We start from the raw sequence: 57357 nt of genomic DNA, 5'->3' as shown, positions 1-57357 counted from the left end.
AGCTTCTCCGCCTTGCACGCGGTGATCGAATCCCCGGCGACCTTGGCGCGATATTCCGGATCGATCGCCGCGGTCGCTGCGCTGAACGTCGGCGACGGCTTGTAGACCTGCTTGGCGACCGCGGGCACGAATTCGGGGTTTTCGGGTGCCAGCCGGGCAAGGTCTTCGGCGCGGCGCACGGCGCGTTCGAGCGAGGCGTCGTCGAACTGGTTGATCGTCGCGGTGCCGACCCGCTTGCCGAACGCGACCTGCACGGCGAGATCAGAATTGGTGATCACGCCGCTGGTCGAGATGTTGTTCAGCGCGAACCGGATGTTGCCGTCGATCGAGCCCGTCAGCTGCGCGGTGCATTCGTCGGCCTTCGACAGCGCGACGACCTTGGTGAGGATGGCGCGCGCCTGCTCTTCGGTGAGGATGCTCATGACCTGTGTCTCCCTATCAGCCGAGCGAGCGGGCGGTGTTGATGACGTTTATGCCGTTGAAGCGCGCGGTCGAGGAGCCGTGACTCACCGTCGACACCTGGCTCGGCTGGCCCTTGCCGTCGAAGAACGAGCCTCCCATCCGGTAGTCGCTGGCGTCGCATACGCCGACGCACGCGTTCCAGAATTCGGGGGTGCGGATCTGGTAGGCGACGTCCTCGATCTGCTGGGTGATCTTGCCGTTCTTGATCTCGTAGAACAGCTGCCCGCCGAACTGCGCGTTGTAACGCTGCTGGTCGATCGAGAAGCTGCCGTCACCGATGATGTAGATGCCGTTCTCGACCCCTGCGATCATGTCGGCGACGCTCTGCTTCTTCTTGCCCGCTTCCAGGCTGACATTGGGCATGCGCTGGAACTGCACATTGGCCCAGTTGTCGGCATAGCAGCACCCGTCCGATGCGGACTTGCCGATGATGTGCGCCTGGTCTCGGATCGCCTCCAGATCGACCAGCTTGCCGTCGCGGATCAGGTCCCATTTCTTGGTCTTGACGCCCTCGTCGTCATACCCGACCGCGCCGAGACTGCCATATTGCGTCTTGTCGGCGACGATCGAGACCTCGGGGCTGCCGTACTGGAAACGCTGCTTGACCTTGTCGAGCGTCACGAACGAGGTGCCCGCATAATTGGCTTCATAGCCGAGCACGCGGTCGAGCTCGAGCGGATGGCCGACCGATTCATGGATCGTCAGCCAGGTGTGCGAGGGATCGAGGACCAGATCATATTTGCCGGGCTTGACGGTCGGTGCCTTGAGCTTCGCCTGCGCCTGTTTGGCGGCAGCGATCGCGTCCTCCTTCATGTCGTAGGACAGGCCGTAGTTCACGACGCCGTTGGGCGAGACGAACTTGCCCGAGGCGGCGCCGTCGAGATATTCGAACCCCATCCCCATCGGCGCGGAAAGGCCTTCGCGGGTGCGGAACTTGCCCGTCGCCTTGTCTATCGCGGTGACTGTCAGCGGCGCCCAGATGCGATGCACGTCCTGGTCGATGTACGATCCGTCGCTCGAGGCGAAGTATTTCTGCTCGTTGACGAGGAACAGGATCGAATTGACGAAGCTCGCGCCGGCATCGGTGGCGGCGGCATTGACGCCGAGCAGCAGGTCGACCTTTTCCTTGAGCGGCACCGCCATCGCGTTCTTCTTGACGGGGGTGCGCCACGACACCTCGCCGACGCCGGGCGTCGGCGCGAGCTGGACCGGCGCGGTCTGCGACTTGGCGTTGGCCTTGGCGATCGCGGTGGCGAGCTTGGCGGCGTTGGCGACCGCGTCGACGGTCATCTCGTTCGAGGCGGAGAAGCCCCAGGCGCCATCGGCGATGACGCGGACGCCGACACCGGTCGATTCCGTGCTGACGACGTTCTCGACATTCTTCTCGCGCGTGATGACGAACTGGCGAAGGTACCGGCCGACACGGACGTCGCAATAGCTGGCGCCGGCGCTTCTGGCGGCGTTCAGCGCGGCGTCGGCAAGGCGCTTCTTCACGGCGACGTCGATGGTGGAAACCAGCTCCTCGGCGGCGATCGCGCGCCCGAGAAAGGTCGGCAAAACGCCGCTGCCCAATGCCAGGCCGCTTGCGGCCAGGAAGTCCCGTCTGTGCAACGCCGTTCCCCCAATATCGCCCGCGAGTATCCTCTGCGTGGCACGGTCCCTGATCCCGGCGACTATGACCGATGTTCGATCATACCCAGTCCGATAGCCGGATCATCGCGCGCGTTTCGGCAAACGTCAACACGGTGTTTTACAAGACTGCTACAGCTAGCCGGGTGGCGCGTATGCTGGTGGATATAAGCGCGGCGTCGACACCAGACCGCTTGGTCAAAAGCCTTTTTCTGCAAGCCTTTAGCAGATCAGGCGCGCGAGGTCCGGCCAACCATATGCGACCTCATGCAAGCTTATATCGCCGTCCGCCGCTGCCTTTTCAGTGATGATTGCGCCGCCCAACCGCTCGTAGAAGCCGCGCGCACCCAGATTCTCCCGCAGGACCCAGAGGCTCGCGCCAGATACCGGCCGCGCCATCAGATCACGTGCCAGCAGATTCATGAGGGCGCGACCCACACCCCCAGCGTGGTGCGACTGAAGGACGTAGATCGCCCCGATCTCACCGACGAAGCCACGTTCGCGCATCGCATCGTCACGCTGACCGCCACACGCCCCGAAAGCGATGATCTCGCCTGCGCTCTCCGCGACATATACCCGTGTCGCGATCGGGCTGGCTGGGACTTCGAGAACCGCAGCCCACATTGCCGACCGGCGGTCGGCCGACAAACCGTCCAGCATGTCTCGGGGGAGTAGCCCGGCATAGGTCTCACGCCATGACATGACGTGCACCGCGCCGATCGCCGACGCATCTCCGGTCGTTGCGAGGCGATAATCGACCTCAGGACCTGATACCTCTTTCCGAAGGATGACTAGCATGACGACGGCCGACGCAGCGATCAAGGCGTCTTTCCCTTCGGTCCGATCGTCTTGCAACGCGGCGTCGACCCCGGACCAACGCTCGACGGTCAGCCGCGGACACGCATGCCGCTTATGGGCCGAACCGAAGGCAAGAACGGTCAGGCCTCGGCGGCGATGTCGCGCAGCGCGCTTTCGAACGCTTCGGACGGCTGGCCACCCGAGATCAGATAGCGATCGTTGATGACGACGGCCGGTACTGCGCTGATCCCGCGCGACTGCCAGAGCCGTTCGGCAGTTCGGACGTCGTCCGCAAACTCGTCCGACGCCAGGATCGCGGCGGCTCGCGTGGGCTCGAGCCCGACAGACACGGCGGCGGCGGTCAGCACGCCATGCTCGGACATGGCCTGCTGATCGGTAAAATACGCGGAAAACAGTGCATTCTTCAGCGCCGCCTGCTTGCCCTCGAGGTGCGCCCAATGCAGCAGCCGGTGCGCGTCGAACGTGTTGTAGATGCGGCTCGTGTCCGACATCTGCATCGTGAACCCCAGATCGGCAGCGCGCTCGCGGATCATCGCGCGGTTGGCGGCCGATTGTTCCGGCGTCGAGCCATATTTTTCGGCGATGTGTTCGCCGATGTTCTGGCCGTCCTTGCCCATATTCGGGTTCAGTTCGAACGGCTGGAAGGTGATGTCAGCGTCGATCAGGTCGCCGGTGCGGCTCAGTGCCTGCTCGAGACCACGCAGCCCGATAATGCACCATGGGCACGAGATATCGGAGACGAAATCGATTTTCATTTTCTTGGACACGCGACACCGTAAGCGGTTGAAGGGGAACCCCGGATATAAGGTCGCGCCAGCCAAGATGCATCTGGTCTGCGGTTCGACCGCGCGAAAGTCGCTGATGTCGGAGCCAATCCGGGGTGCCGGCCGTTTGGTTGATCTCGCAGCCTGCGGTCGCCGTCCGAGCGCGACGCCCGCTCCGGGCCCTTGGCACGCCGATGAGCCGCAATACGCCTTCAGATCCGGGATAGCCGCATGCAGATCCAAGCCATACTCTTCGATATCGACGGTACGCTGGTCGATACCAACGACATGCACGTGCTCGCGTGGGAGGAAGCCTTCGCAGGCATGGGGGCATCGTTCGATCGTCAGCGCATCCACGACCAGATCGGCAAGGGGACCGACATGCTCGTACCGACGCTGTTGCCCGATGCCGACGAGGCCCAGCAGGATGTGCTCGGCGACGCGCATGGCGCGATCTTCAAGGCGAAATATCTTGAGACGGCAAAACCGTTCGCGGAGGCGAACGCCCTGCTGGCTTACGCGCATGGCCTGGGCCAGCGGGTCGTACTGGCATCGTCCGCGTCGGGATCCGAGCTCGATCACTATATCGACCTGCTCGACGCGCGCGACCTGCTTGCGGCGACGACGAGCAGCGACGACGTCGAGAAGACAAAGCCTGCGCCGGACATCTTCGCTACCGCGCTTGAACAGCTGCCGGGGCTCGCCCCAGCCAACGTCATCGTCGTCGGCGACACACCCTATGATATCGAGGCGGCGGCAAGGTGCGGGATCGCCGCGGTCGCGGTGCGATCGGGCAAGTTCACCGACGCGCAACTGCAATCCGCGGGCCCGGTCGCGATCTATGACGATGTGGCGGCGTTGCTCGCGGACTACGCGCAATCGCCGCTGGGAGCGTGATCGCCATGGCCATCACGCTCAACCGCCTCCGCGATCAGGTCATCGTCGTTACGGGCGCGACCAGCGGCAACGGCCTCGCCATCGTCGAGGCTGCCGTGCGCCGCGGTGCGGCCGTCGTCGCGACGGCGCGTAACGCGGCGGCGCTCGAGGCTCTGCGCGATCGCCTGACCGCCGACGGCGGACGCCTCGCGCTCTGCGTCGCCGACGTCAGCGACATGGCCGCGGTCGAGCGTGTCGCCGCGGTGGCGGTCGAAGCGTTTGGCGGGTTCGATACATGGGTCAACAATGCCGGAATAGGGACGTACGGCACGCTTGAGCAGGTGCCGATCGCCGATCACCGCCGCGTGTTCGACGTCAATTATTTTGGCGTGCTGCACGGTTCGCTCGTCGCCGCACGCCATCTGCGCGGGCGGGGCGGGGCGATCGTCACGATCGGCTCGATCCTCAGCGACCGCGCGATCGTCGAGCAGGGACCCTATTGCGCCACCAAGCATGCGGTGCAGGCGCTGACCGATACGCTGCGGATGGAACTGGAGAAGGAGGGGGCTGGGATCTCGGTCACGCTGATCAAGCCCGGCGCGATCGATACGCCGTTCCCCGAGCATGCGCGCAACTTCATGGACCAGCCACCGCGCCTGCCGCCGCCGCTCTACGCGCCGTCGGTGGTCGCCGACGCGGTACTGTTCGCATGCGAGACCCCGCGGCGGACGATCTATGTCGGCGGCGGGGGACTGGTGGCGTCACTCCTCTCGCGCGCCGCACCGCGGCTGAGCGACAGGATCCTCGAACTGGTCGGCACGGCGGCGCAACAGGCGCCGGCAGATCCCGGCGATCCGACGCGGCGAGACAACCTTTATGCGCCGCGGGTCGATGCGTTGCGCGGAAGCCAAGCGGTCGGCGCGCGCCAGTCGAGCACCGCGTTGCAGGCGCAGAAACTCAACCCCGTCATACTGCTCCTCGGTGTCGTGGGTGCGGGTATTGCGGTGGCGCTCAGTCGGCCCAAGGATGTCTCCCGGTGATGGCGGAGTGGCCGAAACCGCGGTCTTGACGCCTCGTGCGGTGCCGCGACCCTCGACAGGTTGGTAAACTATGGCAGCGGGACGCGCGTACCGTTTCGGCTTTCGCGCGTTGTCCCGTCGAAGCAGCTTTTGCTCGTCCAGGCTGCATCGAAATCCATGATGCTCTCGGCACAGGTACCGGTATGAACCCTTTGCGCACCGCAATCCGCCGACAGATACACGCGGTGATGCGGCCGGATCCCGCGGCGGACCCAGGCCTCGAACGGCCCCCCGGCGATACCGGATTGTTCGGGCCGGGCTCGGCGGTGTGGGCGGTGCACGGCGATTTTCCCTCGATGATGATCGGCGGCGTATCGTCTCTACTTTTGCAGATGCTCCACCCAGCGGCGCTTGCGGGCGTATGGGACCATTCGAATTTCCGCGAGGACATGCACGGTCGGTTGCGACGGACCGCGAAGTTCATCGGCGTCACGACGCGCGGATCGACCGAAGCCGCCAACGCCGCGATCGCGCGCGTCCGGGCGATCCACGAGTATGTGGCGGGATCCATGCCGGATGGCACGCCCTATGCGGCGAACGACCCAGCACTCCTGACATGGGTTCATGTGGCGGAAGCGCGCAGCTTTCTCGCCGCGTATCTGCGATATCGCTCGCCGGCGTTTCCGGGCTGGCGGCAAGACGCCTATTATGGCGAGATGGCGATGCTGGCGCGTCGGCTTGGCGCCACCGGCGTGCCGGAGACCCGCAGGGACGTTGCGACCTATCTGGGCAGCATGCGGCCGCAACTCCGCTGCGATGCGCGGACACGCGCGGTCGCATCGGCGCTGATGAACCAGCCGGCGACCAGCGTGACCGCGGTGCCGTTGCAGAAAGTCCTGCTGCATGCGGGTGCAGAGTTGCTACCGCCTTGGGCGCTCGCCCTGCACGGACGCAGCGTGCCTGGCGCCCGGCGCCTAGCGGTCCGCGCTGGTGGCGTAGGCGCCGGGGGGCTTCTGCGGTGGGCGCTCGCCTGAATGCGCTGCCGACGGTCGCGGGATCCGGCGGGGCGGGTAGTGGGCGGGGCGCGCATCCATAGCATGATCGTGGTTGGTGGAGGCGACGGGGACGCAGCCTTAGATCTCACGGCTTGCCTGGCCGAAAGCGGTGCGATTGAAACGCAGTGCGCTTCGGAACACCGTCCTGTGCGAATAGCATGGTAAACTGCTAGTCACTAACATAAGTAAGACTATAGGCCCAGCGTATCTGCTAAGATCTGGCGGGGGAATATTCTATGCTTGACGAGATCGCAGCCACCACCGCGCTTCATAGCGAGAATGTCGGCATACGCGACATTCTTGAAGAGGTGGCGGCCGTGACCGGCATGGGATTCGTCGCCGTCGCCCGCGTTACCGACACGCGGTGGATTGCGTGCCAGGTGATCGATCAGATCGAATTCGGCATGTCGCCCGGCGATGAACTTCGCGTTTCGACAACGATCTGCAACGACATCCGCGAATCCGGCAACGCGGTCGTGATCGATAATGTCTCAAGCGATCCGAAGTGGCACAGCCATCCCGCCCCCGCGCTCTATGGGTTCAAGAGCTACATATCGCTGCCGATCATTTTAGACGACGGTTCGTTCTACGGGACGTTGTGCGCGATCGATCCCGAACCGCGCAAGCTTGTCGGGCCAGACACCGTGCCAACGCTTATGCGCTATGCCGAGCGAGTCGCTGCAATCCTCTCGCGAGAGACAGTGTCCGGCTGAAGGCGAAGGCGATGCCCCACTGACAAGGGCACCCGGTAATGGCCGTCCGCGGCGCGGCTGTTCTCGCATGGTTCGGCGAGATCGCCCTGTGCGATGGAACTATCGCCTAGCGCGGACGCTGGAAGACACCGCTGCTTTTTCGGCGGTGATGGAAAGTTCTGGCCACGTGATCCCTGGACGGCGACATATCGCGATCATCGCACCGCCAACCGCGGGGCACATCAATCCGCTGGTCGCGCTGGGGGCTGCACTCGCGGCGACGGGATCCGAGATCACCGTGGTCAATCTGGCGGAGGCAGCGCCGCTGGTCGCGGACCCGGCGGTGCGCTTCGCGGCGCTCGATCACTCTGCGGACCGCGACGGGGGGCTCGCGACCTATATGTCGGCGTTGGCTAGGCCGTCAGGGCCGATCGGGCTTCCCAGGATGATCCGCACCAGCGCAGCGATGACCCGCCTGCTCCTCGATACCTTGCCGGCAGCGTTGACGCGGCTCGGCGTCAATGCGGTGATCGCGGACTCGGTCGAGCCCGCAGGCGCGCTCGTAGCGCGGCATCTGCGCTTGCCGTTCGTGACCGCGGTGACCGGGTTGCCGCTGCTCAGGGAGCCGATGGTCCCGCCGCCGTTTCTCGGATGGCCCTATCGTCCGGGTGTGATCGGGCTCAACCGGAACAGGGGTGGGTATGCGGTGAGCGACCTGCTGATGAAGCCGATCACCGGGACGGTCGCGGGCTATGCGCGTCTCTGGGGGCTCGATCCCGATCCGCGATATCAATGGTCGGACCGGCTGCAGATCGCCCAATGTCCCGCCGGCCTCGATTTTCCGCGCGCCGCGCTGCCGCCAAGCTTCCGATACGGCACCCCGTGGCGGCGGAGCGAGCCTGACGAGCGCCTTCCGAGGGAGGACGAGCGGCCGCTGATATTTTGTTCGCTCGGGTCGCTGCAGGGGGCGCGGCGGTCGCTGTTCGCCGCGATGACGCGCGCCTGTGCCGCGGTCGGCGCGCGTGCGGTGGTGGCGCATGGGGGCGGGCTGAGCGACCGCGAGGCGGCCTCGCTTCCCGGTGATCCGCTGGTCCGTGCGTTCCTGCCGCAGACCAGAGTCTTGCAACACTGCTCGGCCGCGATCCTGCACGGCGGGTTCAACACGGTGCTGGACGCGCTGGCGGCGGGGATCCCGATCGTGGCGGTGCCATTGGGGTTCGAACAGCCGGCTACGGCGGCTCGGCTCGCGCGGGTCGGCGCGGCCCGTGTCGTGTCGTCCAGAGACGCTGGCAGGGGCGCGCTCGAACCCGCGCTGCGACGAGTATTGACGGACCCGGGCTATCGCCGCGCCGCGCGACTTTTCGCGACGGAAATCGCGGCAGGCGGGGGGGCCACAGAAGCCGCGGCGCTGGTCGATGCTGCATTTGGGGGCTGGGCGGACGCTATGCCGGCAACACTGCGCCGACCGACTGGGGAGACGGCCTGCGCCGCGTGAGGCGGTTGGCCAAGATGATTGCGGGCGGCGCCAGGATTAGCCCCATGATGACGTCGACTCCGTAATGCCCACCAAAGACCGGCGTCGCGATGATCGTCAGTATCGCCCATGCGCTACCCGGTACGGACAGGCGCGGTATCGCCCGGAACGCCCAGATGAAGATCGCGGCGAGAGTCGCGTGGAAACTCGGGAAGCTGACGATGCCCATCAGCATGGTGAGGTCGAGGACATGATGCGATCCATCGCGAAGCCCGGCGATCAGACCCTGCTCGACCCACGCCACGGATGGCCAGAGGTGCCGGTAATGGGAAGGGTCGAACAAATTGCCCAGTGCAGGCGTCAGTCCCGAGATCAGGATCGTGACGAAGCCGGACAGGATCGCGGCGCACACCGCCGTCCGAAGCGTGTCAAATTTCGATAGCGCGCTCAGGCACACGATGACGACGACCATCTGCACCGTCAGGCTGTGATACGCCAATCCGAGCACCCAGATCACCGCGGGCGCCATGTCGAGCAGGCGCAGCACCACCGGCCAGTCGAACCCGATCGCGCGATCCGCCGCCGCCAGGCGCTGATCCCACAAGGCTCCCGACTGCGCCGCCAGCGCATAGGCCAGAACGACTCCTAGCACGGTGAACAACGTCATCTGAAGGAACGCGGTCGCGCCAGCGGCAAGGCGAGGCCGCGCGGTGCGCCTGCCGGTCACCATCGCCGCGCCGAGTGCCGCCATGGCCAGGACCGCAGGCAGCGCCCGGACCGGATCGATTAAAAACATGTGCGAACATTGCGTAGCGAGCAGGCTCAGCAGCATCGCCGCGATCAACACCCAGGAAGGCAAATCGGGGCGGTCGGCGGATGGGACGGGCGCGGTCATTGCGGTCGAACGCAGCGTGTCCGCCTGCGGTGCCACCGGCGCGCGGTTAGTTTGGCGCGCATGGAGCCCGCCATCATGCGAATTAGCCGATGCCCCCCCTCGCATCGACGTCGCGTAAGGGATATGTACGGATCATGTTGAAATCGCTGTCTCCGTTCGCCTGCACCTCGGTGAGCCACGCCTGATGGCCTGGTTCGAGAAACTCGCGATCGTCGTCTTCATGGTGCTGTTCATGGAGTGCTTCGCCTGGGCGGCGCATCGGTATGTCATGCATGGCTGGGGCTGGGGCTGGCACAAATCGCATCACGAGGACCATGACGGTTGGTTCGAGAAGAACGACCTGTACGCGATCGTCTTCGCGATCGTGCCGATCGTCCTGTTCGTCGTCGGCCTGCGGTGGGAACCCTTGTGGTGGGCGGCGCTCGGCATCACCGTCTATGGTGGTATCTACGCGTTCGTTCACGACATGCTCGTGCACCAGCGCGGGGGCTTTCGCTGGGTCCCCAAGCAGGGCTATTTCAAGCGGCTCCTGCAGGCGCACCGCCTCCACCATGCCGTCGAGGGCAAGGACGGTACCGTCAGCCACGGCTTCCTGTTCGCGCGCAAGCCGGCCGTGCTGAAAGCCCAGCTGCGCGCCAATGTTCAGCCGGCGCGCCGTCCGGTCGGGGCGGAGAAAACCCACACAATGCCGACGTTGGCGGTGAAGAAGTGATGGCCGCTGTGCGCCCCGCGGACCGGACGTTGGCCCGGCAGACCGCGATCGGCGTCTCGCTCGCTGCAGCGATCGTCGTCGCCTGGCTGACGATCCATATCGTCGGAATCTTCTTCTGGCACTGGAGCTTGGGCACCGTTCCGGTCGCCATCGTGGCGATCCTGGTGCAGACGTGGCTGAGCACAGGCCTGTTCATCGTCGCACATGACTCGATGCACGGGGCGCTGGCGCCGCGCTATCCCCGCCTCAACCGAGCGATCGGAACGACCTGCCTCGCGCTCTATGCCTGCCTGTCCTATGCGGCGCTGCTCCCGCGGCATCACCTGCATCACGAGAGCACGGGGAGAGCGGGAGATCCCGATTTCCACGGCGGCGATCCGAGCCTGGTCGGCTGGTTCACGCAGTTCTTCCGCACCTATTATTCCCACGGCCAGATCGTGCGGATCACCTTGGTCGCGCTGGTCTATACGCTGCTGCTCGGCGCCCCGCTCGGCAACATCGTCGTCTTCTGGGCCTTGCCGGCCGTGGGCGCCGTTGCGCAGCTGTTCGTCTTCGGCACCTGGCTGCCGCACCGTGACCGCGCGGAACCGTTCGCGGACTCACACAGGGCGCACAGCATAAAGATCGGGCCGACGCTGTCGCTGCTGACCTGCTTCCACTTCGGCGGCTATCATCACGAGCACCATCTCTCCCCAGGAACACCGTGGTGGGGACTGCCGGCGCGGCGCCGCGCGACCGTTGAAAAGGTTGCCGGCCGCCAGCTGGCCCGAGACCGGACATGATCATCGCCATCCTCCTGTCCGCGCTAGCGATGACCGTCATCGTGGGCGTGCGCTATCTCATCGTCTCAGGCGCGTTCGCGTGGGTCACGGTTCGCAAGCATCCCGGGCTGTACCTCGGGCTGGACCCGCAGGTTCGGCGCGAGATCGTCTGGAGCCTTGCGTCCGCGGCGCTCTACGGAATCCCAGCGGGGGTCGTCGCCTGGGGCTGGGAGCATCATGGCTGGACCCGAGTGTACACCGACATCCACGCCTATCCGCTCTGGTATGCGCCGGTCTCGGTCCTGCTGTATCTGCTGCTGCACGATGCCTGGTTCTACTGGACGCATCGCTGGATGCATCGACCGGCGCCGTTCAAGCTCGCGCACGCGCTCCATCATGCCAGCCGCCCGCCGACCGCGTGGGCCGCGATGGCGTTCCACCCTATCGAGGCGCTGACCGGCGCCGTGGTCATCCCGCTGCTGGTCTTCTTCGTGCCGATCCATGTCGGCGGGTTGGCCATCGTCCTGACGATCATGACGGTGATGGGGGTAACCAACCACATGGGGTGGGAGATCTTCCCCCGCTTTATGTGGACGGGGCGGCTGGGAGGCTGGCTGATCACGGCGAGCCATCACCAGCGGCATCACGAACTCTATGGCTGCAACTACGGTCTGTATTTTCGCCATTGGGACCGGCTGTGCGGCACCGACCGCGGCGTCGGCGACTTCGCGCGAGAGCATGCGCGTGCTGCTCGCAGGGTCACGGCCGCCAGCACCGCCCCCGCGGAATAAGGGCAGAGCAGCGTCAGCGGCTTCGCAGCAGACTGTCGAGCTGGACCGGCGCGAAGTCGTGGGCGTCGACGCCCACGTCGAACTGGCGCAGCATCGGTTTCAATCGTCCGTGGCTGTGGCCGTGCAGGTTGATTGCGCCGCGGTGCTGCCCGTTCCAGCTCCTGAAGGGATAATGGCACAGGACGAGCTGTCGCCCCTCCAGCGTGATCTCCGCATAGTCTCCGACGCTGTCCCACCCGTCCGAGGCAAGCGTCGCATCGGGATCGTTGTTGCCCCGAAGCAGGTTCTTGGTACCGTTCAGCCGCGCTAGCAGCGCGGCGACGTCCGCCGGTCGACGCGCCACATCCCCCAGGTGCCACACCACGTCATTGGCGCCGACAACGGCGTTCCAGCGTTCGACCAGCGCCTTGGTCATGTCCGCAGTGTTCGTGAATGGTCGGCGGGAAATGTTGATCGTGCGATGGTCGCCGAAATGCGTGTCGGCGGTGAAAAATACGCTCATGGGCGCGGCGACGGCGACGGCGGCGGACAGGTCATCGGCGATCAACGATAGCCCGCCCAAAAGGTTCGGCGCCATCTGTGCCGGTATCGCCGTGCCGGTTCAGGTCGGGCGATGGCCCATCGGCTCGCCCAACCGGACCTGTCGCTCGGGTGCCCATTGATCGTTGAAGACGATACTATCCTGCCCGAACAGCATGACGATCGTCGAGCCGAGCAGAAAGCGACCCATTTCCTCGCCCTTGCGCAGGACGATGTCCTGATCGGCGTAGTTCCATTCGGTCGTCGCGTTGCTGCGCTTCGCATTGACCACGCCGTGCCAGACAGTCGCCATGCTGCCGACGATGGTGGCGCCGACGAGCACCATGACGAACGGGCCATGCTCCGCGGAATCGAACACGCACACCACGCGTTCGTTGCGCGCGAACAGGTTCGGCACGCCGCGCGCGGTGACGGGGTTCACCGAAAACAGCTGTCCCGGCACATGGATCATGCGAGTCAGCTTGCCGTCGCAGGGCATGTGCAGGCGATGATAGTCCTTGGGGGACAGATACAGGTTGGCAAAGCTGCCGTGCCGGAACCGGGCCGCCAGCACATCGTCGCCGCCGACCAGTTCCGTCGTGGTGAACCTGTGCCCTTTTGCCTGCACGATGTGATGGTCGTTGATCGCGCCGAACTGGCTGATCGCGCCATCGACCGGGCAGACGAAATCCGAGGCTGCAATCGGACGTGCGCCAGCCCTGAGGGGGCGGGTGAAGAAGTCGTTGAAGCTCTTGTAGCTGGCAATGTCCGGATCTGCGGCTTCGGTCATATCGACGGCATATCGGCCGACGAACCAGCGGATCAGCCGCGTTGTCGCCGAGCCGCCCTGTGCGCCGGCGATGCGCCCCGCAAAGACCGTCAGACCCTGCTTTGGCAGCACGTACTGGAACAAAACCTTCAGGCGATCGGACATCAAGCACTCACAACTTCCAAGTCACTCTTGTAGGGCAATTAAAGGGCAGGTCGACCCTTGAGAGATATGTCCCATGCCGAGCCATGTGATGCGCGCAAACAGGCACGGCTGCGGGTAAAGCCTTCCAATCGCTCCGACGGCGCCCGCGCCTCTTCAGGCGAGGCGGGTGGCGAGGCTCATCAGCAGAGCTTGTCGCAGATGTTCGAGCTCGAACGGCTTTTGCAGAACGATCGTGCCGGTCTCCTCGCCATCGAGCGCCACCTGGTCGCCATAGCCCGAGGCAAAGATATACGGCACACCTGCCTTCCTGACGCGCTGCGCGAAATCGAAGCTGACCTGACCGGCCACATTGATGTCGAGTACCGCCAGGTCGAAACGGCCGGCGGCGAGAAGGGCATCGGCCTCCGCGATGGTCGAGGCGGTGGTCACCCGGTTTGCGCCGAGCGCGTACAGCATGTCCTCGGTCTCGAGCGCGATGATCATGCTGTCCTCGAGCAGCAAGATAGAGGTGCTGGCGAGACGGTTGATTCCGGTCGAGGCCGCCCCGACGGGTGCCTCCTCGGGCGCAATGGCGTCGCAGCCGATAGCCATGTCTCTATCGGCCGCAACGACGTGTTTTGCGGGGAGATAGAAGTCCGCTTCGAGACCGGAGAGCGCGTACCGGATCTCGGCGGTGCCCTGGAGATCGAAGGGTACCGTCCGCTCGATCACCACCGAGCCGAAACCGCGGCGCGTGGGCGCCTGCACAGGCGGCCCGCCCCGCTCGCGCCAGCGAATGTCGAGCCCGCCATCCGCGCGTATGCCAAGCGCGACGTGCACCGTGCCTTCGGTCGACAAAGCCCCGTATTTGGCGCTGTTCGTCGCCAGCTCGTGGATGACGAGCGCCATCGTCGAGATTGCGGTCGGGTGGAGGTGGATCGGCGGTCCGTCGATCAGGAAGACGTCGTGGCCGTTGCGACGATGCGCATTCACCTCGTCATCCAGCAATGCCAGCAGCGACGCCGGCCCCCATGAGCTTCGCGTCACATAATCATGCGCGCGTGCCAGTGCCTGTACGCGACCATTGAGCGATGACGTGTACTGGGCGACACCGGTCGCGCTCTGGCCGGTTCGCGCGATCAGGCCGCGGACGAGCGTCAGGATATTGCGGACCCGGTGATTAAGCTCGGCGATCAGCAACGTGCTGCGCTCGGTCGCCCGGCGGCGCTCGTCGCTGGCCGCTTCGGAGTAGCGCAGGATCACCTCGATGATCGCGATGCGGACGGCCTCGCCAATGCGTCGGTCCGCCTCCGAAAACGGCGACGCCTTGCCCCGGACCGTCTCGACAAAGGCCTCAAAGCTCTTGCGCGGCGATAGTCGCAGGCCGTCCTCGGTCTGGACCACCGGCTTGGTCGGGTCACCGCTCCACCGGACCTCCTCGAGCAGCTCGCGGCGGAACAGCATGATATAGTCGCGCGGCGTCCGCGACACCGGGATCGCCAGCATCCCCGCGGCGCGATCGGCGGACTGCGCGCACCGCGGCGCGATCGCCGCAATCTCATGCGTGTCGTAGACGCGGCTCGGCGACGTGGTATCCAGGTAGCGGGCGATCGCGGTGATTTCGCTCTCCGGCGGCGTTGCGCCGTTGAGTGTCAGTTTGCCCTGCTGGAAGATCGCGACGCCGTCGCACTGGATCATGCCGCCGACGATATCGCGGATCCATTCCGCATTGGTCAGCAGTGTCTCGTCGCCGGCGATCGCCGTCATCATCCGGTCGCTGAGCGCACGGGCATTGCGTTCGTCGGTCGCGGCATAACCGCGCAGGCGGCTTTCGAGCGTCATCGAATACATGTGGCCGAACAGCTCGGCGGCGGTGCGCATCACGAAGCTGGGGCAGCGCGGGTCGACATGGTGGCACGCGATCAGACCCCATAGCCGGCCCTCGACGATGATCGATATCGACAGCGAGGCGCCGACCCCCATGTTCGTCAGATATTCGATATGCACGGGCGATACCGCGCGCGTGACGGCGTGCGTCATGTCGAGCGCCTGCTCGGGCTGGCCGCGATATGGCAGTACGGGGACGGTCGGGGCATGGACGTCCGCGATGATCCGGAACGGATTGGCGAGGTACAGCGCGCGTGCCTGGACCGGGATATCCGACGCCGGATAGCGCAGGCCGAGAAAGCTTTCGATGTTCGACCGCGTCGATTCCGCGATGACGTCGCCGTTGCCATTGGCGTCGAAGCGGTAGACCATGACCCGTTCGAACCCGGTGATCGCGCGCACCTGGCGCGCGGCATCGCGGTGGAAGTCGGCGACGGACTTCGCGCGCTTGAGCCGCTCGATCATCGCGCGCACCATCGAGGCCGCTTCCATCCGGTCCTGCGGCAAGGAGGGCTCGCCCTCCAGGATCAGCAGGTCGCCGCTATAGTGCAGGCTAAGATCGAAGCGCTTCTTCGCGGTGATCAGGCCGATGTCGAAGAGCCGTTCGCTCGACGTTGCCTGGAGGATCGACATCCGGTTGCGAATGTCGTGCAGCGCCTGCCGGCTGATAAGCGTGTCGAGGCGGCAACCGATCAATTGCTCTGCCGCGGTGCCGAGCATCTCGGCGGTGTTCTCCGAGGCGCGCGCGATGGTCCAGTCGTTCGATAGGGCGATCAGGAACCCGAAGGACTGGATCCGATCGAGCCGCGTGATTGGCTCTCGGTCGCAGATCGTGAGATCGGGAATGCTCTGATCGACGGTACCTGACATGATCTACGCGGCCCTCATTGGCTCGGTTGGCCGTATTCCATGGCCGAACAGCCGACCTTGGCGCGGCATGCCCGCCTGAACCGCGTGCGCGTCGAAAAGCCGACCGGCCCTGACATGGTCTCGATCCTCAGGTCTGATTGCCTCATCGGGGCGCAGCGGACGCGCCACCTTGGCGACGCGACCAGATGCCAGGCTGAGGGCGAGTGAAATCTGCACTATTCGAGCCGATTGATTCTTGCGGAATGCTGCATTCGTGCTGGGTACGGCATCCGTTCGGTGGATGGAAGTCACCAAGCGGGACCAGTTTCCGCGTGCGGCGGTCAATAAAGGGCAACAGCCGGTGAAAGCTAGTACAGAGCCGTAAGACCAGCATTTTAGGGATCGTGGCTATTGGCCTACGCCATTTAGGGAATACTTAATGCTGTGGCGTTGAGGGCCGGCCAATTCATGGCGATTTACGTCAGGAGCGCTCGCCGCCCCCGCAGGACGGGGCGGGTAGCCGTATCAGGGCCGAGATTCGTCGTCGTACAAGCACGCTACGCGTCTCAGGCCGGCGTCCACCGGTCTCGACCAAAGCCACTCCGCGCTTGCGCCGGGTCCCGCAACGGCTCACTTCGCCGACACCGAACAACCGTAGCGGAGAATCCGAATGACCGAGACCGCCGACTATACGCCGCCCAAGGTCTGGACGTGGAACAAGGAAGGCGGGGGCCGGTTCGCCAGCATCAATCGCCCGATCGCCGGTGCCACGCATGACAAGGACCTGCCCGTCGGCAAACACCCGCTCCAGCTTTATTCGCTGGCGACGCCCAACGGGGTGAAGGTGACGGTGATGCTTGAGGAACTGCTCGCGGCAGGGCATGTGGGCGCCGAATATGATGCCTGGCTCATCAAGATCATGGACGGCGACCAGTTCGGCAGCGGCTTCGTCGAGGCCAATCCGAACTCGAAGATCCCGGCGCTCGTCGATCGCAGCGGTGCAACGCCGATCCGGGTCTTCGAGTCCGGATCGATCCTCGTCTATCTCGCCGAGAAGTTCGGTGCGTTCCTGCCCACCGATGCCGCCAAGCGCGCCGAGGTGCTGTCGTGGCTCTTCTGGCAGATGGGGGCGGGGCCGATGCTCGGCGGCGGCTTCGGGCATTTCTACGCCTATGCACCGGTGAAGATCGAATATGCGATCGACCGTTTCGCGATGGAGGTGAAGCGGCAACTCGACGTTCTCGACCGGCGACTTGGCGAGAGCGAGTATGTCGGCGGCAACGACTATTCTATCGCCGACATGGCGGTGTGGCCCTGGTACGGCGCGCTGGTGAAGGGGCTCGTCTATGATGCCGCCGAGTTCCTTCAGGTGAGCGAGTATAAGAACGTCCAGCGCTGGACCGACATGATCGCCGCGCGGCCTGCGGTGAAACGCGGGCGGATGGTCAACCGCGTGATGGGCGAGCCTTCCAGCCAGCTCCCCGAGCGCCACGACGCCGCCGACTTCGAGACGCGGACACAGGACAAGCTCGACGCGCTGCGGACTGACGGCGCGCCGGAGTAATACTCGACCAGGAAGGTTAAACGGTCTGACACGCACCCGACGCCGCGGCCCGGCGCAGGTGCGTGTCGAGCGTTACCTAGTCATCCCCGATGGCGTTGAGGATGCGATAGGCGGCACCGACGTCGCGCTCGACGACGGCGGCGGTAAAGCGTTCGATGATGGCGCGGAACCGGTTGGTCGGCGCGCTCGCCGCGGTCAGGATCGGGCCGTCGATCAAGCGACTTCCCCATTCGATGCCGAGCCGCTGCGTTTCGTCATCCGCGCCGACCGCGATCGACGGGAAGGGCAGCTTCATCTTCGGCGATGCGAAGCCGTGACCAGTGAGCCCGGCCCGTTCGGGCGCCACGAGCAAGGCGCCGGAAACGTTCGCCGTATAGGATTTCGGCGACAGCCGCGCCCACCATGCGGCCGCCGCGCATGCGCTTCCCTGTGCCAGCAGCATGACGGCCCGGTCGGAGATCGATACGGCTGAGTCGATGCGCGCCGCCGTTGCGGTTCGCTCTGCAACGGTACGGCCCCGAACCGCGATCTGCTGCAAATCGGCAAACCGCGGGAATTCCCGGAACCGGTCGAAGATCGAGACGGAATTTTCGGGGACGAGCGCGATGAGCTTCAGCCGATGGCTTTCCAGGACAGCAACAGACACGATCCGGTCTCCCATTCCATGAGCGCATAGGCTGCCTAATTCGGACCCGCCGCGCAATGCCGTTGAACGGATACGAGCCAGACTGGTCTATCCCGGCTCCAGGCTGATTTCGCGCCTCGCGCGTTGCTGGCTTATCCAATCCTGCGAAGGGCGCTGCCTTGCCAAGGCGCGGGCGCGACGCCAACACTGAGTCTGTGAGGGAGAAGCCTGTGATGTCCGACGAATATGCGCGCGGGCGGCGCGATGGACTGCGCCTGGCGCTATCCATCCTCGAAGCAGAGGAAGCGAAGTGGGAGGCCTTGCTCGGCGAGAGCCCGTCATGGCGGACGAATGCGACGCGTGCGATCCGCCACAAGGCCTATCAGGTCGCGCGCAAACGCGTACAGACCGCGCTGAACCGGTTCCTGCCCAAGTCGGAATCCGCGTTGCCGGTCGAGGTCGCGTCGATGATCGAACAAGCCGGACTCTAGGCAGAGCGGGGCTGCGCGATCCGTTCTACCAACCCAGGCCTAGGTGACCGTGCCAGCTCGCGCCGCGCAAGCGGCCATCGGCGTCTTAGGCCAGTTCGCCCTGCTGCGACTCTTCGACATGCTGGAAAGAAACTCGCCCAGCGGGATCGCCATCGTCGCGCGCGTTTCTAGCCTGCGTCTGCAGCCATTCTGTTCGCCCATCGCCGGCCGTTCACCAGATCGTCGTAAAAGCGCACTCCTTAATTGTTATACAAATAGTACATAAAGCTTGACACGGCGTCGCCGCTTATAGATTGGCGTTCGGGGGGGGTAGGACTCAAACACTCTCGGCAAGCAGTAAATCTCAATTCTCAGGATGAATGCAGACAGGACTGAGAATCGACCAGATACCGATAATGCAATCGGGTAAATATGGATCGCGTGTAGGCGAGGTTGCTTGCGATGTACCGCGTGCAACGACGGCCGACCGTGCGTGAATAACGGACGATCTATCAAATAATGATAAGTGCCCGCCTCAATGGCGGCTCAAGCAGGAGCAGGATTATGTCACGCGTACTTTCGCGCGCGCTTTGTCGCGCCGCCACGCTTTCCGCCGGTCTTGCGGGCGTTACCGTCCTGGCCGCTTCTGCCGTAGCGCAACAGGCCCCGGTCGGCGACGGCGCGGAGGGGCAGCGCGAGCCGCCGGTTCCGGTTGCGGGCAATGCCGCGGGAGCGTCGGTCGAGCCGTCCGAGGCGCCGCTGGCCGTCGCATCCGATGCCGAGGACGACGCGGCCAAGTACCGACGCTTCGATGCGCTCGCCGAACCGGGCCTGACCACGAGCGTCCCTGGCTCCGCGGACTCGCTGCTGCGCGATGCGGGTGGTGTCCGCAGCATGCTCGCCGAGCATGATATCGGCATCCAGGCGCGTCTGAGCATGGTCGGCCTCTACAACCCGCTCGACACGGGGCAGCCCTATGCGCCGCAACGTTATAACGGCCAGCGTCCGACGCTACAGTATCAGGCGACCAACATCGTCACGACGATCGGCCTCGACAAGTTCGGGCTCGCCGATGCGAAGCTGATCCTCGGCTATAATTCGCAGATCACGACCTTCCGGCCGAATGGCCAGAACACGGTCGGCTTCAGGAACATCGCGCTCTACCAGAGCTTTGCCGACAATAAGATCGAGCTGAAGCTCGGTATCATGCCCAATTATTACGAGTGGGTCGGCTTCTTCGTGGGCGGCAGTCCTGTACTGGCATCGGGGCTTACCGGTCTGATCCCGATCCAGGCCGGGCTTAGTGCCGATCCCGCCGCGACACCCGCCGTGAACCTGACGTTCCACGCCAAGCGGGGCGGCTATCTGAAGCTGGGCGTGCAACGCAGCACGGCGCCGGCGGGGACGCCGTACGAACTCGACCATAACGGCCCCAATGTCGCGTTCAAGATGAAGGACGCAGGGCCGCTGTACATCGGGGAGGTCGGCGTCAAGCGACCCGCTTCGAAGGACGGCAAGCAGATCTGGGTCCGTGCCGGCGCGCTCTACAATGACTCAAACTATACGCGCTTCGACGGGCAGGGCACTGCGGCGAACAAGACGGTGTACGGCGCGGCGGACTTTCAGCTGACCCAGCCGGACCGGGCGCAACCGTCGCATGGCGTCTACGCCGGTGCGAGCGTGTTCTGGGCGCCGAGCAACGTCAACAGCATGACGCAGTTCTACGAAGGGCGGGTCTATCACCTCGGACCGTTCGCATCGCGCCCGCTCGACTCGGTCGCGCTGCGGGTCGGCTATACCAAATACTCCGACGACGCCCAGACTGCGAACGCCGCGCAGGAGATCTACGCCAACGATCATCAGTTTTCGGTGACCGGCAGCTACACCTTCCACGCCACCCACGGTCTCTACCTGACGCCGGGTGTCGCCTATATCAAGAATCCCTCGTTCATCGGCCGGTTCAAGGACGCGCTGAACCTGTCAGGCACCATCTACGTCCTGCTCTGATGACGGCCTCCATTTGTTATATGGATAGTACATTACTGATTGACACGGCGTTGCCGCGCCATAGGATGCCGCCATATCCAGCCGGGCAGCACCGCGCGTTCCATCGGAAGTAGCGCCGCCTTCGCCGACGATTGCCAGCCTCGGCAGAGAAGTTTGGCGCCGTGTCGCACGCCCACCGACCCCAGGTCCAAATGCAAAAGGCATTGGACACGCAAGGAGAGAGCCGATGCCGATCGCTTATGCAAGACGCCGGTCGCCAGCCGATGCCGGGCTGGTCGCGCAGTGAGCGGGGCAGTCCCCGTCAGTGACGCCGACGAGGCCATCGCGCTCGGCGAACGGTTGCGATCGCAGCGCTGGACCGGGCTCCAGATCCTGGTGGTCGCGATCTGCGCGGCGATCAACGCGCTGGACGGGATGGACCTGCTCATCATGTCCTATGTCGCGCCGTCGATGGCGGCGGACTGGAACATCGGCCTTGCGACGCTGGGCGTCGTGTTCAGCGCCGGACTGTTCGGGATGATGGTCGGCTGCGTCGTGGTCGCGCCATTCGCGGACACCTGGGGCCGCCGGCCGATCGTGTTGCTGGCGTTGACGGTCATGACGATCGGGGCGCTCGGTTGTGGCTTTGCGCCCAATCTCGTCACCTTTTCGATCCTCCGCGCCCTGACCGGAATCGGCATCGGCACGTTGCTGGCCAGCGTCGCGGCACTCGTCAGCGAATATGCGCCGGCGGGCCGTCGCTCGCTCGCCATGGGCATATTTCAGGCAGGGTATCCGATCGGCGCGGTCGGAACCGGGCTTGTCGCGCTCTACACGATCCCGGCCTTTGGTTGGCAGGCGACGCTGATCGGGGCAGGGGGCATCAGCGCCGCGCTTCTGCCGGCCGTCTGGGCATTGCTGCCGGAATCTGTGACGTTCCTGGAGACGCGGCAGCCCGCCGGCGCGCTGTCGCAAGGCAATGACTTGCGCCGCCGGATGGGGTGGCCGGAACTGGCCGCTCTTCCACCACTGGCCGAAAAGGGGTCGCTGCCACGGCCACGCGATCTGCTCGCGCCTGACCTCTGGCGCGCGACCGTTACGCTGTGGATGGCGACCTTCCTGAGCTTTGCGGTCCTGTATTTCGTGACCAGCTGGATCCCGAAGCTCGCGGTCGAGAGCGGGCTGAGCCAGTCCAAGGCGCTCTGGGCGGGCAGCATCTTCAACATGGGCGGCGCGATCGGTGGATTGCTGATCGGGTGGCTCGCGATGCGCAACTCGATCGGCCGGTTGATCGCGATCTTCTTCGCGATCTGCGCGGTGTTGATGATGATCTTCGCGCAAAGCCTGCCGCTGACGCTGATCCTGGTCACCGCCTTCGCACTCGGACTGACGTTGCAGGGCGGGTTTACCGGCTTCTACTCGCTGTCGGCGCAGCTCTATCCGGCAAAGATCCGCGGTGCGGGGATCGGCTGGGCGGTCGGGATCGGCCGCGGCGGCGCGATCATCGGCCCGATCGCGGGGGGCGCCCTGCTGGCGGCGAAGCAGCCGCTATGGGTGACGTTCGCCTGTTTCGCGGTGCCGCTGGTGCTCTCCGGCGTGCTCGCCGCAGTCGCCGCCCGGCTCGGCCGCCTCTCCGTATCCGATCGCTGAACCGAAAAGGACTCTGCCATGACGGACACAAAGGTGTTGAACGGAACCGGGGTCGTCTTCGAAATGACGTTTCCCGCGATCGTCATCGGAGCGGGCGCGACCGGGCTGACCGCCGCACTCGCGCTGCGCGACAAGGGGAGCGAGGTCCTCGTGCTCGAGCGCGACTCGACGCCCCTGGGGTCCACGGCGATGTCGACCGGGCTCATCCCCGCTGCCGGCACGCCTGAGCAGCGCGAGGCGGGAATCGACGACAGCCCGGCGCTGTTCGCGGCGGATCTGATGCGCAAGACCAAAGGCGGTACCGACGGGGACATCGCGTTGCGTCTCGCCAAGCAGTCCGCCGATACGATCGCATGGATGCGCGATGTCCACGGCGTGCCGCTCGATCTGGTCGACGGCTTCCTGTACCCCGGGCACAGCGCGCGGCGGATGTACGGCACGCCGCGTCGCTCGGGCAGCGAACTGATGGGGGCGCTCGAGGCCGCCGCCGAACGCGCGGGCGTGACGCTGCTGACCGACGCGACCGTCGAGGCGCTGCACGCCGACGGCGACCGGGTCACCGGCATCCGCATCCGACGGCCCGATGGCACCGCGGAGGATATCGGCTGCGACGCGCTGATCCTCGCCTGCTCCGGGTTCGGCGGCAATAGCGACATGGTCGAGCGGTTCATCCCTGAAATGGCGGGCGCGGTGTTCTACGGCCATTTCGGCAACAAGGGTGATGCGATCGCCTGGGGCGAAGCGCTGGGCGCCGCGACCGGCGACATGCATGGCTATCAGGGGCATGGCGGGCTCGCAGTCGGGCATGGCGTGCCCATTCTCTGGCCGCTGATCATGGAAGGCGGCTTCCAGGTGAACCTCGGCGGCGACCGCTTCTCGAACGAGGCGGCGGGCTATTCGGAACAGGCGGCAAAGGTCAACGCGCAACCTGGCGGGGTCGCATGGTCGATCTTCGACGCGCGGCTACATGCGTTGATGCTCCAGTTCGACGACTATCGCGACGCGCTGTCCGCGGGCGCGGTGATCGAAGCGGCGGATCTCGACGCGCTGGCGGACGCCACCGGGCTCCCTCGCGACGCGCTCGCAAGGACCGCAGGGCAGGTGGCGCAGATGGTCGCCGCGGAGGCCGAAGACCCGTTCGGACGCGACTTTACCGGCAAGCCCGTGCTCGCACCGCCCTATCGTGCCGCGAAGGTCACCGGCGCGCTGTTCCACACGCAAGGCGGCCTGGTCGTCGACCGCGACGCGCGCGTGCTGCGCGCGGACGGGTCGCCGTTGCCGAACCTGTATGCGGGCGGCGGTGCGGCGCGCGGCGTCTCGGGGGCGGGTGCGGACGGATATATGGCGGGCAACGGACTGCTCACCGCAACCACCTTCGGCAAGCTGGCGGGGCGCGCCGCGGTCGAAGCGATCGGCTGGGCTTGAGCGTTCAGCCGTTCGCCCCGGGGTAGATCCAGGGGCGGCGCCTGCGGTCGTCCGCGAGGAACGCGTCGATCTCCGCCCGACGCAGCAGCGTCAGCGCAATCGCGTCCAGCCCCTCGAGCAGCATGTGCCGGGCTTCCTCCCCGATCTCGAAGCTCCAGGTCGCGCCCGAGGCTGCGCGGACCTCGCAGGCGACGAGATCGATCGTCATTGGCTCCGGCGCCTCGTCCGCAAGCTGGGCGACGACGTCCGCGGCCTGCACCACCGGCACGATCCCGTTGCGGACGCAATTGCCCTGGAAGATCGGATTGAACGAGGGGGCGACGACTGCGCGGAAGCCATATTCCGCGAGTGCCCAGGCGGCGTGCTCGCGGCTCGAACCGCAACCGAAATTGGTCCCCGACAGGAGGAATTGCGCGTCGCGATACGCGGCTTGGTTGAGGATGAAGCCGGGGTCCGGCTCGCGCCCGCCGATCTCGGTATAGCGCCACCCCGCAAACAGCCCGTCCTCGAGCCCGGTCTTGCCGACGCTCTTGATCTCGCGCGATGGGATGATCGCGTCGGTATCGACATTGTCGCGCAGCAACGGGGCGGCGACGGCGGTGCAGGTGGTGAAGGGTGTCATGAGCTTGGCTCACCATGCGCTGGGCTGACGATCCGTCCGGCGATCGCAGAGGCTGCGACGGTCTCGGGCGAGGCGAGGTGGGTCCGCGTTCCAGGGCCCTGACGGCTCTCGAAATTGCGGTTGGTCGAACTGATCACGCGCTCCTGCGGCCCGAAGCTTTCGCCCCCCGCATAGAAGCACATCGAACATCCGGCCTCGCGCCATTCGAAGCCGGCATCGAGGAAAACCTGGTGAAGCCCCTCGGCTTCCGCGGCGATGCGAACCTGGCTGGAGCCGGGCACGCAGATGGCGCGGACGTGCGGCGCCACGTGTTTCCCGCGCAGGATCTCCGCCACGCGCCGCAAGTCCGAGACTCGGCTGTTGGTGCAGGAGCCGATGAACGCCGCGTCGATCTTCAACCCGACGATCTCCTGCTCGGGCTTCAACCCCATATAGTCGAGCGCCCGCACAACCGCCTCGGCTGTATCGCGGGGGGAGTCGCCGGTCCTGGGAACCGGTGCGCCGAGCCGCATCGCCTGTTGCGGGCTGGTTCCCCAGGTGATCATCGGCGCGACGTCGGACGCATCCATCGACCACTCGCGATCGAAACAGGCGTCGTCGTCGCTGGAAAGGTCGCGGCCGGCCTCCACCGCTTGCGTCCACAACGCGCCCTGTGGGCTAAACGGGCGTCCTTCCAGATAGGCGAAGGTCGTGTCGTCGGGCGCGATGATCGCGGTAAACGCGCCAAGCTCGGTCGCCATGTTGCACAGGGTCAGCCGCTGATCGACATCGAGCGCGGCAATCGCCGTCCCCGCATATTCGACCACCAGGCCGCGCGACCCCGCGGCGCCGATCTGCTCGAGAATGTAGAGCGCAAGATCCTTTGCGGTGACGCCCCGCGACAACTGTCCCGACACGGTAATCCGCATTGTCCCAGGCTTCTGGATCCGCAGCGTTCCCGTAGCGAGCGCATGCTCCGCCTCGCTCGATCCGATTCCCCACGCTAGCCCCCCGAGCGCGCCCTGCGAGCAGGTGTGGCTGTCGGGGCAGACCAACGTGCTGCCCGGCTGGATGATACCCTGTTCGGGCGAGATGATGTGCACGATACCTTGTCGCGGATCGCCGATGTCGAACATCGTGATGCCGGCCTTCTTCGCCGCCTCGCGGGTTGCGACGATGAAGTTCTTGCCGGTGGGCATCAGCGTCTCGTCGGTGCGACCCGGTCGCGTGTCGACGACATGGTCCATCGTCGCGAAGGCGCGTTCGGGTGCCAGCACGCTGTATCCCGCGCTCTCAAGGCTCTGCAACGCGACGCCGCCGGTCCGCTCGTGGAGAAGCACGCGATCGATCGCGATCAACGCCGCGCCATCGCCCAGGTCGGCGATCCGGTGCGCCTCCCATATCTTGTCGAACAGGGTCTTTGCCATCTGGCTCACGTACCAGACGGGACGGTGATTTGCTATAGCATTAGCACAATTCAACGTCTTGAGTTTTAATGCTGTGCCGACTTTCGGGGCTGCGCTAAGGTCGCGCCATGGCAAGAGGCAAGGACGGTTCGGGCGTGGCAGTTGTACCGGTTCAACGCGCGGATGCCGTCCCGCTTTATCACCAGATATTCTTGGCCTTGCGCGATGATATCCTGCGTGGTCGGCTGGCGTTCGGGGCGTCGGTGCCCACCGAGCATGAACTCGGCGCGCAGCACGGCGTCTCGCGGATCACGGCGCGGCGCGCGTTGCACGAGCTGGCGCTCCACAAGCTGGTCGAACGCCGCCGCCGGACCGGTACGCGCGTGGTCTACCAGGCCTCCACCGTGCCGATCGAGGCGAATGTCGACCAGGCGATCGAGTCCCTCATGGCGTTCGGGCGCAACACGCCGGTCAAGGTCGTCGACCTCGCCAAGGAACCGGCGCCCGCGGACATTGCAGACATTCTGGAACGGCAGGCGGAGACGATCGTGTATCGCGCGCGACGCATCCGCCATACCGATCACGAGCCGCTCGGCCTGGTGACGAGCTGGATGCCCGCCGATCTTGGCGTCAAGCTCACCAAGCGGTCGCTCACCGCCAACCCCATCCTGAAGCATCTCGCCGATGCGGGCGTCGTGATCGCGGGGGGGCGGCAGACCGTTTCCGCGCAGCATGCCGGCGCCGACACGGCCGCGCTGCTCGGGATCGAGCCGCGCGACGCGATGCTGCGGATCGAGCGAGTCATTCTCGACGACGGGGGCAGGCCGGTGCTGTTCACCATCGCGGACTATCGGGCCGATCGCTACCGGATTAGCCTCGATCTCCAAAGCGGCACACGGCCTGCTATCGGCTGACATCAGGCCAGCGCGGCCGCGATCCTGTCCTCGCTGAGCCCTGCCTCGCGCAACAGTTCGGCGCCGTGCTCGCCGGGGGTCGGCAGGCCGAGCCGACGCGGCATGCGGCTGCCGTCCACTTCGATCGGAAGCCCGGGCAGGCGGGTATTTGTTCCGTCTTCGAGCGTGAGGTCGACGAGCCCGCCGCCGGCACCGAGATGCCGATCGTCGAACAGGTCGGACGGCGTGGCGATCGGCGCAAACGGCAAGCCGAGTCGCTCGAGTAGCGCGACGGCCTCCGCGCGGCTCATCGCGCGGAAACAGTCGCGGACGGTCGGCAGGATCCTCTCGCGGGCCTCGACGCGCTGGTTATTCGTGGCCAGCGTCGCGTCCGCGAGAAACGCGTCCAGTCCGAACGCTACGCAAAACGCGACCCATTGCCCGTCGCTGACGACGCCGACGAACACCTGCTCGTCGGGCAGGCGCGTCTCGAACACGTCGTAGATCGCCCAGGCGGAGATCCGGTCGGGCATTGGTCGCGGTGCCTTCCCGGTCACTGCTTCCTGCGCCATGTGCTGCCCGACCAGAAAGGCCGTCGTCTCGAACAGCGCGCACTTCACGTCGCCGCCGCGCCCGGTGCGATGCCGGCGTTCGAGCGCGGCGAGGATCCCGATAACGCCGAACATCCCGCCGGTGATATCGACCACCGATGCACCTGCGCGCAGCGGGCGGCCGGGTGGACCGGTCATATAGGCAAGCCCGCCCATCATCTGCGTGACCTCGTCCAGCGCGGTCCGGTTCTCATACGGGCCGGTCAGGAAGCCCTTGGCCGAGCAGTAGATCAGCCGGGGATGCCGCTCCGCAAAATCATCGGGTCCGAGCCCGAGCCGGACCAGCGTGCCCGGCCGGAAATTCTCGATCAATATGTCCGCGCCCTCGACCAGTGCGATGGCGGCCGCCTTGCCGACCTCGCTCTTGAGATCGAGGCAGATGCTCCGCTTGTTGCGGTTGAACATCGGGAAATATCCCGCGCCCGAGCCGAGCAAATGCCGTGTCTGGTCACCCCCCTTGGGTTCGACCTTGATCACGTCGGCGCCAAGATCGGCCAGGATCAGGCCGACCGACGGCCCCATCACCATATGCGTGAACTCGATCACCCGGATACCGCTCAGCGGCAACGCCTCGTCGATCATGTCATCTCCCATTCCAAATCCGTGCAACCTTACCCATGCTCGACAGGTTGTCTCAATTGTTATAGGTATAAGACATAAAAGCCAAGGTGAGTCGAATGGCATCGCAGATATTGATCAGTGAGGTAGGCCCGCGGGATGGCCTGCAAAATCTCGACCAGGTGCTGCCGACGGCAGTCAAGAAGGCGTGGATCGCGGCCGAGGCAGCCGCCGGCGTGACCGAGATCGAGGTCGGGAGTTTCGTCCCGGCAAAGCTGCTCCCCCAGCTTGCGGACACCGCGGAGATCGTCGCCTTTGCACGAACGATCCCGGGCCTCACGGTCGCGGTGCTGGTACCCAATGCCAAGGGCGCGGCGGCTGCGATCGCGGCGGGCGCGCACAAGATCACCTTGCCGCTGTCCGTGTCCGAAACACATAGCCTCGCCAATCTTCGCCGGACGCACGAGCAGGTGCTCGCCGAGGCACGCGCCATTGCTGACTTGATCGCGGCGCTGCCGGTCGAGCAGCGTCCGCATTTCGAGGGGAGTTTGTCGACGGTCTTCGGCTGCACGCTCGAAGGCGCGATCCCGGATGCGCAGGTCATGCGGCTGGCCGAGGCGCTGATGCAGGCCGGGTGCGACGAGATCGGGCTCGCGGACACCACCGGCTATGCGGATCCCGCCGGCGTGCGGAACATGGTCCGGATGGTGCGCGATGTCGCGGGTGCCGCCGCGGTGACCGGTATCCACCTCCACAACACGCGCGGGCTCGGGCTCGCCAATGTGCTCGCCGGGCTCGACGCTGGCCTGACGACCTTCGACTCGTCGCTGGGCGGGCTGGGCGGCTGTCCGTTCGCGCCCGGTGCGAGCGGGAATATCGTCACCGAGGACCTCGTGTTCATGCTCGAGGCGATGGGGCTGGATACCGGAATCGATATTCCCAAGCTCCTGGCGACGCGAGCGATACTGGCGGAAGCTCTGCCCGACGAGCCGCTCTACGGCTTCGTACCCGATGCAGGGCTCCCGCTCGGGTTCGCGCCGGCGATAGCGCGGCCGCAACACGAATTGGAGATGGCAGTATGACCGACATGCTCGGCACCCGCATGGTTGCAGACGACCGCACCGCCCGGCAGATCTTCGAGGAGGTCATGTCCAACCCCGCCCGCGCGAAATTCGGGTTTGGCGAGCGGCTTGCGATCGTCAACGTCGATATCCAGAACGCCTATACCCGGCTCGACGAGTTCAAGACCGCCTATGAGACGGACCCGCGCCAGATCGATCATGTGAACCACATCAGCCGGCTCGCGCGCAAGCGTGGCATGCCGGTGATCTGGACCCGCGTTGGCTATCACGGCACCGCGGCGGACGCGGGGGTTTGGGGCACGCGCAGCGACACGCCCGACAGCCTGCAGAACATCACCTACGGGTCGCGCCGCCATGCGCTCGACGATCGCTGTGACATCGATGCGGTGGTCGACCTGGTCTATGACAAGCGCATGCCATCGGCCTTTTTCGAGACGCCGCTGCAGAGCCTGCTGGTCTGGCATAAGGTCGATACGGTCGTGATCACCGGCGGCTCGACCTCGGGCTGCGTCCGCGCCACCGCGGTGGATTCGCTCAGCCGCGGCTATCGCACGATCGTCCCGCTCGAGACGTGCGCGGACAAGCATGAGAGCTACCACTTCGCCAATCTGACCGACCTTCAGCTCAAATATGCCGATGTCGAGCCGGTCCAGACCGTGGTCGACTGGCTGGAGGCACGCTGATGCGCGAAGGCGAAGCCGATCCAGGCCTGTATGATTTCCGCCCCTATCGCGACCGCACGCCGATCCGCTGGCCCGATGGCAAGTCGATCGCGGTGTGGGTGTCGCCCAATCTCGAATATTACGAGATCGACCCGCCCGCCAACCCGCACCGCAAGAGCTGGACCAAGCCGCATCCCGACGTCGTCGGCTATGCGCACCGCGACTATGCCAATCGCGTCGGCCACTGGCGGATGGCGGAGGTGATGAGCAAGCACGGCTTTCCCGGCTCGGTCTCGCTGTCAGTCGCGCTGTGCCAGCATATCCCGGAGATCGTCGCGGATGCGAATGCGCGCGGCTGGGAGTTCTTCAGCCACGGCATCTACAACACGCGCTACTCCTACGGGATGGACGAGGCGCAGGAACGCGCGATCATCGAGGACTCGATCCGCACCGTCCGCGAGGCGACCGGGCAGACGATCCGCGGCTGGCTTGCGCCCGCGTTGACGCATACGCCACGCACGCTGGACCTGATCGCCGAATATGGCCTCACCTACACCTGCGACCTGTACCATGACGACCAGCCAGGGCCGGTGCATGTGAAGTCCGGCAAGCTCATTTCGATGCCCTACAGCCTCGAGGTGAACGACCATTATGGCTTCTTCATCTACAATATGAGCCCGCGCGACTATGCCGACGCGCTGATCCGGCAATATGACCGGCTGGCGGCGGAGGGCGAGACGTCCGGCACCGTGATGTGCATTCCGCTCCACGCCTATCTGATCGGTCAGCCGCATCGGATCGGCGCGTTCGAGGAGGTTCTGCGCCATATCGCCGCGGACGGGCGGGCATGGATCACGCGCAGCGGCGATATTGCCGACCATTTCCTGGCCAATGGGTATGACTCGGCCGCCGCCGATGCCGCCCGCTTCGCGGAGAACGGCCGATGAGCCTCGACCCGAACTACCTCGTCTACGAGCGCCGCCGTCGCGGCATGGATCATGATCTATACCCCTGGTCCAACCTGTTCGAACGCCAACCGATCGCCTGGGAGGGCAATACGGTGGTCGCCGTGCCGATCGTCGTCTCGCTCGAATGGTTTCCGATCCAGCCGTCCGCGACGCCGTTCCTCGCGCCCGGGCACATGCAGACCGCCTATCCCGACTATCGTCACTATACCGCGCGGGAATATGGCACGCGGGTGGGCTTTTACAGGCTGCTCGACGCCTTTGCTGCGGTCGGCGCAAAGGTCACCGTCGCTGCCAATGCCGCAATCGCCGAGCGCTATCCGTCGATCATCCGCGACATCGTTGCCGCCGGGCACGAGATCGCCGCACACTCGACCGACATGAACGGCACGATCGCGTCCGGTCTGGATGAGGACGCGGAACGTAGCCTCATCGCGCGCGCGCTCGATGGCATCGAGAAGGTCGCCGGAACGCGCCCACGCGGCTGGCTTTCGATTGCCCGGTCGCAAAGCTGGAATACACCGCGGCTGCTGGTCCAGGCGGGGCTCGACTATATGCTGGACTGGGTGAACGACGACCTTCCGTACCGCATCACGACGCCGTCCGGCACGATGCTCAACATCCCGCTGAACCATGAACTGTCCGACCGACAGATCGTGACCGTCCAGCAGCAATCGGCGGAAAGCTTCCGGACCCAGCTGGAAGATGCCTGCATGTGGCTGGAAAGCGAGGTGGCGCGGTTCGGCGGACGCATGCTACCGATCCACCTGACCCCGTACGTCATGGGGCTTCCCTATCGGATCGGCGCGTTGGAAGCGTTGCTCGGCACGTTGCGCGACCGACCTGGCGTAAGCTTTCTGCCAGCGTCCGAAGTCTCGCGGCAGATCGCCTCGCAAATTGCGTAGGGTATAGTCCTGGCATCTGACCACTGCCGGCCATCATGCGCCCAGGGGACCCCATGCAGGCATGGCGCGGGTTGGTCGAGCCATGCTCTGCGCGTTGGGATTGCGCAGGCGTTGCGTTGGTCGTCGCCATCGACCGCGTCACGGTACGATCGGAAGCGTGCAGCCAGGAGCGATGTCGCCGCGCGCGTGTCGTTGAAGAGCAGAGGCTGATAACCGCCTTACTTGATGGGCCCTATGGCACGGACAGCGGTCCCGGCAGTTGCCGAGGGAACCACGTCAGGAGAGCGTCCGAAAGCGCCGTAGCGACAACAGAGGGGGTGCCCGATCGTGTGCCGCTAGCGCGCACCGTGGTCGCCTGCCCTGTCCATACGACGTGATTATCGCGGCGCAGCGACACGGTCACTTCGAGACGGGTCACGATCAGACCGTGCAGCTGATCCTTCCCCGAAGGCAAGGTCAGCGACAGACCGCCAAGCCCGGCCGCCATGGCCGGCCGATCCGACCGATCGGTGCCCGACCGGACGACGCCGCGCTGAGTCTGCGATACCTCGACCCTTGCGACGTAAAGGCTGTGGTTTGCGTCGGGGAGGGGCAGGAAAGGCGTTCGAAGGAGCGTTCGCTGAACGGCGTCCGTGAACGTTTTCGTGATAGCGGGAGACGTGGCCGGACTATCCGCAGCCACGATCGCTATCGTGCCGGGCCTGACCGCGGTGGTGGCAGCCGGCGATTGCACGACGGCTGCTGCCGCAGCCAGAGGAAGTAAGTACATCAAACAGGATCCGATGATTTAAAAGTCTATTTGATGTCGCCCGACACGTCGGAGGTATGCGATCTCTCGTCTCAGCTCCGGCATTCCGCCTTGGCTTGATTACAGAAGATCTTCGATCCTGAACGGCATCTCGCGGAGCCGCTTGCCCGTCGCATGATGAATGGCATTGGCGATGGCGCCGGCACAGCCCGTCATGGCGACTTCGCCGAGCCCCTTTGCGCCAAGGGCATTGATGAGAGGATCGGGTCGATCGATGAAGCCGACGTCGATGGACCCAATGTCGGCATTCACCGGGACGACATAGTCGGCAAGATCGTTGTTTAACCAGCCGCCATAGCGCGGATCGACCTCGGTCGCTTCGCGGAGCGCCGCACCAATGCCCCAGATCACGCCGCCCCGAACCTGGCTCTCGGCTGTGCGCGGCGAGATCACCCGTCCACAATCGGCAATGCTGACGACCCGTGGCACACGGACGCGCCGCGTACCGGGTTCGACATGAACTTCAACGAAGTGGGCGATGTAGCTGTAGGTCGTAAAGGTCGAATAATCCGGCCCGACCAACGCCGTGCCGCCCTTGCGCAGCGTCGCCAGATCCTTCGGACCCTGGTCGACCGCAACATGCTCGACCTCAACCTGGAGCGAGGGACGCCGCACGGTGGCAAGCTGCCGGTGGAGGTTCCCCGCCACCTGACGCCCGGCCAGCAACTCGGCCATGGCAGTGTTCAACTTTGCGGCGGCCTCTGCCGCTGCGGGCACGACGCTCGCGGTGCCCCAGGATCCCGCCGTCGTATGCTGTGGCGCTACGCTGGTATCGCCGATCGCGATCTCCAGTTTCAAAGGATCGATCGCCAGGTCGCGTACGAGAACCTGCTCGATGGTCGAGCGGATCCCCTGGCCCATCTCATGCCCGGCAGCCGCAAACCGGGTCGTACCGTCGGCATTCACGCGGAGCGTCACGATGTTGGGATGGGCAGAGCCCGGATAGGCACCCGATGCTACGCCCCAGCCGACTTGCGTGCCGTCAGGCAGCGTCATCGAGCCTGGCTGGAGACTGCGCCGTTCCCAACCAAACCGACGTGCGCCCTCCGTCAGGCATTCCGACAGATAGCAGGACGAGAGTTTATGGCCGTGGATCGGGTCGGTCGTCGCGCGGTGGCGTAGTCGGAAGGCGACCGGATCGACGCCGAGCTTGAGGGCGAGTTCGTCCACCGCGCTCTCGAACGCGAAGCACGATGGATGCGGCGTTGGCGACCGCATATAGCCTGGCGCCTGCGTATCGATCCGCAGGTTAGCGGCGGTCCCGTGGTAATTCTCGATCCCGTACAGCATGGGCACGGACTCATGATAGTCGGGCGGGAACTGGCCTTCGCGCGATTGCTGTTGATCGGCGTCGTAGCGCACCGCGATCATCTTGCCGCTGGCATCCGCACCGATCTCGATTCTGTGAAGGTTTTTTGGCCGAAAGGTCGCGTTATGGAAAATCTGCCCGCGTGGCAGGACGAGTTTGACCGGTCGGCCGAGCAGCATTGCGGCGCGGGCGACGAGGGCGGTCTGGCGCTGTGCCCCACCACGCTGGCCGAAGCCCCCGCCGATCTGTGGGCTCTTTACCGTCACCTGCTCGGGCGTAAGGCGCATGTTGCGCATGACAGCACCCTTTGTGTTGCTGCTGCTCTGCGTGCTTTCGTAGATGGTGAGTTGCCCGTTCTCCCATATTGCCGTGGTCGACAGCATCTCGATCGGGTTATGGTGCTGTGGCGGTGAGACATAGTCCGCCTTGTGCCGGGTGACCGCGCGCGCCATCGCCCGCATCGCATCGCCCGCCGTAACCGGCTTGACGGCTTCGCGCACCATCCCCGGCTGGTCGATCAGCGAGGTGAACGCGGGGGCGACGGTGTAGATCGGACGGATGGCCTCGGCGCCCTCGATCGCAGCCTCGAGTGTCTCGGCGACGACGAGCGCAACCGGCTGCCCGCGATAGGCAATGTCCGTCGTCAGCGTCGCAGGCGGGGGCGGTGCGCCAGGGGTCGCAGGCGGGGGCGGTAGAAAGTCGCTCGAAGTCAGCACGCGGACAACGCCCGGCACCTGCATCGCCGCGTCGATCGACAGCGCGGCAATGCGCCCCTTCGCGATGGTTGCCGGAACCTGCATGGCATACAACAGTCCGGCGACCTGATGGTCGGCGCCATAGCGCGCGGCACCCATCACCTTCTCGCGGGCATCGGCACGGGGACGGTTGGGGAAGGGGGCGGTCATGACCGGTTCCTCGCTGCGGCAATAGTCAGGGCATCGGCAACGGTCCGTGCGCCGAGTTCGATCTTGAAGCCGTTATGCTGGCCCGCCTTGGCATCGGCGAAGGCGGCGTGTCCTGCCGCCAGCGCGGTCGCCGGGGTCAGGGGCTTACCCGCCAGCAGCGCCTCTGCCGCGGTCGCCCGCCATGGCTTGGTCGCCACCCCGCCAAGTCCGATCCGGGCGCGCGTCACGGTGTCACCGTCCATGTCCAACGCGACGGCGGCCGAGGCGAGTGCGAAGGCGTAGCTCTCGCGGTCACGGATCTTGTGATATGTCGAATGCCGGCCTGCCTTCGTCTTTGGTACGACGATAGCCGTGATCATCTCGCCTGGCTGCAAGGTGAACTCCAGGTTCGGCGTGCTGCCCGGTAGGCGATAGAGTTCGGCAATCGGGATGGCGCGGCTACCGCCGGCGCCTAGCACCTCGACATACGCATCGAGCGCGACGAGCGCGACGGGCCAGTCACCTGGCGAGACGGCGGTGCACGACGAACTCTGGCCGAGCACAGCCTGGCCGCGGTCGAGCCCGCCGATCGCCGCGCAGCCCGAACCCGGTTCGCGCTTGTTGCAAGGGTAGGTGTTGCCGACCGACGTTCCGCCCGCACCGTTTCGGAAATAGAGGCAGCGGGTCCGCTGTAGCAGGTTGCCGCCGACTGTCGCCATATTGCGCAACTGCTGAGAGGCAGCCTTCCACAACGCCTCGGCAAGTATGGGATAATCACGCAGCACGACCTTGTCGGTCGCGACGGCGCTCATCGGCGCGAGGGCCTCGAAGCGCAGCCGCTCGCCGTTCGTCTCGATCGCGTCGAGCCCTCGGATCGTCGTGACGTCGATGAGATGCTGGGGCTTCTCGATGTCAAGCTTCATCAGGTCGTAGAGCGAGGTGCCGCCTGCGATATAATGCGCTCCAGCGCCCGCCGCCATAAAGGCTCGGACTGCCGCGGCGGCGCTTTCGGGTCGTGCATAGGTGAAGGGACGCATCAGACCTTCTCCCTTCCCGCAACCTGCTCGATCGCCGCGACGATGCCGACATAGGCGCCGCAGCGGCAGATGTTGCCGCTCATATATTCGCGAATGCGGTCCTTCGATGTGGCGTTGCCTTCGCGCACGCACGCCACCGCCGCCATGATCTGTCCGGGTGTGCAATAGCCGCATTGCAGGGCGTCGTGATCGATGAAGGCCTGCTGCATCGGATGCAGCGTCTTGCCATCGGCAAGCCCTTCGATCGTCGTCACTGCACGTCCGTCCACCTTGGCCGCTAGCGTAAGGCAGGACGCGACACGCCGACCGTCGACGTGAACGGTACACGCGCCACACTGGCCGTGGTCGCAGCCCTTCTTGGCGCCGGTCAGGTGCAGTTGCTCACGCAACAGGTCGAGCAGCGATGTCCGCACATCGATCTCTACCGGTACCGCCTTGCCGTTGACCGTCGTCCGGATCGCCATCCGGACGCCAACAGGCTTGGTGAGCGGTGCTGCGATCGCCGGATCGCTCTCAGAAATAACGCTCGACGCTGTCAGCGCGGCGGTCCCACCGAGCGCGGTGCGCCGCGTCAGCGGCACGCCCAGCAAGTGCTCCATATCAGGCATCAGAAGACCTCCGGACGGGTACTTGCCGTCCCAGGCATTCGTAACGGAAGCAGACGCTTAGCTAAAGCGCTTAGTTCGATTGTCCTGCGCATTGTTATGATTGCAGCACATGGCGTCAACGTATTCAAGTCAGTCGATAGGCCCGTTCTCTTCGGGCAGGGGGGGGGCGGCTCGAGAAGCCGACGAGCTCGCCATTGGTGGCTTCGAACTGCCACGAATGCCTGCACGCGCTCGAACTTTTCACTTTGGCAAAGCATCTTGATGACGTCATCGCCGAGCTTCGTGCCGAGAGAGTCATGGCCACCCGGCACAACGACAACAGACGGTCGACCGCTCGTGGTAGAGCGATATGACATCGGCGTTGCCCGTCCGCCAGCGGGTAGCCGCGAGCGCCACAGCGCAGGTGCCAGCCGGTCACCATGGCTGGCGACACGACCAATCGGTCATGATCTCTCATCTCACGAGCGTGCCGCGGCCCTCCTCGATGCGCATGTCGATTACCGGGTGCTGCGCGCGCTGCCGCCACCTGCCCGTTATCCCGTCGTCACACCGCAGGGGCTGGTCCGCACCGCTGTAGTGATCGACGTAGAGACGATCGGGCTCGATCCGGATCATCCGATCATCGATCTGGCGATCCAGCGTATCGCCTTCGATGCCCGTGGTATGATCGTACGGGTCGGTCAGGTCCGACAGTGGTTCGAGGATCCCGGTACAGCGATCCCGGCGGAGATCACCCGGCTGACTGGCATCACCGATGCCGATGTCATCGGCAAACGGATCGATGCCGACGAGGCGGCAAGCCTGATCGTCAGCACCACCGTCGCCATCGCCCACAATACCGCTTTCGATGCCCCCCGGGTCGAGCGACGTCTGACTGCCATTGCCGGCCATGCTTGGGCGTGCTCGTGCAACGAGGTGGCGTGGCCGAAGCTTGGCTTCGACGGCCGCAAGATCGGTAAGCGCACGTGGCGGCGCGAAATTGCGGCGGCGGATGAGCCAGCATCGCGTGAATGGCTACGCGATGTCTGTTCCTGTGGCCAACCGCGGGTAACGCACATGACCTGGAATCAATGGCATCGAGGGTGAATGCGGACGGTCCGCCTTTCGGTAGATTGGGTGGAAACCGGGGCACATACGGCCCATGGCACGCACGGGGAGCCCGGCTCGTTCCAATCACAGATTATCTGTGACCCAAAAGGGTTTGTTAGGTTTGTCAGTGGCATGTGGCCAAGACATGCTCAATCGACGGACCATTCGAGGCGCGGCCTTACGCATCGGTCGGCGGACCTCGCACTTTGCTCGACGCGCAAAGATTCAGGCTCCCCGATTCACTCTTTACGAAGGTCGGACACAGTGCCTCGACGGACTCGTCGAACCCAGCGACGCGTTGGTTGGCGCAAATAGTGCGCCCGAAGTCGCACCGACGTCGCTGCGGCCTCGGTACATCGCTGGTCCCAAGGCTGTCATCGTATTACTCGTGCTGGCCGTGACGCTGTGCCTGGGCACGCTAATCTACGTTCAACACGCCAACAGCCTCATCGTCGACAACGACATGCAGACCGCGGTCAAGTTGAGCGAGATCGCCGCACGCTTCGATCACGAAGATGGGAATCTGTACCGCCTGCTGGTGGATGCGTCGGCTAACGGCCGCGCCGCTGACAGCGACACGCGCCTGGCCGATATCCGCCACAGGATCAATCAGATCAGTGCCGACCTGGCGGGGCAGCGAGACGTGCTCGACCCTGAAGACAGCTATCGTGCTACTCGGGCCGTCGCCGAACTTGGCAAATATGATGACGCGGTTGGCGTGGTATCGTCGATGCTCGAGGTCGACTTTACCGCCAGCGTCACCATGCTGCGCCCGTTTCGCTCCAATGCGGATCGCGTATTGGCCGAGGTCAAGGCGATTGCCGCGTCAGGCATTGCCGATGCTCACCATCACGCCGAGGACGCTGCCTGGCGGACACGGTGGCTTGTCGCCCTGGTCACGGTTGCGGTTCTTGTTGTGGCCGGCCTATCCTATGCTTGGCTGGCATTGGCGGCTGAACGCGGCGTGCAGCTGCGGGAGGAGATCCAGCGCCGAAGCGTTGCGGAGCAGGAGGCGCTGTTGCTCGCGCGCACCGATGCGCTGACCGGGCTCATCAACCGTCGGGAGTTCGGTAACGCGCTCGAACTCGCCATAGACGCTGCAACGACCGCTGGCAGCGGATTATCGATCGTGCTGATCGATCTCGACGGCTTCAAGGACGCCAATGACACGCATGGCCATGCTGCCGGTGACACGGTCCTTATGGCGGTTGCGCACCGGCTGCATAGCATCTGTGGGGATCACGGCATTATTGCGCGCCTGGGCGGGGACGAGTTCGCTATCCTCGTGCCGGACGAAAAGGATATGAACGGTGGCATGGCGTTGGCCCGTCAGGCGAGTAGCGTGCTGCATCAACCGCTCTCGTGGCGCAGCAACATGATCACGGTCGGTGCCAGCTTCGGCGTCTCCCGCTTTCCAGAAGACGGGGCCGCTGCCAGCGAACTACTGCATGCCGCCGACATCGCGATGTACGAGGCCAAGCGCGACAGTAAGGGCGGCGTCTGCCTGTTCTCCCCATCGATGGAAGCCGCGCGGTTCGAGCGCCGTCGCATGGAGCAGGAACTGCGCGAGGGTATCGCCCTCGATCAAGTCAAACCGTTCTACCAGCCTATCGTTCGCTTCTCGGATGGCGGCCTTTGCGGCTTTGAGATCCTGGCACGTTGGCAGCATCCTCGTCTTGGGCTCCTCACACCCGACGCCTTCATCCGGCTTGCCGATAGCACCGGTCAGATCACGGCGATGACCCATTCGATCCTGCGACAGGCGTGTATCGATGCCCGGCATATTCCCGCTCACCTGCGGCTGGCATTGAACATCTCACCGACCCAGTTCGAAGAGCCGGGTCTGGCCGAGACACTGATCGCCATCATCCTCGCCGAAGGGGTGTCGCCAGCGCGTTTCGAGATCGAGATTACCGAGGACGCCGTGATGGACGACATCGTTGCGGCCGAACGCGTTCTGGCGACCTTCCGCAACAGCGGGATGACCGTGGCACTCGACGACTTTGGCACCGGCTATTCCAGTCTATCCAACCTGCGGCGCCTCAGGTTCGACAAGATCAAGATCGATCAGAGCTTCGTCAAATCGCTCACCGAGAGCGTCGAGAGTGAGAAGCTGGTCGACGCGATCATCTCGCTGGCGCTCAGCTTCGGCATGAAGGTGACGGCCGAGGGCATCGAAGACGCCGCGGCGGCCGAGATGCTCTTGCGAAAAGGGTGCACGCAGGGGCAGGGCTACTTTTTTGGCAAGCCGGCGTCGTTTGGTGAGGTAGCTTCCCTGCTCAGCCTGCCTCGCGAGGTCGCGGCCTAACAGTACTGGACCCGCTATGAGGTTTATCCGGACCTGAGGATCAGGCCCGGCTGAATTGGCAGCTCGCGAACCCGGACCGGGTTTGACGGTGCACTAGAATGCGAGGCGTAGGCCACCGCGCACGCGTCGATCCGCGGGGATCGGGGACGCCGCCGCGCTGTTGGCCAAGGACAGGTTCTCGCCTGCCACAAACGCTTCGAGCGCGGGAGTAAGGCGGAAGCCAACGCGAGCATCGAGGGCAAGCGCATCATCTACATGGTAGAGGAGAAGCTGCGGGGTCGAGGAGAACGCAAATTGGCGGGTCGCCGACGTGTAGCGCGCTACGCCGGCAATCGACACCCTCCCGGCGTCATAGCCCAACGTGAGATTGGCCTTGTGGACCGGCGTCGTTGATCGGGGCGACAGAGCGTAGGGGATGGGGAGTGTAAGCGCCGTCAACTGCTCGTCGGTATGTGTCCAGGTGTAATTGCCACGCCATGTAAGACTCCCGATCGCGCCGGAGGCGGACAGCTCGGTTCCATAGGTGGTGTAATTTCCCGTGGCCCGAAACCGGGCCACGAGCGAGGGTTGCGGCGACAGGAACAGCTCCGTCTGCAGTCCATCGCCGGGTGAGGCAATGGCGTTCTCGGTGCTTGTGACAAAGGCGGTGGCCTCGAGGCGGGTGGCCCCAAGCGCATGGCTATAGCTCATCTCACCGCTCCACATGAGCACGGGCGAGAGGCGTGGGGAGCCTGCAACGAAGACCGGAATCGGCGACGGTGTGGCGATCGGCAGGCGGCTTCCGAATGTTGCGAGCGAAGGCAGCTGGTATCCGCGGCCGCCGTTGATACGCAGCAGGCCCTGCCTGCCGGTATGAACGAGCACCGCGGCATTGAAACTGAACCGGGTGAAGGCGCGGTCGAAATCACGCGGATCGTCATAGGCGGGCTGCGAAATCATACCCGACTGATGGAGCCAGAGCTGGTCGAGCCGCCCGGCAACTGTCAGCGAGACACGATCATCCGGATGCAGGTCGAGCATCGCATTGCCCGATACGACGTCATAGGCGACGCGCTCAGCAAACTGGAACGCGGAGACCAAACGATTGTTGCGGTACTCCACGCCCAGCCGCAGCATGTTCGTGCTGTCCAAGCTCACCAACGAGGATGCCTGCGTGACGATGATCCTGTTCTTGAGCACAAGCGCATCGTTGGCGTTGGCGATCGTGCCGGCACCATATTTGGCATTAAGCCAGTTGATGTAGCCGTTCAACGTGACGCCGCCCCAGCTCGTGTCCCGCGCGACCGAGCCATGGACGTTGCTGCTGCGATAGTGCTGGTTGGACAGCAGCTGGCTTGGCAGATACTCAACCTGCCTGTTGACGGCATGACCGCCGCCGATAACAGCTTCCAGTCCGTCAAATACGCCGGTAACGTCGCCCGAAATCTGGTCGCTGGCGACATCGAAGACCCGGAGGGGCTGCGCAAGCCTCGACGAGACGTTGCGCTCGTCCTCGCGTGCATGGGCGCCGGCCATGCGAAGTCCGATCATCGGCGTGATGGGCAACGTCAGCGATCCTGCCAGCTTGCCGATCCCGTGGTTGCCCAGCTCCGCTGTAGCGGCTGCCGACGGAGCGTCCCCGACACGCCGGGTGATAATGTTGACGACGCCGCTGGCAGCGTTGAACCCGAACAGGGCATTGGCAGGGCCACGGACCAGCTCGATCTGCTGAATCTCTTCCAGCTGGACGCCGAGCAGGTTCCAGTCGGTCATTCCGTAATGATCGAGATAGACCTGACGACCGTCCACCAGAACCAGCAGCCGCGCATTGTAAGTCTGCACGCCGCCGCGAACGGCAACATCGCTCTGACCCGCAGTCCAGCGGTTCACATCGACGCCAGCATAGGTCTTAAGCAACCCGGGGACATCACGCGCAGGCGAGCGGGCGATATCAGTCCGCGTGATGACGACAGTCGATGCGGGCAATTCGGAGGCACGTTGCGGCTTGCCAGTGACACTGGTCGTGACCGGCTCACCGACGGTCTCCTGTAACGCCTGATAGTCGACGGCCTGTGCGAGCGCCGTCGCAGGGCATAGTGCAACGCCAGTCAGCAGAAGCAGACGCAGGCTCGCGCACGGAACAGATACGCGCATTGTCAGATTTCCTTGACCAGCATGAGGAATGCCGATCCGAAGCGGATATTGGCGGCTCGGGCCGCAGCCCGGTTGACGGTGATCTGGACCTTCGGCGAGGCGGTGACGCCAACCACGCAACGGCCGGTTTGCACGCAGGCGCGGTCCGAGGATATGGTCAGGACCGATGCACGGTTTGCAGCTATGGCAATGCTGCCCTGTTCCGTGCGCAGGCCTGCGGTCACAAATGCTACCGGTATCCCGACAGCGAGCCCATCGTCGAGACCGGCACCCGATGGGCTCGGACGACGCTGCGTCCGACAGACAACCCTGACCCGACCGCTCGCTCGATCGATGCGGCCTCCGCTTCCGAAGCCGCGTCGCCAGGGTCATAGAGGATGGCGACCGTAATCAGTCCTGTCGGACTTGGCTGAACGAACGAGACGACACGCACCGCGATCGGCACGTTGAGTTCCGCAGCGAGCGGCGCGGCGCAACCCAGCGCAATAGGGCCGACCGCCAACATCCAAGGCTTTAACAAGATAGTCCCCCGCGCGCCCGCTCCAGCGGTTCGCAGGGTGCATGACACCGAGACGTCTACGTCTGGTTAATCTTCAGTGTTTTGCGGTCGTTACACGACGGCATGGCTCACATCGCACTTTCGGCCAGATGGCGGAAGCAAAAAAACTGAGGTTCGAAAGTCGCGACTTTGGCGAATGCGAAGCGTCCACAATGGTGGATAGCAGCCTGGCCGCTTTCGTGCATCGATCGGCGCAGGCGGACGTTTTTCAGACGCGCCCCAAGACTACCTGAGCGCTAGCGGCGGAATTAGGCCTGAGTGTTTTCTGAACGACCTGCAACTTAGATAGCTTAAGCAACGTCTTTTTATGCCGAAGCCGAACTTCGCAGTTTGCAAGGGTGTATTGTAACTGAACGGAGCCCCGAACGAACGTCCGCTTTCGACGTGCTAGCACTCGGTAACGATGTCTGGGTGCGGATCGGTACGTAGACAGTGTCGCAGAGGAAGCGAGCAGGGCGGTGGACGCGTTCCACCGCCCTGTGATCATTATCCAACGCTGTGCTTCAGCGCGCTCATCTTGTCGTGACCTTCTCGGACCGACGCAAAGGCAGTATTGATAGCTTCGCGTGTTGTAGGCGCAAGGTCGCCGTCTTTCATTGCGTCCTCGAATTTTGCCTTGATATGGTCCTCGCCGCGCTCGACCTCCTGGATGATCGCCTTGTCGTCCTTGCCGGTGATTGCCTGCTTCAGGTCCATGAACGTGCGGTGCGCGGCAGCTAGCATGCTAGAGTCGAGTTCCGGTTCACCGCCGAGCGCGCGGACCTGGTTCTGCAGGTCGGTTGCGACCTTTGCCCGATCCCGGGCGAAGTCTGCGAACATGGTCGCATATTGGGTGCTTTCTGCATCCTTGGCGGCGTCCTCGTAGCCCTTCATGCTGTCGAGTGTGGTCTTGATAAGGCCGTTCAGTACGGAAGTGTCGTTGTTATCGCTCATGAAAGCCTCCGGTTTGGGAGCTTGCACAACGATCCCTTGGCTAAAAAGACTCACGGCAAATATTGGGATGATGCGAGTTGCGGTGTGTCGATCACCGAGAAGATTTAGCAGGCGCTGGGGAGGGAGGAGATGCGCGAGGATGGGTTCGGTTTGCCATGCCCAGGCACCTATCGCCGCGGCGGTTTACCGTTCAAAGTGCACACTCAGGGTATCCGATGCTTATACGCGCCGCTTGCCCGCAGCGGCCCAGATCGAGGTATCGAATACCCTGTTAAGGTGACGTCAGGTTACCGTCACGGCGGCACGGCCATGCTCGACGATCGCCGTACCGGACGTCTTGATCATGCCATCGGGGCGGGTGACGGTATCGACGGTGCGGAACTCGGTCTTCCACTGGTCCGCATCCACATCACACAGCAGGTAACCGCGCCGGTCGTTGGTCCAGGCGAGGAACGGGTTGCGCGCGCGGAGGCGGTCTTCGCCGACCCGCCGGTCCGCGCCATCGCCGCCCGAGGTGATCGACGTGCCGACGAACTCGACCGCGACGGCATCCCCCTGGCCGCCTTGGGTGCGCAGGACGCCCGCATAATTCTGATGCTCGTCGCCGGTCAGCACGACCATGTTGTCGAGGCCTTGGACCATCTTCAGCACGCGCTCGCGTGGCGCGTCGTAGCCGCCCCAGCTATCCATGTTGCGGATCGGCGCAAGTTCGTCACCCGTCCGCCGGTCGAGCGGCATCATCATCACCTGTTGCGCCAGTGCGTTCCAGCGCGCGCTCTTCTGCTTCAGCGCCGTGGACAGCCATGCCTCCTGGGTTTGTCCCATTACTTGTGCGGCGGGATCGGCCCACCCCGCACAGCGCGGCTTGAAGCCATCGTCGCAGGGCTGGTCGGTCCGGAACTGCCGGGTGTCGAGCAAATGCAGGTCGAGCAGATTGCCGATCGTCGCGCGGCGATAGATCTGCATGCCCGCTGGTCCCGGAAATGCCGAGCGGCGCAGCGGCATATGCTCGTAATAGGCCTGGAACGCCGCCGCCCGGCGTAGCGCGAACACCTCGGGCGGATCCTTCTCCTGGTCGATCTCGCCGACCCAGTTGTTCTCGACCTCGTGATCGTCGAAGGTCACGAACCACGCTGCCGCGGCGTGTGCTGCCTGAAGATCCGGGTCGCTCTTGTACTGGGCGTAGCGGCGGCGATAATCGGCGAGGTCGAACAGCTTCTGCCCGGCATGCTCGCGGACGAAGCGGCGTGGCTTGCCGTCATAGCCGACGGGCATCGGCGCGCTCCGGCCTTCGTAGATATAGTCGCCATAATGGAAGACGAAGGCGGGATCGTCCGCCGCGAGGTGGCGATAGGCGGTGTAGAGCCCGTCCTCGTAATTCTGGCAGCCGGCGACCGCGAAGCGCAGCCGGTCGAGCGATGCGCCCGCAACGGGTAGCGTGCGCGCACATCCCGCGGTCGAGCGTTCGCTGCCGACCGTGAAACGGTACCAATAGGGGCGGTCTGGCAACAGCCCGGCGACCTCGACATGGACCGAATGCGCGAGTTCGGGACGCGCGAGCGCCTTGCCACCGGCTACCAGCGTCGCAAAGCGCGGATCGGTCGCGACCTGCCACTCGACCTCGACCGGCTGCATCGGCATGCCGCCATGCTCGGCCAGCGGGTCGGGAGCGAGCCGGGTCCAGATCACGAACCCGTCCGCGGCCGGATCCCCCGCCGCGATGCCGAGGCGAAACGGGTAGGCGGCGAAGAGTTGCTGCGCGCGCAGGATCGCGGGTGCGCCAACCAGCGCCGCGGCGGCACCGATCATGGTGCGGCGATTGAGGATTAGGCCTGAGCCGGTCGTATTGGTCATCACTGTCTCGTCAGTAGAGGGGCTGGGCGACGAGTGCCGCCTCGCGTGTGCAGAGTGCCGTGTCGAGCGTCGCCGCGCTTGCGGTCTGCCGGAGCGTCGCGATTTCCTGCTTGGCCGCGGCGAGATCGGCCGTGAACGCCGGGTCCCCCTGCAGCGCGGTCAGCGTCGACGACGCGGACAGCCGCCCCGTTTCGACCGCGCTGGCATTGTGGACGCCGCACACGATCCGGCTTTCGCCATACGCCCGGCCGCGCGCGAGCAGCGGCGTTGCGCGATCGGGCGCGATCTGTGCGAGCAAAGTCGCCATCGTCCACCCCGCGGTCGTATGGCCCGACGGATAATCATAGCTGTCCGCGACCTCGGCCGCGGGCTGGCAGATCGGCCCCCGGTCGATCAGGAACGGTCGCTGCCGCTTGTAGACTGTCTTGGCGATCCCGGTCTGGCGTGCCGTGTCGACCATCGCGCGCCGAAGTAGTGCGGCGGTCCGTGGCGCGTTTTCAGGCGTCATTGCGATCCCCATGGCGCAACTGAAATCGCGGAACAGATCGGCGGGTGCCAGCTTCACGTCGTTGGTCGCCATCGCCCAGCGCGGACTCCCCTGTAAAGCGCGCGTCGCCGTGAAGATCGCGCGGTCGGCGAGCCCGCGCGGGTCGGTCGGCTTCGGGGCGCGCGGCAGGACGGCCAGCACGTCGAACGCACCCGGCTTGAGATACCCCGCCGGCCCGAGCGCCTGCTGCGCACCGGCAACGGCGCCAAGGCTCGCCAGCGTGACGGCGATGAGAAGCGGCAAGCGAGTCATGAAGTCTGGATCCTGATGGCTTGGATCATGGGAAGAGCGAGACGGCGCTCGCCGATCGCGTGACGACGATGCGCCGCGAATATGTCAGCCACGTTGCATCGCCTGCTCCCACAGCGCGGCGGTTTCCGCCGGGGGTGGACTATCGATCACCAGCAGCAACCGCGTCTCGCCGGTACCCGCGATCGGCGGCGAGCGGTGGACGATCGCCTGCTCGCCGGCGAGGATGCGCCCCTTGAACAGGCCGACCGCGCCGGGCGTGAGCGATCGCGGCCTCTCGACTGGCGATCCACCGGCGCGGTCAATCGACCGCTCGATCCACTGCGTGCCCGATCCGCAATAGGTGCTGATCAGCCGAACGGGCACGTAATCCGCATGCCAGCGTTTGCAGGCGTCGCCGACCACCCGCTCGAGCCGGATCACGACGTGCGACAGCGCCATGATCGCCGCAAAGGACGCTGTGAGCGCAGCGACATCCGCGGCGATATCGGCATGCCAGGCGGCCGGGGGCTGCCGCGCGAGCGCATCGGTCAGCGCGGCGTGCGCGTGATCGACCGATATCGTCATCTGGATGGTGGCGAAGCCGTCCAGCGATCCGACCGGCACGAGGGCGGGTCGCTCCCAGATCGCAAGATTTACATGCGGGTCGAGGATCGCCGCGAGAGCATCGACGGTCTGCGTGCGATGGACGTGGGAGCGGGGCGGGGCAAGGATCGACGCACCGTTCATCACGCCGTCTCCCGCACGCCCCAGGCGGGGAACGGATGGGGCAGATGCTCCCACAACCGGGGCGTAAACGCGGTCGCCGGCACGAGGCAGGCATCCAGGCGGCGCGGTATCACCGCTCCGTACCAGGTTGGCGTTGATGTTCACCTCGGACATGTCGTTGACGATCACCGCCACGCGCCGGTCTTCGTAGTCGGCGAGGATGTGATTGAGGGGCGTCGTCTTCCCGGCCCCCAGGAACCCTGAAAGGACCGTGACGGGTAACAGCGGCGTCTCATCTCGTAGCATCGACCAACCTCATATTGTATGATACAATGTATCATTACGTTGATAAAATTGGTTGTGGCAAGATGAGAACGACAGGGACGTGCGGAATGGATTGGCTCGACCGAGCAGCCATGGCGGGCTCGGCAGCCTGCATGGTCCACTGCCTCGCGTTGCCGCTCCTCCTGGCGGCTGTGCCGGCGGCGGCCGCGATCATCGTCATACCCGAAAGCTTTCATCGTTGGGTGCTGCTGTTGGCGGTACCGCTCGCGGCGATCGCGCTACTCGGCGGACGTGCCCGTCACGCGGCTTTGTGGCCACTGTGCCTTGGAGCCGCCGGACTGAGCCTGCTGATGATAGGTGCCTTCGCCCTGTCGGAAGGCGGCATCGAGCGCGCGGTCACGGTAACTGGCGGCATATTGGTGGCGCTTGCACACGCTGCCAACCTGCGTTTGCGGCATGGCTGCGGGGCCCCATGATGTTCTCTGCGCGAAATACTCAGGTGGAGATGAAAGAGTACGGATACGGCCCGAAGCTTAGAAAAGGCGCAGCGAAGCATGATGTCGACGCCCGGCGCGGCGTCCCCGCCTCTACAGAGGTGCTGCACGGTAGGCCCATCTGCGCTGATGCTGACGCCGCACACCGCGAGCAACATCAAAGCCGCGCCCACCCTTCTCGAACGCGCTGGGCGGCTGCGGTACCTGCTTGGCGATAAAGGCTACGATGCTCACAGTATTCGCCGTTAGACTCGTAAAGTAGGCGCTATCCCGGTGATCCCCCGGAGGGCGCAAACCGAAGCGAACAGTTCGCACCACAACCAGCGGTACCGCGGTCGCCATCTCGTCGAAAACGCTTATCGTTGCCGGAAAGACTTCCGCCGTGTCGCCACCCGGTACGACAAACTCGCCGCTGACTTCCTGTCAGCTGCCGCGCTAGCTACAGCTATCGTCTTCTGGCTGTGAATGAGTCTGAGCCCTGGCGCTGGACCACGCTGCAACATCGCAGCACATACGTTCACGCAGCCCTTCTCCTGATCGAAATTTGCTTGGGCGGGTCCGTATTAAATTCGGATATGATCTTCATAGTCTCCGACATTGTGACCGGCTCACTGAACAGATACCCCTGAACACTCCGACACTGCTCATGTTGGAGAACGTCCAGCTGCTTGTGAGTCTCGACGCCCTCAGCAGTAGATTGGATACCTAGATTCTCGCACAGCCCGACGACGGCTCGCACGATAGCCAAGCTCTCTGCATCAGCGCCGAGTTCGCGTACGAAGGATTGGTCAATCTTTATTCGATCAAACGGAAAGCTTCTTATATGGCTCAAAGATGAGTATCCAGTTCCAAAATCGTCGAGTGAAACTCTAATGCCGAGTTTTCTTATCTCGCTTAACTGGGAGATGATACCGGATGAGCGATCAAAAATTGCGCTTTCGGTAATCTCAAGTTCCAGGCGGCTTCCAGGAAATCCGATCTTTTCGAGGACGTCCTTGACGATAGTTGGAAGATTTCCCGATTTGAACTGCACCGGGGAAAGGTTGACAGAAACCGTTACGCACGCCGGCCAGGCCATCGCATCCTTGCACGCAACTTCCAGAATTTGCGCGCCAAGCTCCTCGATCAGCCCATTTTCTTCGCACATAGGGATGAACTCCGTAGGCGAGATCATGCCTCGGCCGCTATGCCGCCATCGCGCCAGAGCCTCGAACCCTGAGACAGTTCCAGCCTCAAGGTCTATTTGAGGCTGGTAGAATACCTCGAACTGCTTGAAAAGGACGGCATTCGACAAGTCCACCTCAAGCTGCCGCCGAGCTGTAACCGCGGCGTGCATGGCAGGGTCGTAAAGTCTGGCCGTGTTTTTACCATCCGCCTTCGCTTGATAGAGCGCGATATCGGCATTTCGAAGTATCTGATCTGCATCCATCTCCGAAGCGTCTATGATGTCGATTCCTACGCTGGCGCCGACGTGTATTTTGTAACCCTCGATAGTAAAGGGTCTATTCAGCAAATTAATGACTCTTCGCGCAAAGCGTTGCGGACTCGACCGTGATCGAATGTGCTGCACGACGATTGCGAATTCATCGCCGCCGAGGCGTGCTACGACGTCCATCTCCCTAACTATGGATAGTAGGCGTCGGCTTACCTCTACGAGGAGCAGGTCACCAATGGCGTGTCCGAGCGTGTCATTCACCGCCTTGAAGCCGTCAAGGTCAAGAAAAAGGATGGCGCACTTCTGCTGTCGCCGCCTGTTCCTATATATCTCAAGGATCCGTTCGCGCAGAAGGACTCGATTGGGAAGGTCGGTGAGATGATCGTGCCGTGCCAAATGGGCAATCTTGTCGGATGCTTGGTGGGCACCCGTAATATCGACGATCGTGTCTAGGAAACCGCCATCAGCGACGCTGGTGCGCGTCAATTCCACCCAGCGTCCATCGGGCCATTGTTGCTCGATCGGGGTCCGATCCAGCCGGTCCAGGCAGATATGCTCTCTTATGATAAGCCTCTTGTCGAGATCGTTCGCGCGAGACAGTGCATCGCAACGGCCTAGAATCTCTGGAAGCTCAAGGCCGATCGGTGAAGTCTCGCCATCGATGCCATAGATCTCCAGGAAGCGGGAGTTGCAAACGACTAATCGCCCCTGCTCGTCGAACAGGGAGAGGCCATGATACATATTGTCCATCGCAGCCCTGAACCGCATGTTCTGCAGCGCAAGCTCGGACAGTGTGACATTGAGTTCGTCTGCCATTACACGATTGGCATGGTCTGCACGTTTTCGATCGATGTCCTTTTCCTGGTAGGCTGTTGAAACGAGCGAAAGGAGTGTCGGTACGTCGATGGATTCGTCGTCACATTTCGCTTTTAACAACTGACGATTTAACAGTGGGTGGTAAGACATTACGCGACCTCTGAGATCATCGTCAACGTGATCGTCTGGTTATGGAGGCCGGAAGGTCCGGTCTTGCTGTTAGCTAAAATCTCGCCGTATGAATAGAAACCGACTATCGGGAAAGATCCACCGATAGACGAGTAAACCACGTCAATTTCCTCTTCTGTTTGTTGTCCCATGAGCAGGCGGCGTCCGACACAACTTACGATTAGGCATAGGCCGTCATAACTGGTTTGGTTTTCCATTTGCGATTTGGCGCTATCCGCTGCCTCGGCAGCGCTGTCGATCAGGCGCTCGAACGAGCCGCGCATCAGGCGGGCTTTCCAGCCCTGGGGAATGTCGCCCGCGAACTTCATCGAGCGACGCGCATGATCGACGCTTAGGACAGTACGAACGACTTCATCGTCTGGGCAGGCAGGGTCCCAGATTTTAAGAGGATAGAGCAGGGCAGAGGCTGGCAGAGCGGCGGCTTCGTCGCCGAGGTAGGTTTCGTAGAGGTCGAGTGCCGGCTTGCCGTCCAGTTCATAAAGGATGGAATCGTCCGATCGCGTAATTATGCGCACGGGCCCAAACTCATCCCATCCGCCGGCGGCTTCATGCGTCATGCGCAGCGACGGTCCGTACAATCCCACTGCTGCAATAAGCCCCGATTCTGCAAGATCGCCGACCGTTACCAACGTATCGGCGAATTGTGCGCCATCCCCGGCCAGCCCCCCGCTGATTTTGACATGCTCTGGCAGGGTATTCTTCAGGCCGTTGACAAGCGCGCTACCGTTGACGGCAAGTCCATCCGATAGAACAAGCACGCCTACGAGCTGTTCGCCACCTAGCTCGAGGCCAATCGCTTGGCCGGCTCGATAGGAGTCCGACATGTCGGCAATGCGTTCGATCGCGACCCGTGCCCAGGATGTTTCGAATCCAATCGCGACAGCGACGGTGTTGGTGTCCGATAGGGAGCGGCCTTCGACGGTTGTTCCGGTGCTGCAGCCAAATAGGATCGCTTCTGGAAAACTCGTTCTCAGCAAGCGCGTGATTTCACCCGATCGAAGGGACTGCGTGGGGCCGAACGTGATGACAAGTTGCGCTGGGCTGCTGCGTGACCTCAAAACCGAGGTAGATTCGGCAATGCCCGACAGATTGACGCGTTCGACCCACAAAGGACATTCTCCAACTGCAAGGCGCTCGTCGCCAATAATGAAGCGCCCAGTTTCGTTATAGGCGACGCGGCTCGCCCGGGGCGGGATCGCCGCCGATCTCCGGACCGACGGGTCGCTTCTCACCCGGGGAATCGCCGCCCGTGGGCAAAGCCCGGCCCTTGGTCTATCCGAGCTAACTCATCACGTGCGACAGCGGGCTTGCGCGCGTTCTCACGACCGGGCCCCGTACCGAGCTGGGCCGGATCGGACAGTCGCCCGCGACGCTGGAGCATATCGGCGTGGCGAAGGGCAAGCGCGGGACCGACGTCGCGCGCGAAGCCGCCGCGATCATGCTGATTGACGATGATTTCGGCGCGATCGTCGATCCGTGCGGCTGGGACGGCGGATCTACGACAATCTCCGCAAGGCCATGGCGTTCATCTTCGCGGTGCACGTGCCGATCGCCGGGCTCGCGCTGCTCGAAACGTGCAAGCCGCTGGTCCGCAAGGCAATCGCGCGCAGCGGGGGGGGGGGGATTCCCCCAGCCGAATACTCGCCGTCCATCCCGTGACGCTTGCCGACCAGGCCCAAAGCCGGCCGCCGGTCCCGGCTCGCCGCGCTGCGCGACAAACCCTGTCGCAGTAGGACGCTAGCCTGCGTCCTCTGGGATGGCCTCCTCGTGCTGGTAGCGACGTATCGCCCGCACCGGCTGGCCGTTGGCCGGCTGCGTCATCATCTTTCACGATCGACGGCATCAATTTCGGGGGGCCTACGGGAAACTACGGAAGGCCAGCGGCGCATTTGGCTGTCATTGCTCGTTCCAAGGAGAAGCGATCATGCTCAAGAGCGTTCTGGCCGTCGTCGACAATGGCGATATCGCGGCCCCCTTCCTCCGGGCTGTCGCCGGATTTGCGGAAGCGAGAGGCGCCCATCTGGAGGTCGCCGTTCTTACCCCGGCACCGATGACGTCTCCGGCTCTGGCCCCCTTTGGCGCGGTGTACGTGCCCGAGGTCGTCCTGATGGGCGACGATGCCGCCAACGTCGCGCAGGTAAAGGACGCATTGAAGGACTGCGATAGCCCCAGGGATGTCTTTGGCTTTCACGACGATGTGGCATGGCTCGCCGGGGATTTGCGTCGGAGCCGGCAGGTGGCGGATATCATCGTCATGGGCGCGCTCGAGACCTGGGCGACACCATGGCTGCGCCGGCGCGTCGCGCAGACGCTGATCCGGGCGAGCGGTACGCCGCTACTGATCCTGCCCTACGACGCCGACATCACCTGGGTTCATCGGGCGATACTCGGCTGGACGCCGTCGCCCGAAGCCACGCGCGCCCTGCACACCCTGATACAACTGGCGGAGCCGGGCGCTGCCATCGACATCGTGACGGTCGGCGACACGCTCCATCAATGCGGGCGCGAGAAGGATGCTCATGCCGAGGTGAAACGACATCTCTCCCGGCACGGCTTCGCGGCGGAGGGGCACTGGATCGTCAACGCGGTGAAACCCCCCGCCGAAACGCTGACGCTCTATGCAAAGGAGCAGAAAGCCGATCTTCTCGTGATCGGCGGGTTTGCGCATTCGCGAGTCCGCGACATCGTGCTGGGGGGGGTGACCCGCGACTTCGTCGAGGCCAGCACGGTGCCCATCCTGATCGTGGGCTAGGCGAACACTCTTGCCTCGCCAAGGCCCAAGCGTCGGGGACGAACACGTGCGATGCGCAGTGGACGGTAGATCATGAATGACATGTCGCTGACGCTAGGCCCGATAGCGCTCCCGACGCTGCTGCGATTCACCGCCACGGCGCTGCTGATCGAACTGACGCCTGGACCGAATATGGGCTATCTCGCCATCGTCGCCGCCCAGCGGGGACGATCCGCGGGACTGACTGTGATCGCCGGCGTCACGCTTGGCTTGGCGCTCTACCTCGCGGCAACCGTTGCCGGAGTCGCGCAGGGCTTCCTCGACAACAGGTATGTCTACGAGACGCTGCGCTGGTCCGGCGTGGTCTACATGGTCTGGCTGGCAAAAGATGCGTGGCATCCAGAACCGATGACGAATGCGCATGAGTTGCCGTTGCAAAGAACGCGGCTTTTCGCGCGCGGGCTGCTTGCCAACCTGCTTAACGTGAAGGCCGCGATTCTCTATGCGGTCCTTTTGCCGGCGTTCCTCGACGGCAAGCGTGGCAGCTTGCCGCTTCAGGCGTTGACCCTGGGATCGGTGCACCTCGTCATTGCCACCACGGTCCATTGCAGCATCGTGATGCTTGCCGCGCGGTCGCGGATCTTGGTTACGAACCACACGTCGGAATGGCTCGGCCGGACCTATGCTGTTGCGCTCCTGGCCGTGGCCGGCTGGCTTGCATGGAGCACGCGCGTGTCTGCCTGATCGCCAAGGCTATCCCGTACTTCTGTGCGGGTCCTCAGTATAACTACGCATATCTCGCGCCTGCATCCCGGTCGATGATGCGGCCGGTTCACTCATGATGGGGCGTGACGATGACTCCGACCATGAACACCAATATTTCCAAAACGCAGACCGCGCGTTCGACGCACTTGGTCATCTGCGCCAACCCGTCACCCGCGAGTTTCGATACCGCGATCGTCGATGCCTATTCGGCGGAAGTCCGCGACCGCGGTCACAAGGCAGTCGTTCGCGACCTTTATGCGCTGGGATTCGATCCGGTGCTCAAGGAAGACGAGCGCCCCGGCCAGTCCCCATGGGCGCCGCGCGCCGATGTCGCTGAGGAACTGGATCATGTCCGCGACGCCGACGTCATCGTTCTCGTATACCCGATCTGGTACGGCATGCCGCCGGCGATCCTGAAAGGGTATATCGATCGCGTCCTCGGCGCGAATTACTCGTTTCGTGCCGTCCACGATCAGCGCGGGCAAACAGGGCTGGCAGGCAAGCCGCTCCTGTCGTTCAGCACGTCCGGTCTGCCGCTCGACTGGCTGAGCGAGCGCGGGCAAGTGCTGTCCTTGCGTGAAATCCTCGATGTCTATCTGTGGCGCGGCTTCGGCATGAAGCAAAGCGAGCACGTCATGATCGAGTCGGTCGTGCCAAACATGAGTACGGCGTACGCAACCACACAACTCGATCGCGTCCGCCATACCGCTGCGCGCACATGCGCGATGTTGGAGAATACCCTTCTTGTGGAGGTGTATGAATCATGATCGTCGATCCACCGCCGGGAGGGCGGCCCCCCGCCGATCCGAACCCGGCCGAGCGGGCCTATTTAAGACGGCGCGCCTGGGATGAAATTGGACGGGCCGGAGCGGCCGAGGATTCGGTCGCACGCTTGCCCCATGCGGCGATGGCAAGGGCGTATTGCGCGAAGTGCCGCGCCATTGCCGATCCAAGGGAGTGTGCGGACTGCACCTTGCGGCCGCTATGCCAGACGCTTGCCGCGTCGTGTCGGGCGGGAGCGCTGTTCGGCCAGGCATCCTACGACGCGATCGCACCAGAACCGTCAGTGCCGGCGCCGACCCGGATACCTGGGAAACCGTGCCTATCGACCCTGGTTCGCGCCTCGTAACCGTTCCCGGCAACCCACGAAAGGAGACGATTGATGAAGAGCATTCTTCTGCTGATCCACGACGATGAGGGCCAGGAGGCGCGCTATCAGGCCGCGCTTGATGTCGCCCGTGCGGTGGAAGGCCATCTTGCATGCCTCGATCTGACGATCGTTCCCGAATATATCGGTGATTATTCTGTGCCGATGACAGCGGGGGGATTGCTCCTTGCCGAAGAGAACGCGATCGAGGCGGCGCATGCCAGTCGCATGCGTACCAGGATCGAGCGCGAGGATGTACCGTTCGACTGGACCAGCACGACCGGATTCCTGTCGCAGACGCTGGAAGCGCGCTCCGCGCTGATCGACCTCATCGTCGTCAGCACCGATGATGCCGACGCGTTTTTCCCGCACATGACGCACGTCATCGGCGATCTGCTCGTCCATACCGGCAAGCCGGTCCTGGCCGTGCCACCCGCGTGTCGCGGCATCACTGTCCATGGACGCGCGCTGGTGGCGTGGGACGGCTCGCAGGATGCCGAGGCCGCGCTGTGTTCGGCGCTGCCGCTGCTTCAGGTCGCCAAGTCGGTCACTCTGTTCCATGTCGACAACGGCGCGACGGCGACCGGCGTGGGAGAGGCCGCGCGCTATCTGGCGCGGCACGGAATCACGAGCACGATCAAGAACGAACCGGTCGGCTTCGAGCGCGTGGGCGAGGCACTGCTGCGTGAGGTCGCGATGGCGCGTCACGACTTCGTCGTCATGGGCGGCTTCGGTCACGCCCGGACGATCGAGGCGATCTTTGGCGGTCCGACACGGACCATGCTCAGGGAATGCGACGTGCCGATGCTGCTTGTCCACCGGCGCTAGCCCGGTGGCTAAGGGATTCCACGGATGGCGCGAACGATGCCGTTCGTGGACGCTCCGGTCATGCACCTGATCGTCCAACTCTTTGCCGCGACCGCTCTGGTTGCCGTGACGTGCGCGATGCATCTTTTCGGCATCGGTGGTCTGATGCTTTTACTGCGGCGACATCGCAAGGGCGCCGGTGAGGCCGAACTGATACGCCAAGCCCTCACGATTGGTGCGGCTGCGACGGGCCTATTCCTGCTCCATGCCACGGAAATCTGGCTGTATGCCGGTTTCTATATTGTCGTGCACGCCCTGCCCGGGCTGGAGACAGCACTGTATTTCTCCACCGCATCCTACACAACGGTGGGCTATGGCGATGTCGTGCTGGGTCCCGGCTGGCGGGTCGTCGGCGCGATAGAGAGCGCGAACGGCATCATCCTGTTGGGCTGGTCTACGGCCTTCTTCGTTGCCATCGTCGGACGCATCCGCTGGCTCGAGGCAGAAATAGAGGCTGCCCGATGATAGGCGTTGTTACCGCACCCTCGCCAGTACAACGAGCCGATATCGCGATGTTCGTCGCAAGTGTTACTGATCGGGGGCTTGTGCTGGGTTGGACGGTGTCATTTCCTACTGGAAGTCCAAGCCCTAGGGTCAAAACTCGTTGATCACAGCCAGAAGATGACGGTGGCAGCGAGGGCAACCGCAGAGAAGAAGGCTGTCGGGCAACGGTCGTAGCGGGTTGCCACGCGGCGCCAATCCTTGAGGCGGCCGAACAAGATCTCGATGCGGCTGCGGCGCCGATAGCGCCGCTTCCAGTTCGAATCCTTCGAGGAGAATCAACACCACTCCACCATGAACTATCCGCGCAGCCTCCGGCGCCCTCAGGTTATACGTTCGCTCGATGTGCCCGAGGTATTGGAACAAGATAGTGTTGCGGGTTAGCTCCTATCGTCTTGATCACGGCGCATGTCTGTTTTCTGCTGTTCAAGCCAACCTCCCGGCAGGATCATGTAGCTGCGCCTGAGCGTCTAGCCATCTGACATCTGTGGACCCTACGCTTTAAGAGAAGGGCTCCCTGGTGATGACCCACTTCCGGCCGCACAGAGACCGCCAGGCTCCGCCCGAAACCAACAACTCGTTCAGCATCGTCGACGGCTGATCAACCACATTTTGAAACCGGCGGTTTACTGCGCATGCGTATACTCGATTGACCGATCAGGGCCGATGGAGATGATCGATGGGTCATCCGTCAATGAACCCCGCCTTTCGCGAAGTTGGGCCTTGGAACGAAGACCGGCTGATCGGTGCGAAGCGAGCGCTGAAACAGCAACAGGTCTGGGCAACACGCTTCTGGCTCGACCAGCAGAAGCGACTGCGCGACCGAGCGCTATTCGACTTCGCGATCGACAGCAAGCTCCGCAGCGGTGGCCTGGTCAGGGTGCACCAAGCGAAGCTCAAACCGCTGCTGCGTGGTGAGATCGCGAATAAAGCCGGTGAAGATGCGCCCGGCGGCGCGTTCCGCCTCGCCAACCGACAGTTCCATCGGGAAGCCGGTACCATCTGTGCGTTGTCCAACCAAGACGCGGCCGGTGCCGATAATCGGGCGCTCGCTAGTCGTCAGATACCGCTCGACATAGCTATCATGCCGGCTTCGGTGATCCGCGGATGTGAGCAGTCTTACGTTGCGGCTGACTACCTCATGTTCCGAATAGCCGAATACCCGCTCCACTGCCGCACTGGACGAGTGAATTATGCACCCTTCGGCGATTATGATCTCGCGTCCGGCACCGTGGTTAAGGCCGAACGTATAGGCGCCGCGCGGTCCATGACCATGCACTCGGGGGCGCACCTCGTGGTCACATCGACGATCGACAGACCATGTCCGCGCACCTCCCCCGTTGCGACCTTGATCGGGGCAATGGTGCCATCTTCCATGAACTCGGCCCCGTCTCCTCGGCAGCGCCAATCTTCGAGACGACGGGTCACATATCATGCGGCTTAAAGAACAGATGCTAACCTGCCCAAAACTTGGCCATCTTGCATCTAGGGTCAGGACCCATTGATGTGATGGCCGCGATCTGATTCAGGTTGCGTAAGGAGACTGGCATGAGCGACCTGTTTTGGTTGACGGAAGAGCAG

Annotated in this window: 51 protein-coding genes and 2 pseudogenes (1 of these 53 only partly in view); 27 read left to right on the top strand and 26 right to left on the bottom strand. The window is 64.1% G+C overall.

From position 1 onward, the window contains the following. The 4 genes from C8J26_RS18370 to C8J26_RS18355 form a co-directional block, all read right to left on the bottom strand. On the bottom strand, positions 1-422 hold the beginning of the coding sequence (locus tag C8J26_RS18370) for a TldD/PmbA family protein (RefSeq protein WP_107959633.1). 913 nt of this gene lie to the left of the window's left edge; the window shows 422 of its 1335 coding nt (coding positions 1-422); its start codon is at positions 420-422; its stop codon lies off the left edge, out of view. A 16-nt stretch (positions 423-438) separates the two neighbouring features. Continuing rightward, positions 439-2073, bottom strand: coding sequence for a TldD/PmbA family protein (locus C8J26_RS18365; protein WP_167398906.1), 1635 nt, complete (start codon positions 2071-2073; stop codon positions 439-441). A 240-nt stretch (positions 2074-2313) separates the two neighbouring features. Then, positions 2314-2913, bottom strand: coding sequence for a GNAT family N-acetyltransferase (locus C8J26_RS18360; RefSeq protein WP_146168904.1), 600 nt, complete (start codon positions 2911-2913; stop codon positions 2314-2316). Positions 2914-3029: 116 nt separating this feature from the next. Beyond that, positions 3030-3665 carry a DsbA family oxidoreductase gene (locus C8J26_RS18355; protein ID WP_107959627.1) on the bottom strand — a complete coding sequence of 212 codons (636 nt, stop codon included), beginning with the start codon at positions 3663-3665 and terminating at the stop codon, positions 3030-3032. Positions 3666-3905: 240 nt separating this feature from the next. Here C8J26_RS18355 and C8J26_RS18350 point away from each other — a divergent pair, with 240 nt between their 5' ends. The 5 genes from C8J26_RS18350 to C8J26_RS18330 all read left to right on the top strand — a co-directional run bounded on the left by C8J26_RS18350 (position 3906) and on the right by C8J26_RS18330 (position 8811). Continuing rightward, positions 3906-4571, top strand: a complete 666-nt coding sequence (locus C8J26_RS18350) for an HAD family hydrolase (protein WP_107959625.1) — start codon at positions 3906-3908, stop codon at positions 4569-4571. A gap of 5 nt (positions 4572-4576) precedes the next feature. Next, positions 4577-5590 (top strand): SDR family oxidoreductase, encoded by a 1014-nt coding sequence (locus C8J26_RS18345; RefSeq protein WP_107959623.1) that lies wholly within the window; start codon positions 4577-4579, stop codon positions 5588-5590. 227 nt (positions 5591-5817) lie between these two features. Further along, positions 5818-6603 carry an oxygenase MpaB family protein gene (locus C8J26_RS18340; protein WP_244185397.1) on the top strand — a complete coding sequence of 262 codons (786 nt, stop codon included), beginning with the start codon at positions 5818-5820 and terminating at the stop codon, positions 6601-6603. A gap of 257 nt (positions 6604-6860) precedes the next feature. Further along, complete coding sequence (locus C8J26_RS18335) at positions 6861-7337, top strand: GAF domain-containing protein (RefSeq protein ID WP_107959619.1); 477 nt, start codon at positions 6861-6863, stop codon at positions 7335-7337. Positions 7338-7503: 166 nt separating this feature from the next. After that, complete coding sequence (locus C8J26_RS18330) at positions 7504-8811, top strand: nucleotide disphospho-sugar-binding domain-containing protein (RefSeq protein WP_244185396.1); 1308 nt, start codon at positions 7504-7506, stop codon at positions 8809-8811. Here the strand turns inward: C8J26_RS18330 and C8J26_RS18325 are convergent. Further along, positions 8759-9685 carry a phosphatase PAP2 family protein gene (locus C8J26_RS18325; RefSeq protein WP_208631459.1) on the bottom strand — a complete coding sequence of 309 codons (927 nt, stop codon included), beginning with the start codon at positions 9683-9685 and terminating at the stop codon, positions 8759-8761. The two genes, C8J26_RS18330 and C8J26_RS18325, sit on opposite strands and share 53 nt — an antisense overlap. Positions 9686-9869: 184 nt before the next feature. Here C8J26_RS18325 and C8J26_RS18320 point away from each other — a divergent pair, with 184 nt between their 5' ends. The 3 genes from C8J26_RS18320 to C8J26_RS18310 are packed head-to-tail and all read left to right on the top strand — an operon-like array spanning position 9870 to position 11949. Next, a complete protein-coding gene (locus tag C8J26_RS18320; protein WP_244185395.1) occupies positions 9870-10397 on the top strand; it encodes a sterol desaturase family protein in 528 nt (175 codons plus the stop codon). After that, the gene (locus C8J26_RS18315; protein ID WP_107959615.1) at positions 10397-11179 is read left to right on the top strand and encodes a fatty acid desaturase; all 783 of its coding nucleotides are present in this window, start codon (positions 10397-10399) and stop codon (positions 11177-11179) included. The genes C8J26_RS18320 and C8J26_RS18315 overlap by 1 nt, the downstream gene beginning before the upstream one ends. Further along, positions 11176-11949 carry a sterol desaturase family protein gene (locus C8J26_RS18310; RefSeq protein ID WP_107959613.1) on the top strand — a complete coding sequence of 258 codons (774 nt, stop codon included), beginning with the start codon at positions 11176-11178 and terminating at the stop codon, positions 11947-11949. Before C8J26_RS18315 ends, C8J26_RS18310 begins: the two co-directional genes overlap by 4 nt. A 13-nt stretch (positions 11950-11962) precedes the next feature. Here C8J26_RS18310 and C8J26_RS18305 read toward each other — a convergent pair whose 3' ends face one another. The 3 genes from C8J26_RS18305 to C8J26_RS18295 form a co-directional block, all read right to left on the bottom strand. Next, positions 11963-12496 carry a metallophosphoesterase family protein gene (locus C8J26_RS18305; protein WP_244185394.1) on the bottom strand — a complete coding sequence of 178 codons (534 nt, stop codon included), beginning with the start codon at positions 12494-12496 and terminating at the stop codon, positions 11963-11965. A gap of 54 nt (positions 12497-12550) precedes the next feature. Further along, entirely contained in the window at positions 12551-13402 is an 852-nt protein-coding gene (gene asd, locus C8J26_RS18300; protein ID WP_107959611.1) for an archaetidylserine decarboxylase, read from the bottom strand. Positions 13403-13555: 153 nt separating this feature from the next. Further along, positions 13556-16138 carry an HWE histidine kinase domain-containing protein gene (locus tag C8J26_RS18295; protein WP_107959609.1) on the bottom strand — a complete coding sequence of 861 codons (2583 nt, stop codon included), beginning with the start codon at positions 16136-16138 and terminating at the stop codon, positions 13556-13558. 649 nt (positions 16139-16787) lie between these two features. Here C8J26_RS18295 and yghU point away from each other — a divergent pair. Then, positions 16788-17681 carry a glutathione-dependent disulfide-bond oxidoreductase gene (gene yghU, locus C8J26_RS18290; protein WP_107959607.1) on the top strand — a complete coding sequence of 298 codons (894 nt, stop codon included), beginning with the start codon at positions 16788-16790 and terminating at the stop codon, positions 17679-17681. 76 nt (positions 17682-17757) lie between these two features. On the opposite strand, the gene C8J26_RS18285 is transcribed toward yghU, so the two are convergent. Then, positions 17758-18342 carry an alpha/beta hydrolase gene (locus C8J26_RS18285; protein ID WP_107959606.1) on the bottom strand — a complete coding sequence of 195 codons (585 nt, stop codon included), beginning with the start codon at positions 18340-18342 and terminating at the stop codon, positions 17758-17760. A gap of 197 nt (positions 18343-18539) precedes the next feature. Between C8J26_RS18285 and C8J26_RS18280 the strand changes: the two genes are divergently transcribed. The 4 genes from C8J26_RS18280 to C8J26_RS18265 all read left to right on the top strand — a co-directional run bounded on the left by C8J26_RS18280 (position 18540) and on the right by C8J26_RS18265 (position 23837). Beyond that, on the top strand, positions 18540-18797 hold the full coding sequence (locus C8J26_RS18280; RefSeq protein ID WP_107959605.1) for a hypothetical protein: 258 nt from the start codon (positions 18540-18542) through the stop codon (positions 18795-18797). 543 nt (positions 18798-19340) lie between these two features. Continuing rightward, the gene (locus tag C8J26_RS18275) at positions 19341-20783 is read left to right on the top strand and encodes a carbohydrate porin (RefSeq protein ID WP_167398904.1); all 1443 of its coding nucleotides are present in this window, start codon (positions 19341-19343) and stop codon (positions 20781-20783) included. 282 nt (positions 20784-21065) lie between these two features. Further along, positions 21066-22412, top strand: coding sequence for an MFS transporter (locus C8J26_RS18270; protein WP_107959603.1), 1347 nt, complete (start codon positions 21066-21068; stop codon positions 22410-22412). Positions 22413-22430: 18 nt separating this feature from the next. Next, on the top strand, positions 22431-23837 hold the full coding sequence (locus tag C8J26_RS18265) for an FAD-dependent oxidoreductase (protein ID WP_244185393.1): 1407 nt from the start codon (positions 22431-22433) through the stop codon (positions 23835-23837). A 4-nt stretch (positions 23838-23841) separates the two neighbouring features. On the opposite strand, the gene leuD is transcribed toward C8J26_RS18265, so the two are convergent. Together leuD and C8J26_RS18255 are read right to left on the bottom strand one after the other, a co-directional pair. Further along, on the bottom strand, positions 23842-24459 hold the full coding sequence (gene leuD, locus C8J26_RS18260; RefSeq protein WP_107959602.1) for a 3-isopropylmalate dehydratase small subunit: 618 nt from the start codon (positions 24457-24459) through the stop codon (positions 23842-23844). Next, positions 24456-25865, bottom strand: a complete 1410-nt coding sequence (locus C8J26_RS18255) for a 3-isopropylmalate dehydratase large subunit (protein ID WP_107959601.1) — start codon at positions 25863-25865, stop codon at positions 24456-24458. Before C8J26_RS18255 ends, leuD begins: the two co-directional genes overlap by 4 nt. A 107-nt stretch (positions 25866-25972) precedes the next feature. On the opposite strand from C8J26_RS18255, the gene C8J26_RS18250 reads away from it, so the two are divergent. Next, a complete protein-coding gene (locus tag C8J26_RS18250) occupies positions 25973-26758 on the top strand; it encodes a GntR family transcriptional regulator (RefSeq protein WP_082445178.1) in 786 nt (261 codons plus the stop codon). A 2-nt stretch (positions 26759-26760) separates the two neighbouring features. Here C8J26_RS18250 and C8J26_RS18245 read toward each other — a convergent pair whose 3' ends face one another. Further along, positions 26761-27930: a CaiB/BaiF CoA transferase family protein gene (locus C8J26_RS18245; RefSeq protein ID WP_244185392.1), complete on the bottom strand. Its 1170-nt coding sequence runs from the start codon at positions 27928-27930 to the stop codon at positions 26761-26763. Positions 27931-28025: 95 nt separating this feature from the next. Here C8J26_RS18245 and C8J26_RS18240 point away from each other — a divergent pair, with 95 nt between their 5' ends. From C8J26_RS18240 to C8J26_RS18225, 4 genes are read left to right on the top strand one after another with little or no spacing between them, the layout of a single operon-like run. Continuing rightward, positions 28026-28988, top strand: a complete 963-nt coding sequence (locus C8J26_RS18240; protein ID WP_107959599.1) for a hydroxymethylglutaryl-CoA lyase — start codon at positions 28026-28028, stop codon at positions 28986-28988. Continuing rightward, positions 28985-29671 carry an isochorismatase family protein gene (locus C8J26_RS18235; protein ID WP_107959598.1) on the top strand — a complete coding sequence of 229 codons (687 nt, stop codon included), beginning with the start codon at positions 28985-28987 and terminating at the stop codon, positions 29669-29671. The genes C8J26_RS18240 and C8J26_RS18235 overlap by 4 nt, the downstream gene beginning before the upstream one ends. Then, positions 29671-30597, top strand: a complete 927-nt coding sequence (locus tag C8J26_RS18230; RefSeq protein WP_056414484.1) for a polysaccharide deacetylase family protein — start codon at positions 29671-29673, stop codon at positions 30595-30597. Before C8J26_RS18235 ends, C8J26_RS18230 begins: the two co-directional genes overlap by 1 nt. Next, positions 30594-31520: a polysaccharide deacetylase family protein gene (locus C8J26_RS18225; RefSeq protein WP_107959597.1), complete on the top strand. Its 927-nt coding sequence runs from the start codon at positions 30594-30596 to the stop codon at positions 31518-31520. Before C8J26_RS18230 ends, C8J26_RS18225 begins: the two co-directional genes overlap by 4 nt. Positions 31521-32388: 868 nt before the next feature. Here the strand turns inward: C8J26_RS18225 and C8J26_RS18210 are convergent. Genes C8J26_RS18210 through C8J26_RS18200 form a run of 3 tightly spaced genes read right to left on the bottom strand, consistent with a single transcriptional unit; the run spans position 32389 to position 36166 of the window. Further along, on the bottom strand, positions 32389-34542 hold the full coding sequence (locus tag C8J26_RS18210) for a xanthine dehydrogenase family protein molybdopterin-binding subunit (protein WP_107959595.1): 2154 nt from the start codon (positions 34540-34542) through the stop codon (positions 32389-32391). Continuing rightward, positions 34539-35558 carry an FAD binding domain-containing protein gene (locus C8J26_RS18205; RefSeq protein ID WP_107959594.1) on the bottom strand — a complete coding sequence of 340 codons (1020 nt, stop codon included), beginning with the start codon at positions 35556-35558 and terminating at the stop codon, positions 34539-34541. The genes C8J26_RS18210 and C8J26_RS18205 overlap by 4 nt, the downstream gene beginning before the upstream one ends. After that, positions 35558-36166: a (2Fe-2S)-binding protein gene (locus tag C8J26_RS18200; RefSeq protein ID WP_107959593.1), complete on the bottom strand. Its 609-nt coding sequence runs from the start codon at positions 36164-36166 to the stop codon at positions 35558-35560. Before C8J26_RS18200 ends, C8J26_RS18205 begins: the two co-directional genes overlap by 1 nt. A gap of 504 nt (positions 36167-36670) precedes the next feature. On the opposite strand from C8J26_RS18200, the gene C8J26_RS18195 reads away from it, so the two are divergent. Together C8J26_RS18195 and C8J26_RS18190 are read left to right on the top strand one after the other, a co-directional pair. Continuing rightward, complete coding sequence (locus C8J26_RS18195) at positions 36671-37252, top strand: exonuclease domain-containing protein (protein WP_208631458.1); 582 nt, start codon at positions 36671-36673, stop codon at positions 37250-37252. 391 nt (positions 37253-37643) lie between these two features. Next, complete coding sequence (locus C8J26_RS18190) at positions 37644-39563, top strand: putative bifunctional diguanylate cyclase/phosphodiesterase (protein ID WP_167398903.1); 1920 nt, start codon at positions 37644-37646, stop codon at positions 39561-39563. 93 nt (positions 39564-39656) lie between these two features. On the opposite strand, the gene C8J26_RS18185 is transcribed toward C8J26_RS18190, so the two are convergent. From C8J26_RS18185 to C8J26_RS20610, 7 genes are all read right to left on the bottom strand, one after another. After that, a complete protein-coding gene (locus C8J26_RS18185) occupies positions 39657-41696 on the bottom strand; it encodes a TonB-dependent receptor plug domain-containing protein (protein ID WP_107959590.1) in 2040 nt (679 codons plus the stop codon). 2 nt (positions 41697-41698) lie between these two features. Continuing rightward, on the bottom strand, positions 41699-41920 hold the full coding sequence (locus C8J26_RS18180; protein ID WP_167398902.1) for a YfiR/HmsC family protein: 222 nt from the start codon (positions 41918-41920) through the stop codon (positions 41699-41701). Between the two features lie 5 nt (positions 41921-41925). Then, a complete protein-coding gene (locus tag C8J26_RS18175; protein ID WP_107959588.1) occupies positions 41926-42201 on the bottom strand; it encodes a hypothetical protein in 276 nt (91 codons plus the stop codon). Positions 42202-42741: 540 nt separating this feature from the next. Beyond that, positions 42742-43188 carry a ferritin-like domain-containing protein gene (locus tag C8J26_RS18170; RefSeq protein WP_107959587.1) on the bottom strand — a complete coding sequence of 149 codons (447 nt, stop codon included), beginning with the start codon at positions 43186-43188 and terminating at the stop codon, positions 42742-42744. A 282-nt stretch (positions 43189-43470) separates the two neighbouring features. Beyond that, positions 43471-45042, bottom strand: coding sequence for an alkaline phosphatase D family protein (locus C8J26_RS18165; protein ID WP_107959586.1), 1572 nt, complete (start codon positions 45040-45042; stop codon positions 43471-43473). Between the two features lie 10 nt (positions 45043-45052). Continuing rightward, positions 45053-45841, bottom strand: coding sequence for an acid phosphatase (locus C8J26_RS18160; RefSeq protein ID WP_107959585.1), 789 nt, complete (start codon positions 45839-45841; stop codon positions 45053-45055). 84 nt (positions 45842-45925) lie between these two features. Then, entirely contained in the window at positions 45926-46852 is a 927-nt protein-coding gene (locus tag C8J26_RS20610) for a DUF1826 domain-containing protein (RefSeq protein WP_167398901.1), read from the bottom strand. An 86-nt stretch (positions 46853-46938) separates the two neighbouring features. Here C8J26_RS20610 and C8J26_RS18150 point away from each other — a divergent pair, with 86 nt between their 5' ends. Next, positions 46939-47307, top strand: a complete 369-nt coding sequence (locus C8J26_RS18150) for a MerC domain-containing protein (protein ID WP_056414523.1) — start codon at positions 46939-46941, stop codon at positions 47305-47307. Between the two features lie 535 nt (positions 47308-47842). On the opposite strand, the gene C8J26_RS18140 is transcribed toward C8J26_RS18150, so the two are convergent. Both C8J26_RS18140 and C8J26_RS18135 read right to left on the bottom strand, forming a co-directional pair. Next, positions 47843-49726, bottom strand: coding sequence for a putative bifunctional diguanylate cyclase/phosphodiesterase (locus tag C8J26_RS18140; RefSeq protein WP_107959583.1), 1884 nt, complete (start codon positions 49724-49726; stop codon positions 47843-47845). After that, positions 49726-50997 (bottom strand): FIST signal transduction protein, encoded by a 1272-nt coding sequence (locus C8J26_RS18135; protein ID WP_107959582.1) that lies wholly within the window; start codon positions 50995-50997, stop codon positions 49726-49728. The genes C8J26_RS18140 and C8J26_RS18135 overlap by 1 nt, the downstream gene beginning before the upstream one ends. A 146-nt stretch (positions 50998-51143) precedes the next feature. Between C8J26_RS18135 and C8J26_RS18130 the strand changes: the two are divergent. The 6 genes and pseudogenes from C8J26_RS18130 to C8J26_RS18105 form a co-directional block, all read left to right on the top strand. Continuing rightward, a pseudogene (locus C8J26_RS18130) lies at positions 51144-51334 on the top strand (hypothetical protein); the annotation flags it as partial. 355 nt (positions 51335-51689) lie between these two features. Further along, the gene (locus C8J26_RS18125; RefSeq protein WP_107959581.1) at positions 51690-52517 is read left to right on the top strand and encodes a universal stress protein; all 828 of its coding nucleotides are present in this window, start codon (positions 51690-51692) and stop codon (positions 52515-52517) included. A gap of 72 nt (positions 52518-52589) precedes the next feature. Next, positions 52590-53240, top strand: coding sequence for a LysE family translocator (locus tag C8J26_RS18120; RefSeq protein WP_107959580.1), 651 nt, complete (start codon positions 52590-52592; stop codon positions 53238-53240). Between the two features lie 122 nt (positions 53241-53362). Beyond that, positions 53363-54028, top strand: a complete 666-nt coding sequence (locus tag C8J26_RS18115; protein WP_167398900.1) for an NAD(P)H-dependent oxidoreductase — start codon at positions 53363-53365, stop codon at positions 54026-54028. A 395-nt stretch (positions 54029-54423) separates the two neighbouring features. Continuing rightward, positions 54424-55236, top strand: a complete 813-nt coding sequence (locus C8J26_RS18110) for a universal stress protein (protein ID WP_107959578.1) — start codon at positions 54424-54426, stop codon at positions 55234-55236. A gap of 24 nt (positions 55237-55260) precedes the next feature. Beyond that, a complete protein-coding gene (locus C8J26_RS18105) occupies positions 55261-55740 on the top strand; it encodes a potassium channel family protein (protein ID WP_244185391.1) in 480 nt (159 codons plus the stop codon). Positions 55741-55883: 143 nt separating this feature from the next. Here the strand turns inward: C8J26_RS18105 and C8J26_RS18100 are convergent. Continuing rightward, a pseudogene (locus tag C8J26_RS18100) lies at positions 55884-56030 on the bottom strand (transposase); the annotation flags it as partial. 575 nt (positions 56031-56605) lie between these two features. Beyond that, positions 56606-57211: a PAS domain S-box protein gene (locus C8J26_RS21230; protein WP_425275420.1), complete on the bottom strand. Its 606-nt coding sequence runs from the start codon at positions 57209-57211 to the stop codon at positions 56606-56608. Positions 57212-57357 lie beyond the last annotated feature (146 nt).

The sequence above is a fragment of the Sphingomonas aurantiaca genome (assembly GCF_003050705.1).
In the GTDB taxonomy this organism is placed as follows: domain Bacteria; phylum Pseudomonadota; class Alphaproteobacteria; order Sphingomonadales; family Sphingomonadaceae; genus Sphingomonas; species Sphingomonas aurantiaca.
Note: the sequence above shows the minus strand (reverse complement) of the source record. Positions and strands in the feature narration are given on the sequence as shown.

What these genes read in the sequence shown, in the direction of transcription:
- C8J26_RS18355 (WP_107959627.1), bottom strand. Translation starts at nt 3,665, where the DNA reads ATGAAAATCGATTTCGTCTCCGATATCTCGTGCCCATGGTGCATTATC.
- C8J26_RS18350 (WP_107959625.1), top strand. Translation starts at nt 3,906, where the DNA reads ATGCAGATCCAAGCCATACTCTTCGATATCGACGGTACGCTGGTCGAT.
- C8J26_RS18345 (WP_107959623.1), top strand. Translation starts at nt 4,577, where the DNA reads ATGGCCATCACGCTCAACCGCCTCCGCGATCAGGTCATCGTCGTTACG.
- C8J26_RS18340 (WP_244185397.1), top strand. Translation starts at nt 5,818, where the DNA reads ATGCGGCCGGATCCCGCGGCGGACCCAGGCCTCGAACGGCCCCCCGGC.
- C8J26_RS18335 (WP_107959619.1), top strand. Translation starts at nt 6,861, where the DNA reads ATGCTTGACGAGATCGCAGCCACCACCGCGCTTCATAGCGAGAATGTC.
- C8J26_RS18325 (WP_208631459.1), bottom strand. Translation starts at nt 9,685, where the DNA reads ATGACCGCGCCCGTCCCATCCGCCGACCGCCCCGATTTGCCTTCCTGG.
- C8J26_RS18320 (WP_244185395.1), top strand. Translation starts at nt 9,870, where the DNA reads ATGGCCTGGTTCGAGAAACTCGCGATCGTCGTCTTCATGGTGCTGTTC.
- C8J26_RS18315 (WP_107959615.1), top strand. Translation starts at nt 10,397, where the DNA reads ATGGCCGCTGTGCGCCCCGCGGACCGGACGTTGGCCCGGCAGACCGCG.
- C8J26_RS18310 (WP_107959613.1), top strand. Translation starts at nt 11,176, where the DNA reads ATGATCATCGCCATCCTCCTGTCCGCGCTAGCGATGACCGTCATCGTG.
- asd (WP_107959611.1), bottom strand. Translation starts at nt 13,402, where the DNA reads ATGTCCGATCGCCTGAAGGTTTTGTTCCAGTACGTGCTGCCAAAGCAG.
- C8J26_RS18295 (WP_107959609.1), bottom strand. Translation starts at nt 16,138, where the DNA reads ATGTCAGGTACCGTCGATCAGAGCATTCCCGATCTCACGATCTGCGAC.
- yghU (WP_107959607.1), top strand. Translation starts at nt 16,788, where the DNA reads ATGACCGAGACCGCCGACTATACGCCGCCCAAGGTCTGGACGTGGAAC.
- C8J26_RS18285 (WP_107959606.1), bottom strand. Translation starts at nt 18,342, where the DNA reads ATGGGAGACCGGATCGTGTCTGTTGCTGTCCTGGAAAGCCATCGGCTG.
- C8J26_RS18280 (WP_107959605.1), top strand. Translation starts at nt 18,540, where the DNA reads ATGTCCGACGAATATGCGCGCGGGCGGCGCGATGGACTGCGCCTGGCG.
- C8J26_RS18275 (WP_167398904.1), top strand. Translation starts at nt 19,341, where the DNA reads ATGTCACGCGTACTTTCGCGCGCGCTTTGTCGCGCCGCCACGCTTTCC.
- C8J26_RS18265 (WP_244185393.1), top strand. Translation starts at nt 22,431, where the DNA reads ATGACGGACACAAAGGTGTTGAACGGAACCGGGGTCGTCTTCGAAATG.
- leuD (WP_107959602.1), bottom strand. Translation starts at nt 24,459, where the DNA reads ATGACACCCTTCACCACCTGCACCGCCGTCGCCGCCCCGTTGCTGCGC.
- C8J26_RS18255 (WP_107959601.1), bottom strand. Translation starts at nt 25,865, where the DNA reads ATGGCAAAGACCCTGTTCGACAAGATATGGGAGGCGCACCGGATCGCC.
- C8J26_RS18250 (WP_082445178.1), top strand. Translation starts at nt 25,973, where the DNA reads ATGGCAAGAGGCAAGGACGGTTCGGGCGTGGCAGTTGTACCGGTTCAA.
- C8J26_RS18245 (WP_244185392.1), bottom strand. Translation starts at nt 27,930, where the DNA reads ATGATCGACGAGGCGTTGCCGCTGAGCGGTATCCGGGTGATCGAGTTC.
- C8J26_RS18240 (WP_107959599.1), top strand. Translation starts at nt 28,026, where the DNA reads ATGGCATCGCAGATATTGATCAGTGAGGTAGGCCCGCGGGATGGCCTG.
- C8J26_RS18235 (WP_107959598.1), top strand. Translation starts at nt 28,985, where the DNA reads ATGACCGACATGCTCGGCACCCGCATGGTTGCAGACGACCGCACCGCC.
- C8J26_RS18230 (WP_056414484.1), top strand. Translation starts at nt 29,671, where the DNA reads ATGCGCGAAGGCGAAGCCGATCCAGGCCTGTATGATTTCCGCCCCTAT.
- C8J26_RS18225 (WP_107959597.1), top strand. Translation starts at nt 30,594, where the DNA reads ATGAGCCTCGACCCGAACTACCTCGTCTACGAGCGCCGCCGTCGCGGC.
- C8J26_RS18210 (WP_107959595.1), bottom strand. Translation starts at nt 34,542, where the DNA reads ATGACCGCCCCCTTCCCCAACCGTCCCCGTGCCGATGCCCGCGAGAAG.
- C8J26_RS18205 (WP_107959594.1), bottom strand. Translation starts at nt 35,558, where the DNA reads ATGCGTCCCTTCACCTATGCACGACCCGAAAGCGCCGCCGCGGCAGTC.
- C8J26_RS18200 (WP_107959593.1), bottom strand. Translation starts at nt 36,166, where the DNA reads ATGCCTGATATGGAGCACTTGCTGGGCGTGCCGCTGACGCGGCGCACC.
- C8J26_RS18185 (WP_107959590.1), bottom strand. Translation starts at nt 41,696, where the DNA reads ATGCGCGTATCTGTTCCGTGCGCGAGCCTGCGTCTGCTTCTGCTGACT.
- C8J26_RS18175 (WP_107959588.1), bottom strand. Translation starts at nt 42,201, where the DNA reads ATGTTGGCGGTCGGCCCTATTGCGCTGGGTTGCGCCGCGCCGCTCGCT.
- C8J26_RS18170 (WP_107959587.1), bottom strand. Translation starts at nt 43,188, where the DNA reads ATGAGCGATAACAACGACACTTCCGTACTGAACGGCCTTATCAAGACC.
- C8J26_RS18165 (WP_107959586.1), bottom strand. Translation starts at nt 45,042, where the DNA reads ATGACCAATACGACCGGCTCAGGCCTAATCCTCAATCGCCGCACCATG.
- C8J26_RS18160 (WP_107959585.1), bottom strand. Translation starts at nt 45,841, where the DNA reads ATGACTCGCTTGCCGCTTCTCATCGCCGTCACGCTGGCGAGCCTTGGC.
- C8J26_RS20610 (WP_167398901.1), bottom strand. Translation starts at nt 46,852, where the DNA reads ATGCTACGAGATGAGACGCCGCTGTTACCCGTCACGGTCCTTTCAGGG.
- C8J26_RS18150 (WP_056414523.1), top strand. Translation starts at nt 46,939, where the DNA reads ATGGATTGGCTCGACCGAGCAGCCATGGCGGGCTCGGCAGCCTGCATG.
- C8J26_RS18140 (WP_107959583.1), bottom strand. Translation starts at nt 49,726, where the DNA reads ATGTCTTACCACCCACTGTTAAATCGTCAGTTGTTAAAAGCGAAATGT.
- C8J26_RS18125 (WP_107959581.1), top strand. Translation starts at nt 51,690, where the DNA reads ATGCTCAAGAGCGTTCTGGCCGTCGTCGACAATGGCGATATCGCGGCC.
- C8J26_RS18120 (WP_107959580.1), top strand. Translation starts at nt 52,590, where the DNA reads ATGAATGACATGTCGCTGACGCTAGGCCCGATAGCGCTCCCGACGCTG.
- C8J26_RS18115 (WP_167398900.1), top strand. Translation starts at nt 53,363, where the DNA reads ATGAACACCAATATTTCCAAAACGCAGACCGCGCGTTCGACGCACTTG.
- C8J26_RS18110 (WP_107959578.1), top strand. Translation starts at nt 54,424, where the DNA reads ATGAAGAGCATTCTTCTGCTGATCCACGACGATGAGGGCCAGGAGGCG.
- C8J26_RS18105 (WP_244185391.1), top strand. Translation starts at nt 55,261, where the DNA reads ATGGCGCGAACGATGCCGTTCGTGGACGCTCCGGTCATGCACCTGATC.
- C8J26_RS21230 (WP_425275420.1), bottom strand. Translation starts at nt 57,211, where the DNA reads ATGATATGTGACCCGTCGTCTCGAAGATTGGCGCTGCCGAGGAGACGG.